The sequence below is a fragment of the uncultured Dokdonia sp. genome (assembly GCF_937910895.1).
Lineage (GTDB): Bacteria > Bacteroidota > Bacteroidia > Flavobacteriales > Flavobacteriaceae > Dokdonia.
In genome coordinates this window covers 1-57,671 of the sequence record NZ_CALEMI010000076.1, presented here as the reverse complement: position 1 = coordinate 57,671, position 57,671 = coordinate 1, and the positions used below count along the sequence as shown (strand labels likewise).

The window sequence follows — 57,671 nt, the reverse complement described above, 5'->3', positions numbered from 1 at the left end:
CTTAGGTGATTATGCCTCAGCTAACATTTTTTCTCCAGCTTCGATAGCTTCTTCGATCGTTCCTTTAAGGTTAAAAGCGGCTTCTGGAAGGTGATCTAACTCTCCATCCATAATCATATTAAACCCTTTGATTGTTTCTTTAATATCTACTAATACACCAGGGATTCCTGTAAACTGCTCTGCCACGTGGAATGGCTGAGAAAGGAAACGTTGTACACGACGTGCACGGTATACAGATAACTTATCTTCTTCAGAAAGTTCTTCCATACCAAGGATGGCAATAATATCTTGAAGTTCTTTATAATGCTGTAATAACTCTTTTACTTTTTGTGCACAGTCATAGTGCTCTGCACCAAGAATATCTGCTGTCAGGATACGAGATGTAGAATCTAGTGGATCTACCGCTGGGTAGATACCAAGTTCTGCAATCTTACGTGAAAGTACTGTGGTTGCATCAAGGTGAGCAAACGTTGTTGCTGGTGCTGGATCGGTAAGGTCATCTGCAGGTACGTATACCGCTTGTACAGATGTAATAGATCCTCTTTTTGTTGACGTAATACGCTCTTGCATCGCTCCCATCTCTGTAGCAAGTGTAGGTTGGTAACCTACTGCCGATGGCATACGTCCAAGAAGTGCAGATACTTCAGAACCTGCTTGTGTAAAACGGAAAATATTATCTACGAAGAAAAGTACATCTTTTCCTTGTCCTTCTCCTGCTCCATCACGGAAATACTCAGCAATGGTAAGTCCTGAAAGTGCTACACGAGCACGAGCTCCTGGAGGCTCATTCATTTGTCCGAATACGAAAGTTGCTTTAGACCCTTTCATCGCTTCTTTATCTACTTTAGACAAATCCCATCCTCCTTCTTCCATAGAGTGCATAAAGTCATCTCCGTATTTGATAATACCAGACTCAAGCATCTCTCTCAAAAGGTCATTTCCTTCACGTGTACGTTCTCCTACTCCTGCAAATACAGAAAGTCCACCGTGTCCTTTTGCAATATTGTTAATCAACTCTTGGATAAGTACTGTCTTTCCTACTCCTGCTCCTCCAAATAATCCAATCTTACCTCCTTTTGCATAAGGCTCAATAAGGTCGATTACTTTAATTCCTGTAAAAAGTACTTCTGTAGAAGTTGATAAATCTTCAAATTTTGGTGCGCTACGGTGAATAGGAAGTCCTGCATCACCTGCTTTTGGTAAGTTACCGATACCATCAATGGCATCTCCAATTACGTTAAAAAGACGTCCATAAATATCATCTCCTATAGGCATCTGGATAGGTGCTCCAGTGGCTACTGCATCTACACCACGGCTTAATCCGTCTGTAGAGTCCATTGATATGGTACGTACTGTGTTCTCACCAATGTGTGATTGTACCTCAAGAACTAATAGGGTTCCGTTTGAGTTTGTCACCTCTAGTGAATCGTAAATTTTCGGTAATTCAGCTCCGCTTGCAAACGCTACGTCTACAACAGGGCCAATGATTTGTGCAACTTTACCTGTAACTTTTGACATTATTAACTATTTAATGTTTAGCAAAATATATGATGAAAAATACTTCGTTTTTCACGGCGCAAAGATACTGTTTTCTTCTTTATATAAAAGCCTATTGTATTTAATTTTCATAAGGCTTTTTTTGCTTTCGCGAAAGCGTACTCAAACTCAACACTCAGACGTTTATTTATTTATCCAAAAAAAGTGCGTGTATGTTTGCCCTCTAAGGAAATTTAGCACACTACCTCGGGGCTAGTCCACAAGATATTTTAAGAAACAAACCCTTTGATTTTGAGACAAGCCTCGAAACATTTAAATCTCGATTATCGAGTAAATCTTTAGTTCCTTTAGGTAAATAAATTTACATTCGCTTTACCACAACTTTATACAGATCCTATGGATAAATTTCTAGATCAGTTTTCTTTAAACTTTGAAGATTCTTTTTCTCCTATAAATTATGTAGTCTATATACTATTGTGTGCTACATTGCTATATATACTCGCTGTTGTCTATAAGAAATATGGGCAATCAATATCAAATAGGGGACAACTTTCTAAGGTTTTAATGATTGTAGGACTTACCACTTTTATTATTATATCTATTGTAAAGTCATCACTAGCCTTATCTCTAGGTCTTGTCGGAGCACTATCTATTGTACGTTTTAGAACCGCTATTAAAGAACCCGAAGAATTAGGCTACTTTTTTATGGCAATTGCCCTAGGTTTAGGAATGGGAGCAAACCAATTGCTTCCTACGCTTATTGGGTTTATGGTATTAATGAGTATCGTGATATTACAACACAAAAGCGGGAGTGGTTCTATCACACAAAATCTACTGATCAACCTTGAATGTGATACTGATAAGAAAACAGCACTTATCCAAAAAATAAGTGATGCCGTAAGTGCAAATACAAAACAATTGGAAATAAAAAGAATAAAGCACGAAGAGCGAACTGTTGCTATTAACTTTCTAGTAAAAGTAAAATCTCTAAAAGATTTAAATACTATCAATTCAAAATTGATTGCTATAGATCCTAAAGTGCAAGTGACTTTTATAGATAATGCGCTTTAAATTTAGCTACATTCAATTTCAGGTCAAACTTAAAACAACTAGACTGACCAAATGTATGGAAAGGACTATGGGAAAAACAGCCGCTAAAAGCAATCACAGATATGAGCGCAAGTTCATTTATGAACATGGCACTCCTGAAGATCTTATAGAGACAGAGGTTCTTTCAAATTCTTTTTGCTTTCGCGAAATTTTCCAACGACGTACCGTCAACAACATCTATTATGATGATCACTCAATGAATTTTTATCATCAAAATGTCTCTGGAGACGAACACCGAGATAAATACCGACTACGATGGTATGGAGAGGTTTTTGAAAACATACACAACCCCGTTTTTGAAATTAAAAAAAAATACGGTGCTGTGGGGGATAAGCTGTCTTTCGCTTTAAGCGGATATAGATACAACCTACAAGAAAAATCTCTCACAGAAACTCAAGAGAAACTTCATCAAGACATCCTTGAAAATCATACTCCAGAACTTGCCTTAAAATTAAGTAATCTTACACCTTCTTTATACAATTCTTACGAGCGTAGGTATTTTCTGTCTGATTGTGAAAAATATAGAATCACCATAGATTACAATATGGTTTTTTACAATCCTCACTTTAGTAATTATCATACTACCAAAACACAATTATCTGATGTGGTGTTAGAATTAAAGTACAAGGTGTCTGATGATAAAGAAAGTCGCAAACTCACGCAAACACTTTCTTCCCGTTTATCTAAAAATTCAAAATATGTAAGAGGGATTGACCTCATACATCATCAACAGAGTAGTTAACTATCTTTCATCCTAATTTATGTGCGTTTTTTGTTTGCTACTTGTGTCTCTATCTCTTAAACATTGTATTTCTATGAAAGATATTTATAACACCACTGCTTTTTTAGAAAATGGTGCTTTGCATTGTATCATTGAAATCCCTTGGGCAACAATAAAAAACCCGCTTTTGTAGCGGGTTTTTCTAAAATATAGTATTCAGTACACTTATTATTCTACAGTTACCGACTTTGCTAAATTCCTAGGTTGATCTACGTCCTTTCCTAACATTACAGCAATATGATATGATAATAATTGTAATGGGATCGTTGCGAGCAGTGGTGTAAAAGGTTCTAAAGTCTCAGGTATTTCAATCACGTGATCTGCTAATTCTCTGACTTCTTCATCTCCTTCAGTTACAATACCAATGATCTTTCCGCTTCGTGCTTTAATTTCTGCTACATTACTAACAACTTTCTCATAGTGTCCTTTTTTTGTAGCAATAACAACTACTGGCATTTGCTCATCAATCAATGCAATAGGACCATGTTTCATCTCTGCTGCAGGATATCCTTCGGCATGAATATAAGATATTTCTTTAAGCTTCAGTGCGCCTTCTAAAGCCACTGGGAAGTTATAACCACGCCCTAGATATAACGCATTAGAAGCGTCCTTATACTGGGATGCTACATACTCTGCTTGATCATTACACTTTAATGCTTTTGCCACTTTTGCAGGGATACGCTCTAACTCTTGTAAATAGGCTCTAAACTGAGAATTTGAAAGCTTTCCTTTATGCTTTGCTAGTTTTAAAGCGATTAATGTAAGAATAGTAATCTGAGTTGTAAATGCCTTTGTGGATGCCACACCTATTTCTGGACCTGCATGGGTATATGCTCCTGCATGGGTTTCTCTAGAAATAGAAGATCCTACAACATTACAGACTCCAAACACAAAGGCACCTTGTTCTTTGGCAAGTTTAATTGCAGCCATCGTATCTGCGGTTTCTCCACTTTGAGAAATCGCAATTACAACATCATCTTTATAAACAATAGGATTTCTGTATCTAAATTCAGAAGCATATTCTACTTCTACAGGAATACGAGCAAATTCTTCAAAAACATACTCCGCAACAAGACCTGCATGCCAAGAAGTACCACAAGCAACAATAATAATACGACGTGCATTTAAAAACTTGTCTAAATTGTCATCTATCCCTGCCATTTTTATGATGCCTTGATCTACGAGCATACGCCCTCTAAAGGTATCTGTTATAGCAGCAGGTTGCTCATAAATCTCCTTAAGCATAAAGTGGTCGTACCCTCCTTTTTCTATCTGTTCAAGATTTAATTGAAGCTCTTGAATATATGGATCTACTAGAGAATCGTCTTTAATCTTGCGTATTTTTAGCTTTTTATGATCACGCACAACAGCCATCTCTCCATCTTCAAGGTAGATTGCATTGTTTGTAAACTCAATAAAAGGAGTTGCATCAGAGGCAATGAAAAACTCATCGTCACCCACTCCGATTGCCAATGGACTTCCTAAACGCGCAACGACAATTTCGTTAGGCTTTGTCTTATCAAATACTGCAATCGCATAAGCACCAATTGTTTGATTAAGTGCTATTTGAACAGCTTTTCCAAGTTTTACTCCTTCTTTTATTTTTACATCTTCAATTAAGTTAACAAGTACCTCTGTATCTGTATCTGATGTAAAAGTATATCCTCTATTGATAAGCTCTTTACGTAATGGGTCATAATTTTCTATAATTCCATTATGTATAATAACAAGATTCCCAGAATTAGAAATATGTGGGTGAGAATTGACGTCATTAGGCACTCCGTGTGTTGCCCATCTAGTATGTCCTATTCCTATAGACCCCTCAGTAGACATTTCACTTTCTAAACGCTTTTTAAGATCTTCAACCTTCCCTTTCGTTTTTGATAACTTAAGATTTTTACCATCATAAAGTGCTATTCCAGCACTATCATACCCTCTATACTCAAGACGTTGTAACCCTTGTAAAATAATAGGGTATGCATCTCTATATCCTATGTAACCAACAATTCCGCACATGCTTCTATATGTTATGTTATTTAATTATCTAAACCCAATATTTGTCCACAAGGACTGTTAGGGTCTATATCTTCTGTTAATGTGTAGAATATCCTCAATTTCAATTTTTTGGACTCATCAGCACTCAGATTGCCATGAAGAATAGTTCCTTCTGGAGAAATCACACTAGAAACTGGTACTCTTTTCGCATCGTCTATACTTCCAGTGCCTCCTATAATAGCTGTATTATCCAAACTTACATTCTGTGATACTGCCAATGCCAAACGCACGTTTGTAGAATCATTTTTAATAATATTATTTATGTGCTGCGTGACTCGTATTCTATAACTCTGTCCTAAACTTGATTCATCACCTTCTACTTCTCTAACAAGTCTACCTAAGTGATTTGTTCTCGTATTGACAGGGCCATTATTTCCAGAAGTATTGTCTATAACTCCATCAATTAATAGTCTATTATTATCAAAATCAACTATAAAAACCCTTTCTGGTTCTAATACTCCTCCGCCAGCACCTAATGCATCTTGATCTACGTAAAATGTTAGATTAGCTTCATTAATGATAATATTATCACAACTGCGTAGTACTTCCAATTGATCAGCAACCTCATCTCCGTCAAAATCTGGACCGAAAAGTTCTATAATCGCAATACTCCCATCTCCTCCTTTTAAATACAAATTCTCTTCTCCTGTAACGGTGTTAGCATTTTCGATAGCATTGACAATGGTAGGATTAAACTGGTTCTGATAATCTATCACATTTACGCCACTGAATTCTAAAGAAATTTCTCCGAACCCATCATTAGTTGGTTCTCCTGGTTCTCCAGAATCATCGTCTCCCTCAAAGCTGTAATAAAGCGTTATGTTTGCTTGATCAAAATTGAACAAAAATAAATTTCCATCATTATCATTGTCTTCTGCTTTTAAGTAAATACCCCTAAAGTAATCATTAAATGTATTTATATTCAAAAAAGCATCTTCGCCTTCTCTCTGAATGATGTTTGTATTCCAATAATCTATATCAAGTTCTAATCGTAACGCGGGTGAGATACGCTCTGAGAATGCCTTAACTACTTCACCTGAAGTATCTAAAATTGGCTCTCCATCTTCATCAAAAGTTACTTCTGTCAAGATAATCTCATCATCTTGTGGTACAAAGTCGGTTACTTGAAAAAGTAAATCACCTTCTACACCTTGAAAACTTGGAACATCTGTAGAAAAATAAACTTCAGATTCTTCAAAATTTGTATCAGGATCAAGATCATTTAAGAAAAAGTTAGATCTATATGCAGACAATGTAATCCCGCCTGTGTTTCTAAATATAGAATCTAGCTCGTAGGTATTGTTACCATCCTCATCCACTTCAACTTGTCTAGCAAAATAAGGAAGGGTAAATATGACACTATCAAGTACCGTATTGTCACCAAAATTTGGATTGGTTCTTGACAACGCCATTTGTGATAGGTATGAAGCCGTTGTTTTACCATATACAGGGTCATTATAAACACCTAGCGCCCCTACTGGCACGCCATTTGTCTGAACTCCTTCTGGATAATTCATACTATAAGCAGTAACGCCTATATCGTCAACTAGATAGGTTTCAAAGTTTACTTCTCCAACAATACCTGTTCCTACTTCTCCTAAATCCTCTTCGCAAGCAACACATGCAAATACGAAGATGAAGGCTACTAAGCCTTTTCTCATATAATTGTAAATCTTCATAGTCGTTTTATTCTAGCACTTTGGTGGTGTAAAATTCTTCGTATGCTTGTGGGAATTCCTCTTTCTTTTTGTAAGACAAAACAGGAATTTTAGATGTATTAAGTATCTTTGCAAGGTTTTCGTGCAACTCTGATGAGCCTATAATAGCAGCGTCAGAGTTTCTAATAGCTACCTTCATGAGATTCTCGTAGGTAGGGTCTTTCAACTCTGTAATACTTCCTGTGTCAATTCCATCAAAAGCAATCTTATTGATCATTTCATTACTTAATGACCCTTCAAAACCTTGATTGTATACAGAGGTTACTATTTTACTTTGACTAAATAACGGTTCGCTAGCGTAATATTTCTTAAGGTATAATGGCAACAAAGAGGCTAACCACCCATGTACGTGAATGATATCTGGCGACCAATTTAACTTCTTTACTGTCTCTACAACGCCTTTTGCAAAAAAGATAGCACGTTCATCATTGTCAGGAAAAAGATTTCCATCCTCATCTGTAAATGTAGCTTTTCTCTTAAAGTACTCCTCATTATCTATAAAGTATACTTGTATGCGTTCTTTAGGTATAGAGGCAACTTTTATAATAAGCGGCATATCAAAGTCATTGATGACTAAGTTCATTCCTGAAAGCCTTATAACTTCGTGTAGTTGATGCCTGCGCTCATTGATATTGCCATAGCGAGGCATAAAAATGCGTATTTGTCCCCCCTTGGAATTCACCATTTGAGGAGCTTCAAACGACATAGAGGCAATTTCGGTCTCTGGTAGGTAAGGTATTACTTCAGACGACACGTATAATATCCTCTTATCTTTCATATATAGTATTGTTGATTACTTTTTGTGTGTAAAAACACGCAAAAATACTAAATTTTATGCAATCTGCCTTTAATATAGTAAGTTTGCAGGCGTTAATTTTTTGGTAAAGTGAACATAATAAAAACAAAAACTGAAATAGCTAAATATGTTTCAGAAAAAAGAGAACAGAAATATTCTATAGGCTTTGTACCTACTATGGGAGCTTTACACCTTGGACATGCATCACTTATTGCATTTGGATTAAAACGTCATCACTACATAGTAGTGAGTATTTTTGTAAATCCCACCCAATTTAATAATGCTATTGATTTAGAAAAATACCCCCGCACTCTTGAGCAAGATACTTCATTTTTAAGCAAATACGGAGATAAGGTAGTTATTTATGCACCTACCCCTCAAGAAGTGTATGGGAATCAAGTGATGTCAAAGCAATATAACTTTAAAGGAATTGAAACCGTCATGGAAGGCACACATCGCCCAGGTCATTTTGATGGCGTTGGGACTGTACTTAACCATCTCTTTAGACAGGTAAATCCAGACGAAGCCTTTTTTGGAGAAAAAGATTACCAGCAATTACTTATTGTCAAAAAACTTGTCGAAATAGAGAAATTGCCTCTTAAAATAACAGGGTGTCCTATCCATAGACAAGAAAACGGCCTTGCAATGAGTAGTCGTAACGCGAGGTTAACTGCGCAACAATTAGAAGAAGCAGCCTTTATTTATAAAATACTCCAGCAAGTAAAAAAAGATTTTGATTCCAAAAGTGCGCAAGCACTAAGAGAGTGGGTTGCTATCCAATTTGAAAACAACCCGCATCTTGAATTAGAATATTTTGAAATCTCAAATATTAAGAATCTGAGACCGCTTTCGCGAAAGCGTACTCATCAAAAATACCGTGCGTTTATTGCCGCTTTTGCAGGAGATATACGCCTTATAGACAATATGGCTATTAACTAAAATACGTATATTTGCCCCATGTTAGTAAATGTTGTAAAATCTAAAATTCACCGTGTTAAAGTAACAGGAGCTGAATTACATTATATAGGAAGTATTACCATAGATGAAGATCTTATGGATGCTGCAAATATTATAGAAGGAGAACGCGTTCAAATTGTAAATGTGACCAATGGAGAACGTTTAGAGACGTATGCCATTCCTGGACATAGAAACAGTGGCGAGATCACTTTAAATGGTGCTGCTGCTAGAAAAGTTGCAAAAGGAGACATCTTAATACTCATCGTATATGCGTTTATGGATTTTGACGAAGCAAAAAAGTTTAAACCTACGCTTTGTTTTCCAGACGAAAACACAAACTTATTAAAGTAAGCCTGTGGCTTATAAAAAAGCGATAAAAGCACTTAAAATTATACTCCCACTCGTATTGGGCGTTTTTTTAATGTGGCTTTGGCTAGGTAAAATGAGCCCACAAGAAAGAATTGACTTGTGGAATACCATAAAAAATGCAAATCCTTTATGGATTGTAATTTCTTTTATTTTTTCTATGTTAAGCCATCTCTCAAGAGCTTATCGCTGGAGGTTTATGCTAGAACCTATGGGCTATTCTCCCAAACTTGGAAATAGCCTTGCTGCCGTGATGACAGGCTATTTTGCAAATACCTTTGTCATTAGATCTGGCGAAGTATTACGTGCTGTTTCTATACAACGTACAGACAATATTCCTTTTGAAAAAGCATTTGGAACGATTGTATCAGAGCGTATTGCAGATCTCGTGATGCTGATCTTAATTATGATTACGACTATTATATTACAGTCTACACTACTTATTGATTATTTTAAAAGAGAAGCAAATCCTATTCCTTCTATTGTAGGGCTTGCGGTGCTTTTAGTCATAGGAATTATAGGTCTACGTATCCTTAAAAATTCATCACATTCATTTATTGTTAAAATTCGTGCATTTGGTTTAGGCATCTTAGAAGGCGTCAAAAGTATTTTGTCGATGAAGAAAAATGCAGCTTTCATCTTTCATACCTTGTTTATTTGGTCTATGTACATCGCTATGTTCTGGATTGTGACCCTCACAGTGCCAGGATTACAAGGAGTTTCTATAGGTGTCACACTTGCTGCTTTTGTCGTAGGCGCTTTTGCAATGAGCGCCACAAATGCAGGCATGGGAGCCTACCCTATCGCTATGGTCGCCATTTTTACTTTTTTTGGATATGCCGAGTCAGATGGGAACGCTTTTGGCTCTATCATCTGGGGGACCCAAACTATTTTTAATATTATTGTAGGCGGTCTCTTTGCTCTTTATGTATTTGTGATACGTCGCAGATAAAATTTTGTATTTTAGAGCACATAATAAAAAACAGCCCTAATGAAATCCATTATTTTCTCACTTTTATGTGTATACCTCTCATTTGCAAGTATTGCACAAACACAATATGAAGAAATCTCCTCTATAAAACTAGATGGAAAACGCCAACTCAAGATACAGTTACCGCGTAATTATGAATCTAATCTAGAAAAGACCTATCCGGTTATTATTGTCTTAGATGGAGACTACTTATTTGAACCCGTAGCGGGTAATGTAGATTACTACAGCTATTGGGAAGAAATGCCAGAAACTATTGTTGTAGGCATCAACCAAGTAAATACCAGAGATCAAGACACCTACTATGATGATGTAAGTTATTTGCCTGTAGATGGAGGCGCTGCCTTTTTTGAATTTATAGGTTTGGAATTAATGCCTTGGCTTGACGAAAAGTATCGTACCAATCAGTTTAGACTGGTGGTAGGTCATGATCTTACTGCCAATTTTATGAACTATTACCTTATGAAGAGCCCTGCACTTTTTCAAGGATATATATCACTAAGCCCTGATTTGGCTCCAGAAATGGAAACACGTCTTGTGGCAAGACTAGGCGCGACAGAACAAAAAATATTTTACTATCTAGCCACTGCTACAGAAGATATTAGCGTCCTACGCGAAACCATAGAGCCTCTAAATAGTCAAATAAACCTTGTTTCAAATACCAACCTAAAGTATTATTATGACAATTTTGAAGGAGCCACTCATTACTCTTTGGTAGGGAGAGCGATCCCTAAGGCTATTGAACAAATATTTTCTATATATCGCCCCATTAGCAAAAAAGAATACAAAGAAGTATTACTTAAATTAGACGGTTCTCCGTACACCTATCTTATTGATAAGTACACGACGGTAAAACAGCTTTTTGGACTAGACGACCCTATACGCGTTAATGATATTGTTGCGGTCGGCAAAGCACTAGAAAAAAAATCTAATTGGGAGGATATGGAGCAACTTGGTCAACTTGCCAGAAAGCAATATCCAGACACGATGCTAGGTAATTATTATATTGCGCTCTCTTTGGAAAAATCAGGAGAACCAAAAAAAGCGATGCGAACGTATCAAAATGCCTTTTTACTAGAAGAAATTTCTTTCTTAACCAAAGATTTAATGCTTGATAAAGCAGATCAAATTAAAGCAGATTTTGGGTATTAAATAATCAAACCCTATTTATTCCTATACCATACAACTAGAAAGAGCAGTTACTAAGTAACTGCTCTTTATGTAATATTCAATCCCCCAATCAAATATTCTGTCAAAACACATATTGTTTCTGACAGTGCAAATATAGAGTGTTCGTACTATTAAAAAACCCGTATTTTTACCTATTTTTTAGTAATGAAGCACTGTTTTTATAAGGGTTTGAAGCTTGTTTCTATTTAAGATTGGGATTTGATACCTTGAAGCTAACTCCAAAAATTTAAAAAACATTCTGTTGAATACTTCTTAAGCTTGCTCCGAGGATTATTTACGAGTATTTTAGCAAAGCAAAACTCATCAATGGCAAAAACAAAAACCACCTTCTTCTGTCAAAATTGCGGTACCCAGCATGCCAAATGGCAAGGACAATGTCATGCCTGTAAACAGTGGAATACCATTGTTGAAGAAGTGATTCAAAAAGCAGAGACAAAGGACTGGAAACAGGATACCGCTTTCGCGAAAGCGAATACTCGCACCAACAAACCTTTAAAAATAAACGAGATCACCACGTCTGCTGAAATCAGACTTGATACCAAAAATGGCGAACTCAACCGAGTGCTTGGTGGAGGTCTTGTGCCTGGATCATTAACCTTATTAGGAGGAGAACCTGGAATCGGAAAAAGTACACTCTGCCTACAAATATCCTTAAATCTCCCTTACAAAACCCTTTATGTCTCAGGAGAGGAAAGTCAGCAGCAAATCAAAATGCGAGCAGATCGGATTCATCCAGATAGTGGTCAATGCTATATCCTTGCGGAGACAAAAACCCAACATATCTTTAGACATATTGCAGAAATACAACCTGATATTGTCATCATAGATTCTATACAAACACTACACACCAATCATATAGAAAGTAGCCCTGGAAGTATCTCACAGATACGCGAGACCACATCAGAACTTATTAAATATGCCAAAGAGACCGCTACTCCTGTTATCCTGATTGGACATATCACCAAAGACGGAAATATTGCAGGTCCCAAGATTTTAGAACACATGGTAGATACGGTACTACAGTTTGAAGGAGATCGTAACCATGTATACCGTATTTTAAGAGCGCATAAAAACCGTTTTGGAAGCACTAATGAGTTAGGAATTTACGAAATGCAAGGCAGTGGTTTACGTGAAGTATCCAATCCTAGCGAAGTCTTAATATCAAAAAATGACGAAGAGTTAAGTGGTACGGCTATTGCTGCGACTCTTGAAGGCTTACGCCCTCTTATGATTGAAATACAAGCCCTCGTAAGTTCCGCAGTATATGGAACACCTCAACGGAGTGCTACGGGATATAATGCAAAACGCCTCAATATGCTACTCGCTGTTTTAGAAAAGCGTGCAGGTTTTAAACTAGGCGCCAAAGATGTATTCCTCAATGTAACAGGAGGTATTTCTGTAGATGATCCCGCGATTGATCTTGCCGTTATCGCTGCAGTGCTTTCTAGTAATGTAGATATTGCCATAGATAAATCCTTATGCCTTGCTGCAGAAATTGGTCTTGCAGGAGAAGTACGTCCTGTGACGCGTGTAGAGCAACGCATTCACGAAGCAGAAAAATTAGGATTTAAAGGAATTATTATTTCCAAATATTGTAAAATCCCAGATCACAACTACACCATCAACATCATTAAAGTTGCCAAAGTACACGATGTTGTTCGGCATTTGTTTGGGTAAGATTTACTTTTTTTAGAAAATTAAAAACCCACAACATGAATAATATATCCTGTTGTGGGTTTTGTTTTTCATACGCTTTCGCGAAAGCGTGTATATGATATCAAGGCGCAGGATTTGGAATTTCTGCATGTACCTCATTAATTGCTTTTAAGACTTCATCAGACAGTTGAACGTTGATACTGTCTATATTTTCAGTAAGCTGTTCTATAGAAGTAGCGCCAATGATATTTGCCGTTACAAAAGGCCTCGTATTTACAAAAGCAAGTGCCATTTGTGTAAGGCTTAATCCGTGGGCGTCTGCAATTTCTTTATAGCGTCTAGTAGCAGCAAAACCGTTCTCGCTATGGTATCTACTGTAATTTGGAAATAAGGTAACTCTCGCATTGGGTGGATATCCGTCAAGATACTTCCCTGTTAATTGTCCAAAACCAAGGGGAGAGTATGGCAAAAGCCCTACCTCTTCCCTATGCATGATTTCTGTAAGTCCAACCTCATCTTTTCTATTTAATAAACTATATGGGTTTTGCACCGTAATCATCTTAGGAGCTCCTTTACGAGCCTCTTCCAAATATCTTGACAATCCGTAAGGAGATTCGTTAGAAAGTCCTATGTGTCTAATTTTTCCTGCTTTTATCAAGCTGTCCAAATCTTCTAAGATTTGAGCAAAGTTATCTTTCCAAGCTTCATCAGGATCATGGGTATATCCTAGTTGTCCAAAAAAGTTGGTGTTGCGCTCTGGCCAGTGTAATTGGTATAAATCAATATAGTCTGTACCAAGACGCCCTAAGCTTTTATGAACAGCATCTTCGAGTTCGTGTTTTGCAAATCCTCCCGTACGAATATGTTTTGTAAAATCGGCAGGTCCGGCAATTTTTGAAGCGATGACGACTTGATCACGTTTTCCAGTTTTTTGTAACCAGCTTCCTATGATGCGTTCTGTACTTCCATAGGTTTCTGCCCTTGCATTAGGAACGCTATACAACTCGGCAGTGTCAATAAAATTGACACCTTGTGCTGTGGCATAGTCTAATTGTGCATGACCTTCGGCTTCGGTGTTTTGTTCTCCCCAAGTCATAGAGCCTAGGCAGATTTTTGAGACTTTAATATCTGTATTGGGTAAATGGGTATATTTCATTTTTAATGCCCGTGTAGACGGGTATTTTTTTAATTATAGAGGATGCCTAAAATGTATTTTAACTTGTTCAACTGAGCTTGTCGAAGTTTTTAACCTTCTGATTATCAAAACCCTTCGACAGGCTCAGGGTGACACTTGATTTGTTTTTAGATATCCTCCTCTTTTTACTTTTACTTAATCTATATCCTGTAATAAAGCGGTTACTTCATCTAGTTTTGGTGTAAGAATCACTTCAATACGTCTGTTTTTTGCTTTGTTTTCGGCCGTATCATTTGGAGCGACAGGCGCATATTCTCCACGTCCTGCAGCGGTCAGATTTTTTGGATCTATTGTTGTATTTTCTCTTAGAATATTGACAATCGCTGTGGCTCTTTTTGCTGATAAGTCCCAGTTTCCTTTTAGGTTTCCACTACCAGAATAAGGCACATCATCCGTATGTCCTTCTATGAGAACGGCAATGTCTGGATTGTCTCCCAAAACATTTCCTAGCTGTTGTACCGCTGTTCTTCCGTTGGCACCCACTGTCCAGCTACCACTATCAAACAGTAATTTATTTTCTAAGGACACATACACTTTACCATCTCTTTGCTCTACGGTAAGTCCTTTGCCTTCAAAATCTGTAAGCGCTTTGGAAATGGCTTCTTTTAGATTGCGTAAGTTGGCGTCCTTGGCTGCGATTACCGCTTCTAATTCATCAATACGTTTTGACCTATCGGCTAGGTCTTTTTGTAATTTTTCTAATCGTTTACGTTCTACCTCTAGTGCTTCTTTATTAGCTGCAAGTGCGGCTTGTTTTACTTCTAACTCTGCGAGTAATTCTCTGTTCTTTTTTGAATTTGCTGCAATACTAGCACTACTATTTGCTTCGAGTGCATCGTAAGAGGCTTGCAAAGCGGCTAACTGCGCTTCGGCACTTTCGTATTTACCTTTATAATTCGCCAGCGCAGATTTTGTTGCATTCAATTCTTCAGAGGTAATCTCGTAATCGCTCGTCATTTTGGCTAGGTCTTTTTTCGCGGAAGCGAGATCACTAGAAAGCGTTCGGTTTTCTTTTCTAAGTCTTGCATATTTTGACTCAAGGTCTTCAAATACTTTTTTTGAAACGCAAGAACTTAACATTATTCCTGCAAGGCATAGGAGTAGGACTTTCTTCATCATGGGGTATTCTTAATTTTAGGTTATTCTTGTTAGTTATTTTAGATTAAGGGAGTGATAATTCAACCATGTGCGGACAATGGTCACTATGCATGGCATCTTTTAAAATAATGGCTCTTGAAATGTTCTCTTTTAAAGGAGCGCTCACCATATTGTAGTCAATACGCCATCCTTTATTGTTTGCTCTCGCATTTGCTCTATAACTCCACCACGTATAATTGTCGGGTTCTTTATTCAAATGACGAAAGGAATCTATAAAACCGCTTTCTATAAAGTTACCAATCCATTCTCTTTCTACGGGAAGAAAGCCACTCGTATTTTTATTACGTATGGGATCATGAATGTCTATGGCTTCATGACAGATATTGTAATCCCCACCTATGACAAGGTTGGGATACTCTTTTTTGAGATCGTTGATGTAGGATTGAAACAAATCCATAAATTCCAGCTTGTGTTCTAACCGAGCTATGTTGGTACCCGAAGGCAAATACAAACTCATGACGGATACGTCGTCAAAGTCTACTCGAATATTACGACCTTCAAAATCCATAGATTCGATGCCTGTACCATATTCAATATGATTCGGTTTTTGTTTGGTCAAAATAGCAACCCCACTGTATCCTTTTTTCTGGGCACTAAACCAATAATGGTGATATCCTAAGGCTTCAAAAGCTGCCACATCCACTTGATCTTGAGTCGCTTTGGTTTCTTGAAGTAATACTACATCTGGATTTGTAGCTTGCAACCACGTATCAAATCCTTTTTTTAGGGCAGCTCGAATGCCATTTACATTGTAAGAAATAATTTTCATGTCTCGTAAAAACTGTTAAGCCAAAAGTATGCATTAGAAAATCTATTACATAATTTGGATAAAATGCTAAATTATAAAAGTAGCCAGCATAAGAAGTTAAAAAGGCTATAAAGTTTACCTTTGATTTACAATGCTTATAAAATATTTCTAGCCCAAGCGAGTTCTAATAATCATGCGTAATCTTTACTTTTTGTTATTCCTCTTCTGCTCAGCCACACTCGTAGCGCAAGAGGTACGCACCAAAAGAATCGCTTTACGGGATACTATGCAACTAGATTCTGTACCTATCAATCCTTCTTTATTTAAAATCACTACCAGAGAAGGCGTTCCTCTTGATAGTACAAAGTATACAATTGATTATGCCAATAGTTTGCTTTCGCTTAAAGCGAAAGAAGCCATCCCCACAGACACCTTAGTAATTACATACCGAGTTTATCCCGACTTCTTGACACGTAAATATTATCAGTTTGATCCAAAACGAATTGTAACAAATTCAGGAAATCTAGATCGATTGACGAGTCTAAGAAATCAGAAAAGAAAGCGTGTGTTTACTCCGTTTAGTGGGCTTAACACTAGCGGAAGCATTGTACGTGGGGTCACTGTAGGTAGCAATCAAAATAGTACGGTAAATTCTGAATTAGATTTGCAATTAAGCGGGAAGTTAAGTGACAAGGTGACCTTACGGGCTTCGATACAAGATGCTAATATACCTAGTCAGGAAGGAGGGTTTTCTCAAAATCTAGATGAGTTTGATCAAATTTTTATAGAGCTTTTTAGTGATTCTTGGAACATTCGTGCGGGCGATATTAACCTCCAAGATACCGAGTCCTATTACGGCAGGTTTACCAAAAAAATACAAGGGTTGTCTTTACAGGCAGATCTCAATCATGACGAAGATTCTAAAACCAATCTTTTTGCGACAGGCGCGTTAGTACGAGGTGTTTTTAACACCAGTGTGTTTACAGGACAAGAAGGAAATCAAGGTCCGTATAAACTTACAGGACCTAATGGGGAACTCTTTGTTTTGATTGTCTCAGGAAGTGAATCTGTATATGTAAATGGGATTCTCTTAGAACGTGGCGAAGCAAAAGATTATATCATTGATTATAATGCGGGAGAGATTCGGTTTAATCCGACTTTTCCTATTACTAGCGAGATGCGTATCACGGTAGATTATCAGTTTAGCGAACGTAATTTTACGCGTTTTATAGCGTATGGCGGAGGGAGCTTTCGCGAAAGCGATACGTTTAAAATTTATGCACAGGTATATTCAGAATCTGATGCTAAAAATCAGCCGCTACAGCAGACGTTAAGTGAAGATCAAGTGGCAGTTCTTGCAAATGCTGGCGATGATCCTAGCCAAATGATAGCGCCTAGTGCTGTGCCAGATACCTTTAGTGAAAACAAAGTATTGTATCGGCAAATCACCGTGGGTGGCGTGGAGGTTTTTGAGTTTAGCAATGACCCAGAAGAGACCTTGTTTAATGTGCGTTTTAGTAATGTAGGTCCCAATCAGGGAGATTATATCCTTAGTACCACCAATACCTTACGGCGTACCTTTGAATATGTCCCACCTATAGATGGTGTCAAGCAAGGATCGTTTGAACCTCAAATCAGACTTTTTGCGCCTACCTTATTACAGCTGGCGATTGTGAACGGTACATACGCACCTTCTGAAAAAACAACTATTGCTTTTGAAGCTGCAGGAAGTCGAAATGATCTCAACCTATTTTCTCCAGTAGATGATGACGATAATAATGCGTTTGCTACCCATCTAGATGCAAAACAGCAAGTATTTAAAAAAGATAGTATAGCTACTCTTGAAGTCTTTGGGAAATGGGATTATGTACAGGAAAATTTTACGAATGTAGAAGGGTTATACAATGTAGAGTTTAATCGTGACTGGAATCTAGATACGGGGCTTCAAAACACCAATGGCAACGGACTTATCTTGGTGGGAAATCAGAGTTTTTTAACAACCGGGTTACAATACCAAAATCGAAAGTTTGGATCTGTACTTTATAGTTTTGAAAACTTAGATTTTAATACGTCTTATTCAGGTACTAGACATTCTTTAATAAGTACGATTCAATCAAAAAAAATAAAAGGTGCTATCAATGCAAGTGTCTTAAATACAAATGACCTGAATGTAACGTCTGACTTTTCTAAATTGTACAGTAGCGCTGTATATGATCTTAAGAAGTCATGGATCGGTGGTAAATTTTATACAGAAGACAATATTCGAGTAACCAAAGCAAATGATTCTATCACACCTGATAGTCAGCGATTTCAGTTATATGAAGGGTTTGTAGGCGTAGGTGATAGCACTAATGTGTACGTAGAGGCAGGATATCGCTACCGCATTAATGATAGTTTGCGAGCAAATAGAATTCGGCGTGTAAATACTTCGAATACTTATTTTTTAAAATCGCAATTAGTAAAAAACAAAAAGACCAACCTCTCTGTTTTTGTAAACTACAGAACATTGTCTTTTGAAGATCCTACGATAGAAGCTCAAAATTCTTTAAACTCTCGATTACTATACGATCAGCGTTTTGCAAAGGACATCTTGAGACTCAACACTGTTTTTGAAACCAATAGCGGGACACAACCGCAACAAGAGTTTACGTTTGTTGCTGTAGATGAAGGTCAAGGTACACATACGTGGAATGATTATAATAATGACGGGATACAGCAATTGGAAGAGTTTGAGATATCGCAATTTCAAGATGAAGCAGATTTTATACGAGTCCTACTGCCTAATCAGATTTTCTTACAAACACATCAAAACAAATTGAGCAGCCAACTCACTATAAATCCTCAACAATGGAGTGGCTCAAAGGGTCTCTGGAAGTTATTATCACGTTTTTATAACCAAACCAACTATAGTATAGACAGAAGATCTTTACGTGAAGGAGAACGCTTTACTATCAATCCTTTTACGGCAGATGAAAATGAAATAGGCTTAAGTTTAAATTTCCGGAATGCACTTACGTTTAATCGGGGGAAGCAAGTCTATACCACCACCTATAGTTATATCTCTAATAAATCAACAAATCTCCTGTCTACAGGGCTTCAAGATAATGAGTTAGAGAGTCATCAAATCAACTTCCTGCATAAGATAAAAGAAAGTTGGCTTTTCAATTTTAAAGCAGAAGCTGGTACTACAAAAAGTATTGCAGAAAATTTTCCGTCTCGTAATTTTAGTGTTGATAATGCTGCGGCAAATCCTAAGATATCTTATTTGATAAGTAAGACCTCTAGAGTCTCTTTATTTTATACCTATCAAGATAAGAAAAACACCAATGGAGGGTTAGAAGCATTGCAGCAAAATAGTTTTGGCACTTCTTTTGCAATTGCAGATGGAGAAAAAGGATCACTTATGGGAGAGTTTAATTATATAGACAATCAATTTGATGGCAGTGCTTTTAGCCCTGTTGCGTATCAAATACTAGAAGGATTACAACCAGGTACTAATTTTACTTGGAATGTGATTGCTCAAAAAAGATTGACTAAATTTTTAGATTTAAACATCTCTTATTTTGGTAGAAAAAGTGAAAACTCTAGAACCATACATACAGGGAATATTCAGTTGAAAGCTTTATTCTAAAATTTTCACGACCTTTAATTTTTAAAACCTAACCTAATGATTATGAAAACTACACTACTAGTATTAGGAACTGCAGCATTCTTATGCGTTACTTCCTGCAAAAACACCAAAGAAGTGACAAAAGATACCATAGAAGAAAAAGTAACCGAAGATGCGTTTGACCCGACTGGATATACAAGCGGCACTATTGTCTATTCAAAGGAGAAGGATGATTGTGAATATACAATCAAACTAAAAGATGGTTTATTTTATGATCCGATCAATTTAGAAGATAGTTATAAAAAAGATGGGATGGCGGTCTACTTTAAATTCAGAGGACTGCGTATGATGAATCGTTGTAACAAAGCAACTCCTGTATCTATAGAAGAAATGATAGAAGCCAAAAAGTAACTGTGCTTTCTAAACAAAAGGTATTCATCATAAATTCTGCTGAAAAACTGGGGTGAATTTAACTCCCTATTTTGTATGTGTCTTTTAGACTTTAAAAAACGGCTTTCACTAATAAAATTTAAAAAAGGATTAGTTCTGTAAAAGAGTTAATCTTTTTTTATGCGCTTTCGCGAAAGCGTACCCCGTCAGATCAACATCTATTTAATAGGCTTAGTCTACCTCAAGAGGTTTTTTAATTAAAAAAGGGAGCAAATATGCATTTACTCCCTTTTCATATATGATTTCAAAAAATTACTTTACAATAATTCTTCTTACTTTATTTAAATCGGCAGTACCTACTTTTACAAAATAAACACCACTAGACACGTAAGACATATCTATAGTTTTTGTGTAGCCAGCGCCATTATTATCAACCGTGTAGTACGCTAATGTTTGACCCAACGTATTATAAATAGTGATAGGAAGTTTTTGAGAGAAACTTGACGTATCGTTAAAAATAACTTCAAATTGATCATTTCCTAAAGAGTGTACTTGCAAATCTGTTGCAGCAAATAACTCATCTGCTGTTCCTAATGTACCACTCATATTAGCTGTATAATCGTTGGTTCTACCAAATGCTAAATCACCGCAAGGATCTAATACATCTCCTGCCGTACTTTCGTCTTCTCCTCTTAGTCTCATTCTGTGCATCCCAGGAGTAACCTCTGCAACAACCGTAGAAAAGTCTACTGTAAATCCGAAGTCAGTATTTGCCTGTGCTACAAATTCATTAGCTATTAATTCGTCTGCTTCAAAAGTATTATTATCATTAAAGTCAATCCAAATGGCAAATACAGAAGCAGCAAATCCCATCTGTAAAACCCCTTCAAATGGATTTTCGTCAAGTACAAAATTGAATATAATATCAGTATCATCACTATAGCCTGCTGGAGAACTACCACAATTTACAGTAATATCTTGATCTGCTAAGGCAATTTGAGTGACACCATCATCAAATCCTGAACAATTTGACGTTGGTTCACAAATACTATTTGTAATTGTCGCTGTTGTATCATCGTTTGTATTATCAGAATCTCCAGTAAGTTCTGTTCCCGCTACAAATACATAATCTCCTAAAGCTGAAAGATCTTCAGTTGCTGTAAATGTATAGGTATCTGTTGCTCCAAATGCGATAGATCCTGTATACGTTTCTTGTACAGGTGCTCCTCCATTTAATGAATAGAATACAGGAATAGAGGTTTGCGTTGAAGTACCAAAGTTTTGGATCTCAATCGTCACTTGTGATACATCAGAAATAGGTGCTGTGACACTTGTTGCGCCTACATCATTAGGATTAAGATGGGTTACATCTCTTATTGTTGTATTGTTATCTGCAAATTCGTCTGCACCAAAAACGGTAGAAGCTGATACACTATAGGTTTGACCTACCACAGAAAAATCTCCTTGTGTTGCAAATGTAAATTGCTCACTTGTTGCACTTGCTATAGTTCCTGGGAATGGTTCTGTTACTGGAGTACCTCCATCTATATCATACGTTATATCAAATCCAGACGCATCATTCAATCCAAAGTTAAAAATCGTAACCGTTACATCTTGTGGAGCAGATAAATCCCCGTCTACTGGAGTATCAATACTTACAACGCCTATATCGTTATTAAAGTCTGATTGTATTTGGAATTTTGCAACGTGATTTGTGTTTGCATATTCAGTAATAAACCAAAACTCCTTATCGTTATTTGGATCAACATCTAACTTTGCATAATCTCCAAAACGCAGTCCTCCGATATTTTGAGTTCCGATAGCAATTTCAACTTCAGCAATACTCATGGTTCCTGAATCGTCACTTGCAAAGCGTCCTGTATAGAAAGCCCCTACTCTATTGGCTGTAGGGTTTGGTGTTGTAGGTCCAGCCATAGAAGAATATCCCATACCTATGTTTCCTTGGTTATCCATTGCCATACTACCCATCCAAGCATGTTTCCCGTCAGGAGCATTATATGTACCTTCTTGAAAAAGCGTCCAAGGCATTCCATCTCCAGACTGACGAAGTTCAACCCAACGAATTCCTGCAAGCTCTCCAGCTGTTGCGTCTGTATCTACTACAAAATTAAATATAATGGAGTTGTGGGCAGCAAATTTTCTGAACTGCATTTGGTTCATAATAGTAGATTGAAGGGCATCAATAGCAATCCCTCCACCTGGTTGTGTAAGATTACTAAAGCCTCCTCCATCAAAAACATTAATAAACGGTTCTGCTGAAAATTCTTCTGGTACAGATACTCCAGAATTTGCTGGGTTATCAAAATCAACGTCAATTGTCCATAACCAGTACTCATCTTCTGTAACTCCTTGGAAACCGTCATCTCTCATATATACAAGAGGAGCTCCCCCAGTGGCAGGTAAGTTATCATCTGTTACATTTGCTACTTGAGCACTTGTAAACCCTCCCGCTGGAGATGAAATTCCATTAACCACAAAACCTTGAATACTTGCGGCTGGATCACCAGCAAGTGCTGCATCTCTATCTATAGCCCAAACATCATTAGGACCGTTATCTGTAATATAATATCCATCACGCCATACTGATAATTTGTTATAATCAGATACCTGCGGAAATGAGTATAACATCCAGTTTGCAGTTGTTGGATCTGGACCATCAGAAACAGCAAGTTCCATACCAGCGCCTACAAATAGATAAGTAAGTATCCATCTGTCTGCAGCATTATCATACGAAGCTGTTAAATCACAACATCCTCCATTTGAGAAGATATTGTTAACGTTTAAAGGTCCTGTAAGATCATTTCCGTCCTTATCATAGATGATAAATCCTGTATTAAAAACAATTACTACGTGATTTGGCCCTACAGCCAGTGCAGGGTCTGAGGGAGATCCTACATTATTGTTTACAACGAAATCATTTTCTAGAGATCTATTTAAATTGATTTTCTTATCTAGTTTTCCTGGGTGAAGTGAGAAATAATCATTTTCAGTTTGAGGATCTTTTCCAGGAACTACGTCAGCTTTTACGCCTCTTACATATCTGCCGTCTTGAGGTTCTTGACCATTCCAGTCAGGTGCTGGGATTAATGATGACCTAGAGGATATTGATGGGACTATCCGCATAGATGCAGTTTGTCCAACATAGTTCAAGCTACCTCCTTGGGCATCTTGTTGAGCCGTGGCTTGAAAGCCTATAGCCAGCAGCGCAATGGCTGCTACTTTTAGTTTTTTAATCATAATATATTGTTTTAATAGGATTTATATATGTTAAAAGTATCAAAAAAAAATCATATATATTAAGATTTCATTAATACTTTAAGAAAGTATCTATGGGATACACAAACGTATAGATTATTAAAAACAAAAATCCCCGTCTTTTATGAAGACGAGGATTTTCATATTAGTTTTATGAAAGTTATCCTTACTTAACTAAGATTTTTGCGGTTACTGGACTTCCACCATCAATAGCATCAAACTGTACAATATATACTCCTGCTGCTGCATAAGACATATCAAGATTATAATTGAACTGATTTCCTTCTCTGGTAAGATTATTGTAAGCCAATCTTTGTCCAGCTAAGTTAAATACGCTAATAGCAGTTCTACCATCGAAAGCAGTAGTTAAGCTAATATCAAAAAGATTATTATCTGTTGTAGAAATCACTAAATCCGATCCTTCAAATACTTCTTCTGCAGCGCTTAATGATTCATCGAAGAACGCAGTATAATCATTTGTTCTACCAAAAGCTAAATCACCACATGGATCTAATACATCTCCAGCAGTACTTTCATCTTCACCACGTACACGCATTGTGTGCTCTCCTGCTAATTCTGCTACCGTAAACGCTGATAAGTCTAAACTAAAAGCAAAATCAGAGTTTGCAGTAGCTACTTGTTCTGTTGCTACAACCTCACCTGCCTCAAAAATACCATTATCATTTACATCAATCCAAATCGCAAAAATAGAATCTGCAAACCCCATCTGTAAGACACCGTCTAAAGTATCAGGTCCATCAGGATCAAAAGTAAATACGATATCACGATCGTCACTGTATCCAGTAGGACCACAGTTTACAGCAATATCTTGATCTGCTAATTGTAATAATGTAACACCATCGTCAAATCCAGCACAGTTAGAAACTGGCTCACATAATTCAACAGAATTTGTTACCATTACTGTAGAAGAATCATTGTCTGTATTAGAATCTCCTGAAAGAAGTGTTGTTGCCACAATCTCGTAGGTTTGACCATCTGTTCCAAGATCTGCAAGCGTAGCAAATGTGAATGACTCTGTAGTACCTGCTGTAATTGTACCTGAGTACATTTCTGCTGGAGCATCTGTACCATCTATAGAGTACTGAACCATAGGATCAGTAATATCATTGTTTCCAAAGTTTCTAATAGAAATGGTAATAGGCTCAGCATTTGAAAGAACACCGCCTGTTGGGCTATCAATACTTGAAACTCCAATATCATCTGCCATTGGCTCTAATAACTCGAAGTTTGCTACTACATCACGACGTGTAGGTTCAAAATATTCTGCAATATGCCAAAAAGAATCATCTACTGGATCCACAGTAAGTTGTACATAATCTGCAAATCTATTAGAGGGATTTGCTGCTGTACTTTGAGCGATAAGCTCTTCTGCAGATGTCATAATATTGATAGCGTCAGTACTTTGACGTCCTGTATAACGTATAGAAATCTGATCTGTTGAAGATGATGAAGAATATGCCAATGCAATATCTCCCTCTGAATTCATAACCATACTTCCAGAATACGCATCTCTTCCGTCAGGAGCAGTATAGGTTCCTTCTTGAAAGATTACCCAATCCTCTGTATCGTCACCAGTTGGTTGTCTTAATTCATACCATCTTATCCCTGCTAATTCTCCTGTTGTACCTAATGCATTAATTACGAAATTAAGTACTACAGAATTATGAGTTCCAAATCTTCTATATTGAACTTGATTCATTACCGTTGCTTGCAATACATCAAGATCTGGCCCTCCTGGTTGTGGTCTGTTAGAAAAACTTCCTCCATCAAAAACAGAAACAAATGCTGTTGTTGGAATTTCTTGAGCTGATACTATAGAGTGATTTGCTGGGTTTGCCCAATCAATAGTCGCTTCCCAAATCTGTAAATGATCAAATCCTGCTGGAACTCCTCCCCATGCATCGTCTTGCATATAGATGATAGGTGCTGGTGTACCTGCTGGTGGATGCTGGTCATCTGTAATATGAAATCCTTGTGGGCTATAAAAACCATTTGTAGCGATCCCTGGTAAAGGGAATCCTACAAATTGTGCTGGATTTCCTTGTAACATTTCGTTACGCTCAACAGCAAACACTCTTTCTGTAGCACCTATGTTTGCAGTTACTATATAAGAATCTCCCCATACAGAAAATTTTGTATAGTCAGGAAAAGCACCTGTTCCGAATCCTGTTGTATATACATTCCAAGCCGAAGTCATTGCATCTGGACCTGTAGATACTGCTACATTAAATCCATTAGGGTTGTTATCAAATTCTGTGATTACAAAACGTCCTTTAGGGTTTCCTGCTCCGTTGTCTGCCTCTGCATCAAAAAAGATAATTGGATCTCCAATATTGTTTCCTGGAAAAATAGTTCCCAAAGCAAGTTCTGCTGATTCTGGGTTACCATTTTTATCAAAAATTCTAAAAGCACTATTCCAAGCTCCCATAAATTGATTGACTCCCACCGCTCCTGTTGGATCAGAAGGTGTTGCTTGTGAAATATCTGCTGTGAATACAAGATTAGGCGCTCTCATGCGTCTTTGTACAGCATTACGTTGTAAATCTAATAAAGGATCAACTCCTTTTGGAAAACCTTTTCCTGGTATAACCGTACTACTTGTTTTTCCTTTTGCATGCCCTAACTGAGGTGTGTTGTCTGCATACTTTACAGTACCATTTTTAATCTGGTCTGCAATACTAGGAACTAGTATCGGCGCAGCCATCGTACCTTGCCTTGTAGCTTGGTGCTTTTCTTGAGCAGTAACACTAAAGCCAAAGGCTAATAATGCAACTACAAGTAATTTCATGAACTTACTCATTGTGTGTAGTTTTTTAAGTCTAATTAGTATAAAGTTTTTGTTAAAAAGTTCATAAATTTACTTAAATTCTTTTTAAAAACAACTAAAAAAGACTTACAAATACCCACTTTAACTATGTATGCATAGTATTTTAACTAAGATATCCAACTCTTAAAACTTACCTGTTGCTCAATAATTGCGTTAATGTCCTGAATAGCAATTCGCTCTTGTTTCATAGAGTCACGGTGACGGATCGTTACCGTTTGATCCTTTATTGTGTCATGATCTACTGTAATGCAAAATGGAGTTCCTGCAGCATCCTGACGTCTATAACGCTTTCCTACGGCATCTTTTTCGTCGTAGATCACGTTAAAATCAAACTTCAAATCATCAACAATCTTCTTTGCTATTTCTGGTAATCCATCTTTTTTTACTAATGGAAATACCGCCACTTTCACTGGAGCCAAAATAGCTGGTAACTTAAGCACTACACGTGAGCTCCCATCTTCTAATTCCTCCTCTTGCAATGAATTTGAAAAAACAGCCAAAAACATACGATCAAGACCTATAGAAGTCTCCACCACATAAGGCACATAGCTTTCGTTTAATTCTGGATCAAAAAATTGCAATTTCTTTCCCGAAAATTCTTCATGAGCTTTCAGGTCAAAATCAGTACGGGAATGAATCCCTTCCAATTCTTTAAATCCAAATGGAAAATTAAACTCAATATCTGTCGCTGCGTTTGCGTAGTGTGCTAATTTTTCGTGATCATGAAAACGATAGTTCTCTTCTCCAAGCCCTAAGGATGTATGCCAGTTTAATCTTGTTTCTTTCCAGTACTCATACCATTTCATTTCTTCTCCTGGGCGCACAAAAAATTGCATTTCCATTTGTTCAAATTCTCGCATACGAAAGATAAATTGTCTTGCAACAATCTCATTTCTAAAAGCCTTTCCCGTTTGCGCAATTCCAAAAGGAATTTTCATGCGCCCCGTTTTTTGCACATTCAAAAAATTCACAAAAATTCCTTGAGCTGTTTCTGGGCGTAAATACAAATCGGTTGCTGTTTCTGCCGAAGCCCCTAACTTGGTTCCAAACATCAAATTGAACTGACGTACATCTGTCCAATTTTTTGAACCAGAAACCGGACATACAATTTCTAACTCTTCAATAAGTGCTTTTACATCGGCTAGATCGTCTGCATCCAAAGATTTTGCTAACCGACCCGTAGCTGCTTTCATTTTTTCTCTATATCCCAATACACGCGGATTGGTCGCTTCAAATTGAGCACGATCAAAGGAATCTCCAAAACATTTGGCTGCTTTGGCAATTTCCTTTTCTGCCTTTTGGTTTAGTTTTTCTGCATAATCCTCTACCAGAACATCAGCTCTATATCGCTTTTTTGAATCTTTATTATCAATCAAAGGATCACTGAAAGCATCTACGTGACCAGAGGCTTTCCAAGTGGTAGGATGCATAAATATTGCGGCATCAAGACCTACGATATTTTGGTGCATATTGACCATACTTTTCCACCAGTACTCCCGGATATTTTTTTTGAGCTCCACGCCATTCTGTCCATAATCATATACGGCACTTAATCCGTCATAAATCTCACTACTCCCAAAAATATACCCGTATTCTTTTGCGTGAGAGATTACTTTCTTGAATTGATCTTCTTGCTTAGCCATAATGTATTTTGTATTTCTTTGTGCTGTTGCTCTATTGTTTTGTTGCTTTACACGCTTTCGCGAAAGCGTATATGCCTTTACAAGTCGTTACCTGAGTATCTTCTTATTTTCTTATCATCAAGGATATATCCTTAACATCCATCTAAAAAACTAGGTTTATGAAACTAATAAGATCGCAAAAATAGGGATACCACTTAATTTGAAGAAATTGAAGTGCTGTTATTTTAAGACAAGTGGCGAAGTTAGCAAAAGTCTGTCTTCATGAAACACATTAACGGTATAGGTTCCTTCTTCAAAAGTTTGCACTGGCAGCACAAGTTCGCATACATTAAAAGGCTTATTACTGTAGGGAATAGATGTACGTGAGTTAAAGCGAATACTTTCGCCATTAGAAAGTTTTTCTTCTCTGGGGACACCTATCATTTTTCCTTGACCGTTAAGTACTTGTACAAAGAAATTCAGGGTACCTGCTTTTGCTAGTTTGTTCTCATTTACTTCATAACAAATCCGTACCATTTTAGCTCGATTTGCTCTTGAGGTATTTAAAAACTTACCGCTGTTGCGTTGTATGACGCCTCGTACAATGAGATTACTCGCTGTAATTTGAGCTCCTATATTTATTTTTTCAATAAGGGCTTTGTTATCGTTTTCTAGGGTGCTTTGTGCTTTTGTCGCCTTTTCCAGAGCATCTTGTGTTTCTGCTTGGAGCTTTGCCAGTCGTTCTGTTTCATTAAGAAGACTATCATTTTGTTTAAATAATAGTTCTCTCTCACGACGTACCTTCGTAAGTTCTATTCGATACGCTCTTACAATAGATTGTGTGATCTTATTGCTATCTAAGCGTTTTTGTAAATCTTCTAAGTGTTCTTTTGCATCAGAGAGCTCATTTTCTAGGATGTTTTTTTCAGATAATACTTCGTTATATCTTTTTATTTCTTCCTTGAGTTCTTGTTCAATAAATGCTTTTTCTTCTTTAAGTTGAGATTCGTTTTCTTGCACCTCACCATAAAACTTTACGGTGTATGCGCCTAAGCCTAGAACAACTACACAAAGCAGTATGGTCAGTAAAAGAAGTGTGTTTTTAGTACTTTTAGTACTCATAGAAATTTTATATTCTTTGAAAAGGGGTTAAATTAGAAAAAAAATAACAAATGCATGTTGCAATCACTCCGCTATTTTTTATTTCCAAAAGCTTGCCACGGATGTTCTGAAAGCTTACAGGCATCAGAATATATGATTTGTACACGTTGCAGGCATCACTTACCACTTACTCAATCTCATGTGTATAACGATGCGCTTATTCAAAAAGTATTTTATGGTCGTATTTTACTAGAGCAGGCTACGGCATTGTTTTATTTTGAAAAGAAAGGTCCTGTCCAAGCGCTGTTACATAATCTCAAATACAGAGGTCAAGAAGAAATTAGTGCTTTTTTGGGTGATTGGCTAGGGCAAGAACTAGCTCAATTACCTGCCTATCAGAATATAGATGTGGTAATCCCTGTGCCTATACATCCAAAAAAAAGAAAAAAACGCGGATATAATCAAGTCACTGGATTTGCGATTGCATTGTCAAAACATTTGGAAGCCAGTCATGTCGGTCATGTTTTAATCAAATCAAAAAACACAAAAACACAAGTTTTCAAAGGTCGTTTTTCTCGAAGTGATGAAATATTGGATGCGTTTTCAATTACCGAAAACCAAACGCTTGCAGGAAAACATATTCTACTCGTAGATGATATTCTTACGACAGGCGCTACACTAGAAGCATGTGCCTTACAATTGCTTAAAATCCCTAAAATAAAGTTAAGTATCGCAACGATGGCAATAGCGCAATAAATGATTAAATACAGAGTTAAAATACGATTAAGAAAACCCGCTGAAAAGCGGGATTAGTTCAACTCACAATGTTGAGTGCGTCTTACAGACTTCTCAACATTAGGTTTCACTAATAAGTATTTCGTTTGGCTAAAAATTAGTTGTTTCTTTGCTACATTCATGAATACGACATCTATATACATTTTGAAAATAAAAAAGTGCCTTTATTATCTTGGAGTAATCGCGTTTATGTCGCTTACTTTGGTGAATTGTGCAAAGAGAGGTTCTCCTACTGGAGGTCTAAAAGACAGTATCCCTCCTGTATTTATTAAATCTGAGCCACCTAACTATACTACCAATTTTGAAGGGAATCGAATTCGTATTTATTTTGATGAATATATCAAGCTTAAAGACTATCAAAAACAACTGATTATCTCTCCACCTCTTGAAAATAGTGTTATTTCTCCTCAAGGGTCTGCGTCTAAATATGTGAATATTGAAATTAAAGACACTCTAGAACCTAATACGACTTATGTATTTAATTTTGGACAAAGTATTGTAGATAACAATGAAAGCAATCCATTTTCTTATTTCAAATATGTGTTTTCCACAGGAGATTATATAGATAGTCTCACGGTCAAAGGAGTCATTATAGACGAGCTAAAAAGTAAGCCCGATAATTTTGTGTCGGTCATGCTATATACAGTAGATAGTACGTTTACAGATTCTATCATTTACAATGAGCGTCCAAGATATGTAACAAACACATTAGATAGTCTTACTTCCTTTGAAATAGGAAATATAAAAGAAGGCGAGTATATGCTTATAGCGATGAAGGACGAAGATGCAAATTTCACCTTTCAACCTAATAAAGACAAAATTGCTTTTTTAAAGCAATTTATAACTGTCCCAAGTGATAGTAGTTATACGCTAAAACTATTTAAAGAAGTTCTAGAAACTAAATCATCTCGTCCTAGACACTCAGGATCTAATAGAATAACGTTTGGCATTTCAGGCCCTGTAGACAGTATTTCTATTGACTTACTTACAGAGACCATTCCAGATTTTAGATCTACGATTTCTCGAAAAACCAATACGGATACCTTATACTATTGGTTTGATCCTAAGCCAGAAATAGACTCTCTTGTTTTTAAAGTAAAAGGTCCTAGATATATAGATACCCTAGTGGCAAAACTACGGACACCTAAAGCAGATTCTTTACGTTTTACTTCAAAAACTGGAAGAACGATGGTGCTTAATACACCTTTTGAAATAAAAAGTAATATTCCTTTAGAGACTATAAAAGATAGCCTTATTCGTGTGGTTAAAGATTCTATTCCTATCGACTACACACTCCTTTTATCTGAAAGAAATACAAATATCTCTTTAACCTTTAAAACCGAAGAAAAATCCAAATATACTATTACAGCATTACCTGGTGCGATGACAGATTTTTTTGGAGCTATAAATGATTCACTATCATTTACAACAAATACAAAAGAGCTATCTGATTATGGCAATATCAGATTCACTTTAACGAATGCAAAAAACTTTCCTTATATTATTCAACTTACTGATTTGAAAGGAGAAGTAATACAAGAACGATATACAACAAGTGAGACAGTATTTGACTTTAACACCTTAAAACCTGCTACCTATCTTATCCAAATCATAGAAGATAAAAATGGCAATAAGGTATATGATACAGGAAACTATCTCGAAAAAAGACAGCCAGAAAAAGTCATTCATTTTGGAGAAGACATTGAAGTAAATGCGAGTTGGTCTCTTATAAAGGCGCTTGAACTTAAAGATTAAATAAGTGTCAATTATCTCAATCTTTAAAAAGAGAGTTGATTACTTCATTATCAACAACAGGGACTCCCTATACCTCTAATTCTTATATTGGTCCCAGCTCCTGGAGCTCCTGAGCGTGTACTCCTATTCTCTATGTCAAAATTTTCATTACGCAGAGAATCACCTCCATTTATTAATTTCTTTTCTTTGTTTGTTAGGTATCTACCTAAAGAGATTAAATTTTTCATAGCCTTTATAGTATATAATAATTGATTTTTAATGAGATGAATATAGTAAGATTCATTGAAAATAAAAATACCAATAGTACCTCCATCAAGTATTTAACAAAAAAATTAATCTACCCAAGCGTAAATAAATCTCTGTCGTCAAGAAAAGGCAACTTCTGTCTTGTTGTTGTGATGTGTTCTTTTGATAAGGTAGCTGTGATTATTTTTTCTTCCGCTTTCGCGAAAGCGATCTCATCCCCAAGCACATTGTATATCCCAGAATGACCTACATATTCTAGCCCATTACCATCTAATCCTATACGATTGACACCTATGGCATAACTCATATTTTCTATTGCTCTTGCTTTGAGTAAAGCATCCCAAGCAGCTACACGAGGTTTTGGCCAATTGGCTACGTATATGACTACATCATAATCTACCGTATTCCTAGCAAAAACTGGAAAACGTAAATCATAACATATTTGTGGGAACAACTTCCATCCTTTATATTCTATGAGTACTGGATGTTCTCCAGCTGTATATAATTCTCCTTCTCCAGCCATCATAAAGCGATGACGCTTATCATAACAATCTATCTCTCCATTAGGTTTCACAAACAAAAATCGATTGTAATACTTTTGATTTTCGGTAATGATGATACTTCCACAAATGGCTGTGTTTTTTTGTTGCGCCCATTTTTTTAACCACACTACTGTGTGCCCATTCATAGACTCAGCAAGTGGCTCAGGATTCATACTAAATCCCGTCGTAAACATTTCTGGTAAAATAACAATGTGAACCTCATCCGATACTTGCTCTAATAAGATATCTAAGTTGGCGCGATTTGCTGTCGCATTTTCCCAGACAAGATGGGTCTGAATAATAGCAATGTGAAGATTTTCTTTCATACGATCAAAGATACAAGAAGTTTAAAATTAATTTTATATAAATTATATTAACGTGATATTGCAATATTAAGATGATTATTCATCAGTTAGAGATTTAGATACTATATAATATTCGTGCTCATTTTACACATTACCAAAGTGCTATATTTAGTATTTTTGAAGAGTGGTACCCTAAAACTCAAAAAGATAATTTACATGAATAAAACTGATACCTTATATGTTTTTGATATAGATGGTACTCTTACCGATAGTATTCCTACCTATCTAAAGGTAATCACTAAAGTACTGGAGGATATTGGCTTGAAAGACATCGATACAGATTATGATAATTACCTACACCACACAGATCGATATGCTTTGGAGTATAATTATGAGCGTAATTTTGGAAAGAAAGCACCAGATTCGCTTCGATTTGAACTTGACACATTATTAGAAACGGAACTTCAAAAGCACGATCCTGTTATCGAAATTCCTGGTGCTAGAGACCTTTTGTTACATTTTCAAAAATCTGAAATCCCATTTGCCTATGGCACAGGTGCTTTTCCTAAAGCAACCGCAATCAAAATGAAAGATGCTAATATCCCTTTAGTTTCAGAAGTGTTGGCAACTTCCATAACGAGCATTTCTAGAGTAGGTTTTGTACAAGAAGCTATTGAAAAATCTAAGAATTTTTACAATCAAGATTTCAAAAAAATAGTTGCTGTCGGAGATGGGTTGTGGGACTTAAAAGCCGCACAAGAACTAAACATTGACTTTTTGGGTGTTGGACTAAAGAACAAAGAAGCGATGTATCGTCATGGCTGTACCCAATGGGTAGAAAACTTTAGAGATTATAAAATTTAAGTATCTTTAGTTCGCAGCTAACTGTTAGACCAATGAAAAGAAAATTAATACTTACTTTAAGTTTTCTTATTCTTAGTATTCCTTTTATATATGCCCAACAAACGGAATCTTTATCTAGGATTGCAGACTCTTTGCAGTTTAAAGAATTTAAAAACGAGGAAGCCTTAAAAATTAGAAAAGATGTTCTACAACAATCTTCCGAGAAAGATTCTTTATATGCGTTTAACAGACTAAGATATTGGTCAACGCAAGGGTCACTCGCTATACAAAATAATGAAGTCGAAAAAGGGCTGACGTATTTAGATTCCGTATGGAAAAACAAAGAAGTTACTCCAGCTAATGACTATTCCTTGAACTACTTAAGTTCCTCTGTGGGTAATTATTATGTGACGGCTTTTCCAAGTAAAGGTGTTGATTTTTGCCTAGTTATTTGTAAAGAATATGTCACCTTTTTAAAATTAAAAAACGCATCTGCTAGCACCACCCAATCGATTTATTCTGATCTAGGATTCCTTTATAATTATTCAAGAAATTACAAAGCATCCTCTTATTACAATGCATTAGGCATAGAGCTTATGCAACAGGGAACAGCAGTAGACTCTTCATTAATCTCTGAACATTACAACTGGATAGGCTCTAATTATAGCGATCAAGATATTTTAAACAAATCTTTAAAGTACTATAAAAAAGGGATTGTTTTTGGATTGAATAGTGATGTCAAAGATCCCTATCCTATTATCCACAAATTAGGAAACTATGTAAATGAACTCTTACTCTATGGCGATTACGATGCTGCACTTAAAACATTAAAAACGCTAGAGAGCAAAAAAGAGGACTGGTTAGGCTCTACGTTGTTAGGACACACTTTTGATCCACATGAAAGGGAGCTTGCAAAAAGCTCAACACGACTTTATTTTTACCTTCCTTTTTTAAGGTATTATGCCCATACGGGTGATATTGATAATGCATTGACCATTTTTCAAAAAATGCAAAGCATTAAAGAAACAATGATTAATCCTAGATGTGATTTTTTAGAACCTTATTCCTTGGCTGTTTTAAAAATGGAGATTGTCTGGACATCAGAAGAAAATAAGAAATATCTCAAGGAATTTACCGAAGAAATGAAACGCTATGATTGTATCCATAATTATAGTGTGGCTAAGTTTATGCTGGGTAGAGTGTATTTTAACGCTGAGCAATATGATCTAATGAATACCGAATTTGAAGACATAGCCATTGAAGGCGCTTCTTATTTTAAAACATTTCAGGCAAGAGTTAAAAACCTAAGAGCACAGGCTGCATTTAAAGCAGGTGACAAAACATCCTTTATAACACATCTACAAGAAGCTGTTGTAAAGTTGATGAAAGATAGTAGCAACATAGATAAGAAACGACTTTCTATCGCTTCCTTTGAAAAAGAAAATTCAGCAATGACGATCAATGCTATGCTAACCATTGCAGACGGTTATGACCAACTCTATTTATCTACTAAAGATTCTCTTTACCTATACAGAAAAGCAGATCTTTCATACATCGCAGCTCAAAAATTTAATCAGTTGTATAAAGATGGATTATTTAATGCAAACCTAGAGCAATACATCTTTCAAATCAATCAAAACGTATTAGACCATCAAGCCTTATTTGAAGATACCTCTCAGTTGGTCAACCTTATAGAAAACAACGTATCACAACATCTTACAGCAACTTTTAATAGAAAGCGAAATATATATGTAGAAATACCCGAAAATCTTGATATCCTAAAAGACATTGTCGATATAAAAATAGATGCGATTACATCAAAAGCGATTACAGATGCCTCTGAAAATCTGACTGCACTTCAAGCAACCTCAGATAGTATTAAAACAGTGATCCAACGGTTACAAGATAAGAAAGCAACTATTGCTTCAGAGCAATGGTCACTAACTGCATTTCAAAATACGCTCTCAGAAGATCAATGTATTATACGATATGTCATAGGAGAAAAAAGCATTTTTGGAATTCGTATTCAAAAAGACAATCTTAAAATCGTACCTCTTGGAGATCGAGAGCAACTCAATACGCTTATTGATGCACAACGAGCTATCATATTTGATAGAACAGCTCCTTATGAACAAACGTTTGCCGATTTATACACACGACTCGTAGCCCCTTTCTTAGAGGGTCTAGAAAATGTCTCAAAAAAAGAACTCACCTTTATCACTCAAAACGAACTGAGCTATGTCCCTTTTGCGGCACTCATTAACCCAGAAGGTAATTTCTTAATTGAATCGAATGCTGTCTCCACGGCTTTTTCACTACCGCTTTTAGGAGTACAAAAAGAGTTGAAAAGTAACGGAAAACGTTTAGGTGTTTTTGCACCTATTTATGCTCAAAATGAAAATATGCCTAGTGACTTGATGGCGCTGCAACGAAGTGGGTTTTACGAACTTCCTTTTGCACAGGAAGAAAGTAAGGAGATCAACGCTATTTTTAATGGTGATTTATACACGGGTACAGAAGCTTCGAAAGAAAATTTCATACAGCAAAAAGAAAAATATGATATTCTGCATCTAGCTATGCACGCCCTTTCTGCATCTAAAGACTCCGAGCAATCAAGTCTTATTTTTTCTAAAAACCAACGGCTCTTATTTGATGAGCTTTACACCTATAATATCCCAGCGCAACTCGCGGTGTTGAGCGCTTGTAATACGGGAACTGGTATATTAAAAGAAGGTGAAGACCTTCAAAGTCTCTCCAGAGCATTTACCTATGCTGGCACCAATAGTACGCTGACGAGTTTATGGAATGTAAACGATCAATCGACAAAGGAGATCATGAAATCATTTTATACCCATTTAAAAGAAGGTGATAAAAAGCAGATTGCGCTTAGAAAATCAAATTTAGCATACCTCAACAATACATCTGATAAGGCGTTAAGACATCCCTATTATTGGGCAGGATTTGTATTGAGTGGCAACACCTCCCCTATTGTACAAAAATCGTATTTCTGGTGGTATATACTAGGTGGAGTCTTGCTTTTAGGGGTGTTGTATACGCTTTCGCGAAAGCGAACAAAACTTAACGAATAGCTTTTAAAAGTACTTTAGCTTCCTTATGATGATATCCCTCACTCGCACTGATCTCTTCTAAGAGTGGAATGCTTTTCTTATTCTTGTCCTTTAGGTATGCCAACGCGAGATACCATCGTGATTTTTCATAAAAATCATCTTTAAAAGTCTGATGCTTTTCAAGCAATGGAATCGCTTTTTTTGTATCTCTCAACGCCAAATATGCATTTGCTGTATAAAATAAATAATAGGGTTTTTCTGTTTTTGAAAACTCAGCTTGAAATCCTTCTATCGCCGATTGATATTCTTTTGTTTCATATTTGAAAAAGGCTTCTTCTTCAGGAGTTTCTAGTCCTGTACCTCTCTCTATAGGTTGTACAATATTACGATAGACTTCAAAATTTTGTGCAAAAAGATCATCAGCACTTGTGGTGTTTATAAAGAATTTAGACCCATACAGACTGAGCCCTATAATGATGCATGCAGCAATCGCATATCGTAAAAAGGAAGGAGAAGATGTTTCCTGTGGTTGACTTTCTTGATTTTCAAAATCAACAAACTGTTGTTTTAAGTCCTCTTTCCCAGTGGCTACAAGTACAGCATGAAGATCTTTCTCAAGTTCAAAAGTCGCTTTAAACTCAGTATCGTTTTCCAATAGGTGGTTCAACTCGACACGCTCTTGGTCACTTAGTGCCTGATGGAAATATTTATGTATAAGTGTATCCTTATCCATTCTTTTGGGGGTTCATCATTGTTTTAAGTTGTTTAAGGCAACGTGACTTTTGTGCTTTGACTGTATTTTCATTTTCGTAATTGGCAACAGTCATGATTTCTTTAATTTTAAATCCTTGTAAATAAAATAGTTCTAATATATTACGACAACGCTCGCCTAATTTTTGAAAATGTTTTCTTAATGCTTTTTGTTGCTCTGTGAGCTTAGTCGTTTCTACATCTATAAGTACTTCCTGATCCTGAAAATCATCGACAAGTACTAGCTTTTTCTGAGCTCTTAACTGTTCATAGAGTTTAAATTTACCTATCCCAAAGAGATAGGTTTTTATACTACTACTAAATTCTTTTACATTGCCTTTCATAATATTTTCATACAATGCGATCATGCTTTCTTGATAGACATCCAAAATAGCGTCTTGATCCAGATCATATTTACTCGCAAAAGCAATAAAAGCATCTCTATTTCCTTCATAAATCACTTGATAAGCTACTGAATCTCCAGTTCTAAGTGTTGTGATAGAAGGTTCGTTTTTCATTTATGTAAATAGATGCTATAAAGTTAACAGGAAGTCTAAAATAATTTTTTTTTTTGACACTGTGTTAACCTTTTTAAATTCCTTGCATAAAGATGTGAAATCAACAACAACACATTATGAAACGTACATCTTTATTAATCGTGATACTCGCTCTATTTTGTAGTACACACGCAGAGGCACAGCTTTTAAAAAAAATAAAAAGAAAACTAGAGAAAAAAGTCGAACAAAAAGTAGATGAACAAGTAGATAAGGAACTGGACGACGTTTTTGATGGAGAAAAAGAAGAAAAGAAAAAAAAGAAGAGAAAGAAAAAAAACAAACAATCTTCAGATACAGAGACAACCACTCAAGATGAAGATGCTACCCTAGACGTTGCAGAAGAAAGTTTTGAAGCCTATTCCAAATATGACTTTATCCCAGGAGAAAAATTAATTGCTTATGAAGATTTTTCTACCGATCAAATAGGAGATTTACCTCAAAAATGGAATACCAACCTAAGCGCAGAAGTGGTATCTCTTACTACTATTCCTGGCAACTGGATGCGTATCGGTCAAGGATATGGTATATACGTGTTTTCTGAAATTCCCACAGATATCCCAGAAGATTTCACATTAGAATTTGATGTCATCTATGATTTTAATCCTGACGCTTGGGGTTTTAAAAGATATCTAAACGTTGTACTCTCTGATCTGGAAGATCCTAATCAATATTTAGGAAAGCAAAATGTAGGAAAGCATGTGACCAAAGTCACAGTATCTGTCGCTGACGGGTCTGGGCGTGGCGTTTATTTAGATAAGAAGACACCTAACAAAGCATTAAATCTTCAAGGGAAAAGCGCGCCAAAAGAATTCTCAAAACAAGGAACTGCTAAAGTAATAAATCATATCTCCATCTTAAAAAAAGGAACACGGATGAAAGTCTATGTGAATGAAGATAAAGTGCTTGATATTCCAAGAGCTAAAGAAGACGAAGTTGTATTTAAAACGCTACGTTTTGAAACAGGCATTACCCCAGAAGATCAACATTACTATATGAGTAACATCAAATTTGCTACAGGAGTTCATACCGCGGATAGGCTTTTTGAAAACGGAAGCTATCAAGCCCACGGAATTACCTTTGATAGCGGGTCTGAAAGTATCAAAGCATCTTCGTATGCTACTTTAAAGCAGATTGCCGAAGTCATGAAAGCAAATCCAAGCAAATCCTACAAAATTGTAGGACACACAGATAATGATGGAAGTGATGATGTCAATGTCCCTTTGTCAGAAAATAGAGCTATTGCTGTACAAAAAATATTAAAAAAGGAGTTTGGCGTTGATACGTCAAAACTTCAAACCATCGGTAAAGGAGCATCCGAACCTCTTTCTAACGAAAATACACCCACGGCTAAAGCTCAAAACAGACGTGTAGAAATCATTCAATTATAAAAATAAATTAGCCATACATCCAAATGGGGATCTCTCACTATACTATTTGATTCTTTGAGTATATTATTCTTTACAAGAAATAATGCTTATAACAGATAGTATACTTCTCTCACTAAAACTCCCCATTTTTGTTTTGTTTGCGCCTTGTATTAGGCGCAAACATTAAACAAAACAAATATGTATCCATTTTAAAAGAATTAAATTATGAAAATTATAAAGTTTTCCGGCATCCTCTTTTTATTCATACTCCCTATACTTATGATGAGTAGTTGTGGTCAACAAGAAACAAAACAAAAATCCTCACAGACCCTAACAAATACTTTAAAAGCTAAAATCAACGGAAAGCCTTATGATGCCGTTCACGTTTCTGGATTTATTCCTCCTAATTTAAATACACTACTACTCACGGGAGCTATGGGTACAGGAGAAGACATACAATTATTTCTTCCCAAAGACATTGCATCAGGAACATACGATTTTCTAAAGGTTCAAGGGAAGTATCAAGAAAACGATGAGCAGTCTGGGTTTGCAAAAAGCGGTGCCCTAACGATAACGTCTCACAATACGACAAGAAAAAATATTAAAGGTACTTTTTATTTTACAACAAAGCCGCTCATAGAAGGAGACCCTTCTTTTAATGTTACAGAAGGGATTTTTGATATCACGTATTAAACGTGCTTCTACAAACAGAAATATCTTATGACAAAATCTTCATAAGAGAAGTTACACCTTGCATTTTAGCATGGTCATAAGCAGTGTGCCCGCGCTCGTCTTTATGATTTTTGTCTGCGCCTTTTTCGATTAAGAGTTTTGCTATTTCTGACTGCGCAAAGGTTGCCGCATAAATAAGTGCTGTCGCTTTATTAAAGTTGACAGCATTTACATCTGCACCTGCATCTATCAAAAGTTTTGCAATCTCGGGATATCCTTTAAAACAAACACCCATCAAAGGAGTATTACCAGATCCATCCTGTGCATTTACGTTAGGATGATGTTCTAAAATAGCATTAGAAATATCTTTATGTCCGTAATAAGTTGCCAGTAACAAAGGTGTTGATCCTCTGGGATCTTTTATGTCAACAAGTTCTGGATGCGCATTCAATATTTTTGAGACCGTTTCTAAGTCTGCAGAACGTATTGCATCAAATAATGAATTATTCATAGGATGAAGATATAAAAAAACAAGATACATACTATCTCTTTTTGTTGAACAAGGTCATTTTTTTAAAAATTTATAAAGTAAGAGTATCAGACCTATACATTTCACATATTTCTACCTAAAAATATATCAAAGTCTACTTTTGACATATAATAATTTAGTTATTTAAGGTGACTGCTTTTTCTATTATAAAAAGGAATATAGTACATTTAATGTCTATGAAAACACTTAGTATACTTTTTATAATAGGTCTTACGAGCTTTCAAGCAACGGCACAAGCGTATTATTTTCCAGAGCGTAATGCAGCATGGACGGAGATCACAGCCAAAGAAGCAGAAATTGATACAAATGGGCTTGCTGATGTGATCGCTTTCGCGAAAGCGAACGAATACTCAGGCTCTAGAGATTTGCGAATTGCTATTTTGGAAGGGTTTAAGCGCGAACCCTTTCACGAAATTTTAGGGCCTACAAAAAAACGGGGTGGTCTCGCGGGTATGATTTTAAAAAACGGAAAAGTCGTGGCGCAATGGGGCGATACAAAGCGTGTAGATATGACGTTTTCTGTTACCAAAAGTTTTTTATCCACCATGGCTGGACTTGCTATAGACAAAAACCTTATTGCCAATGTCGATGATCCTGTAAAAAATTATCTTTGGGATGGGACGTTTGATGGACAGCATAATTCTCAAATTACTTGGCGACATTTATTACAACAAAATAGTGCCTGGCAGGGGATTCTGTGGGGTGGTAAAGATTGGGCAGATCGCCCACCTAGAGAAGGAGATCTAGATGATTGGCAATACGCAACCCCCAAAACACCTGGCACCGTTATGGAATATAATGATGTTCGCGTCAACGTATTGTCTTATAGTCTTTTGCATGTTTGGCGTAAGCCACTTCCTCAAGTTCTAAAAGAGGAAGTGATGGATAAAATAGGAGCCTCTACCACTTGGAGATGGCATGGATACAAAGAGGCGTGGGTAGAGATAGATGGTATCCAAATGAAGTCTGTCACGGGAGGCGGACATAGTGGTGCTGGTCTCTTTATCAGTGCCGAAGATATGGCACGTTTTGGACTACTCTTTCTACACGACGGCGTTTGGAACAACGAGCGTCTGATCTCTTCAGAATGGATTCAAAACGCCATTGAGCCTTCTGTTGCTAACGTGAATTATGGGTTTATGTGGTGGCTCAATAAGAAAGGGGCTAGACATTGGGAAGGTGTAGGTGAAGAGGTGTACTATGCTGCTGGGTTTGGCGGAAACTTCATTATTATAGATCGCAAACATGACCTTGTTGTCGTGACACGTTGGCTAGAACCTAATAAAGTAGGTGAGTTTATGGCAAAACTTACCAAAGCGTTATAAAGCATGAGAACATACGGAAAACGATTTCTAAAAATTATAGGATATATCTTATTAATCCCTGTGATGTATATCGTCATTTCTTTGATTCTAACCTATATTCCTGTTGCTGAACAAACGGATAATGCTCAAAAAAAGCATATTATATATCTCACCACTAATGGGGTGCATAGCGATATTATACTTCCTAAAAATCTGATGATTCCTGCCTTACTAGAAGATCAAACGTATCATCCTAGAGAACAGTTTTTTGCTTTTGGTTGGGGAGAAGAAAATTTTTACATAAACACGCCCACTTGGGGTGATCTTACCTTTTCTACTGCTTTTAGAGCTGCTTTTTTGAAAAGCAAAACACTCGTTCACGTCACACGGTATCGCTCCAAACGAGACCGATGGATTGCCGTTCCTGTTACAGACACACAACTTCAAAAACTCAACGCGTACATCCTCGCTGCTTTTGACCACAATGGGAACCAAAAACAGCGTATAGAAGGAGCTACGTACACTCCAGATCGGGATACTTTTTATAGAGCCAAAGGAAATTATATGTTTTATAACACCTGCAATACGTGGGCGAATTCAGCACTTAAAGAGAGCGATATGAAAGCGAGTTTATGGACGCCTTTTGATTTTGGAGTTTTGCGGTGGTATGAGGAGTGATTTCTTATTCTTGTTTAGAATATTACTAAAATATCATAACCTGTAAACCTAATACTATTTTATATCCCATTCAAAATCTCAGCTGCTTTCTCCAAAGTTTCATCTGTTTTTGCAAAGCAGAAACGTAGCATCTTAAAATCTTCTTGATCCAGATTAAAAACAGAGGTTGGGATCGAAGCAATGCCTTTTTCTTTGATAAGCCTTTCGGCGAAAAGAACATCATTTTCTTCTGTAATATCGCTATAATCTAATAATTGAAAATAGGTACCTAAAGACGGCGTCATTTTAAATCGAGAGTCCTTAATAAGGTCTAAAAACAAATCTCTTTTACGTTGATAAAAAGTGCCTAGTTCTAAATAATGACTAGGTGTTTTTAAATACTGAGCAAATGCTTTTTGCATAGGGTGATCGACAGAAAAAACCGTAAACTGATGTACTTTCTGAAATTCTTCCATGAGATGTTTGGGTGCTACTGTATATCCCATTTTCCATCCTGTATTGTGAAATGTTTTTCCGAAAGAAGCTGTAATAAAAGCGCTGTCTGCTAGTTTAGGATACTTGGCGACACTCTCATGCGTCACACCATCAAAAACAATATGCTCATACACCTCATCACTAAGTAAGATGATGTTTGTGCCTTCCAGAATACGTTCTAGCGCAAGCATATCTGCTTTTGTTAAGACCGTCCCTGTAGGATTATGAGGGGTATTGATAATCAGCATCTTCGTAGCTGGAGTGATCGCTTCTTGAACAGTATTCCAATCTACTGTATAATCAGGGGCTTTGAGTTGTATAGATACTATTTTTCCGCCGTTGATTAAAATGGCAGGCTCATACGAATCATACGCGGGTTTTAAAACAATAACCTCATCATTTACGTGTACAAAAGCAGAAATGGCTGTATAAATAGCCTGAGTGGCACCTACGGTTACGGTTACTTCGGTTTCTGGATGATAGTCACTCCCATAAAGCGTATTTAATTTTAATGCAATTTGTTCTCTAAGACTATAAACGCCTTGCATGGGAGCATATTGATTATACCCTGAAGCCATAGCTTCTGTGACCAGTGCATGTAGTGCAGGATCTGTATCAAATCCTGGAAATCCTTGAGAAAGATTGATCGCATCGTATTTTTGTGCCATCTGCCCCATCACACTAAAAATAGAGGTGGTTACTTCTGGCAATTTGGACATGTTCTTCATAGTATATTTCTTTCTATTTGAGAACGTAGACAGCCTATACCGAGACTTAGCTTTAAGATCTAATTCCCTTTGCAGCTTCCTCCAATTCTTGGTACCACGCTTCTCCAAATTTTCGCGTAAGCGCTTCCTTTACAAATTTATAAACGGGCACTTGCAATTCTTTTCCTAACGTACACGCATCATCACAAATAGGCCATTTATGGTAATTTACTGCAGAAAACGAACTGTATTTTTGTACGCGAACAGGATATAAATGACAAGAGATTGGTTTTTTAAAGTCTACTTTTCCTGCATTATACGCATCTTCTATCCCACAGCTAGCAATGCCTTTATCAGTAAATGTGACGTAGGCACATTCTGCGCCATTGACCAAGGTAGTTTCCAACTCTCCTATAGCTGTTGTGATAGATGTTCCCTGTGCTTCTATAGCTGCAATCCCTTCTGACCGTAAAAAAGGCTTTACGTCTTCATAGATTTCTTTAAGGATTTGGACTTCGTCTTCTTCAAGTGGTGCACCAGCTTCTCCAGCGATACAGCACTCGCCTTTACACGCATTGAGATTACACACAAAATCTTTTTCTATGATATCCTCAGAAACGATGGTATTTTTAAGCTGAAACATTACGCAAAGATACCTCGAAAGTATGAGCTATAAAATAGCTATCTACAAATTTAAAGAGTTTGCAATTTCTGGGTGTTAAAACCTTTTTATGCTGAATATGTGATGTCAAAATATTCCTGTATACGCTTTCGCGAAAGCGTATAAATTCACCTATACTTTGCATTAATTTCACACGTATTATACAGTTATAATCCTTTAAATTATGGTAATTTTGCCACTCATCTTGTGAAAGATTTTATTATGAATTTTGACATAAAAGAAATAACAGCCGCTACCATGATTTTATTTGCGGTTATTGATATTTTAGGTAATATTCCTATTGTGATCAAACTGCGAAAAAAAGCAGGACATATTCAAAGCGAAAAGGCATCTATAGTGGCACTCGTTATTATGATTGCTTTTGTGTTTATAGGAGAACGTATTCTTAGTATTATAGGGGTTAATGTTAATGAATTTGCTGTAGCAGGATCTTTTATTCTATTTTTCCTAGCATTAGAAATGATTTTAGGTGTGAGTATCTTTAAAGATGATGGAAATTTGAGTGCAAAAACAGTCTCTGTTTTTCCATTGGCATTTCCATTGCTAGCAGGACCTGGTAGTTTAACATCACTTCTAGCATTACGTGCAGAATACCAAATAGAAAATATCCTTATTGCTATTACCATCAATATTATACTTATATATATTGTCTTAAAAACATCTAGACATATAGAAAAATTTATGGGTAAAAACGGAATCGCTATTATTCAAAAAGTTTTTGGTGTAATTTTGCTAGCCATTGCGGTAAAGTTATTTACTGCAAATATTCAAGAATTATTTAAATAGAACTTATGCGTATTGCTATTCCAGTATTTATCATCCTTGCCGCACTATTACTTATTTATAATATTACTCAGATCAATTTTGAAGCTCCTTTTCAAGGTGATAGTACGGTCGCATTTATTGGTATTGTAGGGAGTACTTGTGCTATTATCCTCCTTCTTATCTTACTCGTATCTAGAAAAATTGCTAAGAAGGAAAAAGAGCGTAAACGCTCACTTTAAAATAGGTATATAAGTTCTGGCTTGTAGATCTCTAAACCAATTCCTACAATCAGAGTAATAATGGCTAGGATTGTAAATAACTTATGTAATTTTTGGTAGAGTAAGTTTCGTCTTAATTTTTGTTTCAACTTGTCGTCATCTAGCTTATTCATCTCTTCTATAACGGTTGCTGCCGGAAGATAAAACGGACTTACTGATATTCCGTTAGAAATAAATAGCTTAGCACTGTTATCTAGTAATCTAAAAATAACAGCAATAATAAATACAAATACAGATGCAACTATAACCATAATAATATATCCCCCTAATTGGCACTTAGGCTTATGACTTTTTGGATAATCGCATCATCTTGATTTACCATTTGTTCAAAAGCGTTGTCGCCAAAGAGCTGTTTTGCCATAGTGGCTTTTAGGTAGCTTTTATAAACGTTCCTATATTTTTTTGCTCTTAAATTAATTCCCCTTAATTGTGCGTAAGATATAAAATCTTCGACAATTGTGTCGGATATCATAATGTCATTTTGAAATTCTTCTAAAGAAAGTGTATTATAATACGAACGATCTTTCTCTAATTCTTCAAAAATAAACATACGCATGTATCCAGATCGCAGTAAATAATTGAGGTGCTCTATCTCATAATCTATATTTTTAGGAACAAATACATCTGGTATAATGCCTCCTCCTCCATAGACGATCTTCCCCAAAGGGGTTTTAAATTTAAGAGAGTCTGCGACTTTAATACTATCTGCGCTTCGAAGCTCTCCATTTTCATAACGTTCTAAGTAGTCTTCAAAATAATCTTTATTCCCTAGTTCATAAGGTTTCTGTATAGATCTTCCTGTAGGTGTATAATATCTGGCAATAGTAAGTCTTACAGCGCTCCCATCTCCTAATGACATCTCCCTTTGAACAAGCCCTTTACCAAAAGAGCGTCTTCCTATAATCAATCCTTTGTCATTATCCTGTAGTGCTCCTGCTACAATCTCACTAGCAGATGCAGAGTTTTCATTAATAAGAATAAAAACCGCTCCCTCTTCAAAAATACCACCGCGATTTGAGTAGGTTTTATTGACCTTTCCTGATTTATTTTTAGTAAATAAAATGAGTTTATTTTTCTCTAGAAACTCATCGGCTATCGCCTCTGCACTTGATACATAACCTCCAGGATTATCTCTTAAGTCAAGGGCTAATTGTATCGCACCCTTAGACTTAAGTTCTTTAAGCGCTTTTATAAATTCGTCATACGTAGACTCGGCAAACCTATTAATCTTGATATATCCTAATTGGTCTGTGAGCATATAGCTTGCCGTAACACTAGAAATGGGAACAATATCTCTTTTTACAGTATAGGAGAGAAGTTCAGGTTCTCCTTGTCTTTTTATTTTAAGATTTACAGAGGTATTGACACGCCCTTTTAAAATTTTAGATAAAGAATCATCACTCATGGCTTGTCCAGAAAGAGGGATATCATTTGCAGATATAATACGATCACCACCGCGTATCCCTACTTGATCACTAGGACCACCAACAATAGCGTGTATGACAGCAACAGAGTCTTGATAAGGATAGAAACGAATCCCGATTCCTACAAAATCACCTTTCATGTTTTCTTCAATTTCTTGTAACTCTTCTGGTGGAATATAGGTAGAATGTGGATCGAGATTATCCAAAATTCCATTGACGGTTACATCTACAATACTGTCTGTATTTACAGTATCTACATACTCATAATCTATATAATCTATAAGTTTACTAAGTTTTTCTTTTTTACTATTGGAATTAAAAAATGCGGTGTCTGTAGAGGAGCCAAAATTCAGAAAACTTCCTAAGATAATTCCTAGGACAATTCCTAAACTAAACAGGATGGGTATGTATTTCTTTTTTAATCTCATGAATCCTCTAAATTTGAAAGATGTACTATCTCAACGCCTGCTTTTTCTAAAAATTTCATACCGCTCTGATCTTTATATCCCTCTTTAAAAACAACCCGTTTTATTCCCGCTTGATGAATGAGTTTACTGCACTCTTTACAAGGACTTAAGGTAATATATAATGTAGCTCCATTGCAGGATTGTGTAGAAGAAGCTACTTTTAAAATAGCGTTTGCTTCGGCGTGTAATACATACCATTTTGTATATCCTTCATCATCTTCACAAAAGTTTTCAAAGCCTGTAGGGGTTCCATTATAGCCGTCTGAGATAATCATTTTATCTTTCACTATAATAGCGCCTACTTGTTTACGCTCACAATAGGAAAGTTTTCCCCATTCTTGCGCCATTCTTAAGTAAGCGATATCGTATTTATGTTGCTTTGAAGCCATGTATTATAGGATGCGGAGTTCGCTTTCGCGAAAGCGTATATACGCCTATACTCATTTATAACCACTAATTTAAGTGCCTCTTATGGGATACGCAACAGATTCTTAAATATTTAACGCAATTAATGCATTTCTAAAAATAGGAATAGCAACGCCAATCACAACTGCAGAAATAACCATCACCCAATCTCTTATGGAAAAACGGAATATAAACTGTCCTATAAAGCTCACTATTAATACTAAAAGTACAATGATAATTTGAGAGGCTTCTATTCCTAAAGTATATTCTAAAAGTGGAAGGAATTTAGCTTCTGTACTAGCCGTCATCATCTTGAAATAGGTAGAAAATCCAAACCCATGAATAAGTCCAAAAAATAAGGCAACGATTAGATACACTCCTACTTTTTCTTTGCGTCCTTTTTTACCTGCTGTAAAAATATTATAGAGTGCTGTTATCAGAATAGTTACAGGAATAAGCAACTCAATAAGGGTGGTGTTAATTTTTACAACTCCATAAGCAGCAAGACTCAATGATATGGTATGACCTACTGTAAAGACAGTTACCAATGTTAATAGTCTTTTCCAACTAGCAAAGGTGTAAGGAATTGTCAAAACAATAATAAATAAAATATGATCGTAGGCGTTCCAATCGAGTACGTGGAAGAGTCCTTCTTTAAAATAAAACCAAAAAGTATCCATTAAAAATATATTAGGGGTTTTCCAAATGTACAAATTAAAAATGATGCAATAATAGCTATATTTGTGTCTTAATTTTAAAGATAAAAATATGTCTATTTCAGATTTATATGATAGCGGTTTCCGCAAGCGTAATGAAGATCATTTTGCAGCGATGGTTCGTATTGCAATGAGCGATGCGATCATTACTGAAGATGAAAAAAAATTCCTAGATAGAACAGCTCGAAATCTTGATATTTCAGAAGAAGATTACAAAGCGATATTAAAAGATTACATGTCTCATAGTGTCAATCCTCCTATCTCCTATGAAAACCGTTTAGAGCGTCTTTTTGATCTTGGAAGAATGGTATATTCAGATCATGAACTTGGAGAAAAACAAACTGTTATGTTAGAAAGACTTGCTGTAGGACTAGGGTTTACAGCAACTAATGTAAAATATATTGTAGACAAGGCGTTATCTCTTGTGAATGAAGGTGTAGATCTAGATACTTTTAAAGAGGAAATCAAATTAATGAACCGTTAAGAACGCTCTCATAATATTATATATAAAAAAAGCGACAAAATTGTCGCTTTTTTATGGTTTTAATTCTTCTCTTTTTTTGGCTTATATCGATGCAATAGTCGATCTATTGTTTTAAACAATAGATCAGAATTAATTGGTTTTGTTAAGTAGGCATTCATGCCGCATTCCTTTGCTTCGTCTCTTTCTTCTTCTGTTGTTCTTGCTGTCAAAGCAACAATAGGAATTTTCTTTATTTTTTTATCGGTATGATTTCGTATTCGCATAGCTGCATCATAACCGTCCATAACAGGCATAGAGAGATCCATCAACACAAGATCATATTGGTATTTTTCAAGAAAGAGTACGACTTGTTCTCCGTTTTTGGCAATATCTAAACTATAGGTTCCTTCGTCTGCAAATAGTCGCATCATAAGAAGCTGATTCACTTCTATATCTTCTCCAAGAAGGATGCGGTACTTTTTCTTTTTACTCCCTCCGCTTCTTTTCTCTGAGTTTCTTATAACAGGTGTCTCTTTCTCTTCTTTTTGATCATGAGAAACGCCCAGAGAAATTGTGAATTTAAACGTAGAACCCTCATTTTCTTTGCTACTCACTTCAAGATTACTATCCATGAGTTGAGTGAGTTGCTTTACGATACTAAGACCTAATCCAGAACCACCAAATAAACCACGTTTTTCTAATTGTGTGAAACTTTCAAAAATGGTTGTGAGATACTCTTTGGGGATTCCTATTCCTGTATCTATAATTTCAAAAGTTACTGGAATACGACGCATATTACGAGAGGTAGTAGATATACGTAATGTTACAGTGCCTTGATGAGTATATTTTAGGGCATTTTCAAGCAAATTAATCAAAATCTGATTAAGCCGAAGTTGATCTCCAATAAGAAATTTTGGAATGTTAGTTCCGATATCTGTAACAAATTGTAATCTTTTCTCGTTGGCTTGTAAATCGTACGTTTTTACAAGTGACTTTGTAAATTTTTTAAAATCAAACCGCTTATTTTTAATTTCTAAATGTCCTGCTTCAATTTTTGAGATATCTAACAGATCATCTACGATGGCGACAAGATTTTTTGAAGAATCTTTAATGATTCCTATGATATCTAACTGCTCTCTGTCTAAACTTGTATTTTCAAGTACACTTAGAAAACCCAAGATACTATTGAGGGGTGTTCTAATCTCATGGCTTACATTTGCTAAAAATTTATTTTTAAAACCTCTTTCTACGTTTAATTGGTGGTTTAATTCCTGTGTAATATTAAAGTTGATGATAGACTCGTTACGTACTTGTTTTATTTGATGTAGCGTTTTATAATGATCTGTAAGATCTTCTATAAACAACACCACTTGTTTTTTTTCAAAATCAACCTGTGATCGAATATCAAAAAAACATGTCTTCCCTTTTATCTCCATTTGGACACAATAGAATTTTTGTTGTTTCCTATCGTCCTCAAAAAGGGAGGAAATGACATGAAAGAAGGGGTGAAAGTCGGTAATATCAGATCCTTTTTTTATAGAAAACAAGGAGTCATCTGTGTCTAAAACCTGATTTGTATTATTTACGATAAGTAATTGAGTCGTATTCTCTAAAAATTCTTGTCTAAGCTTATTAAGCATTCTCAAGTAATTGTGCTGCTACGTTTTTAAACAGCAATTCAACATTTTCTCCAGTCTTGGCACTGGAAAGATAAGAATGCTGAATGTCTTGTGCTTTTAAATCGTTCAAAAGAACGTCAGGATCGACCAAATCCACTTTATTGCCGATAATGTGCGCAGAAACGTGTGGATATTTTTCTTTTAGGTGTTCTAAGTTATATTTTATATCTCCGTAGGTAATAGGTCTAGAAGCATCAAAAACATATATAAAACTCGAAGCACCCATAAGATAAGAGGACCTGTATTTTGTAAAATCATCTGTTCCCTCTACATCCCATATCACTAACGTAATATTGTCTTTTTCTAAATGCACTTCTTTTTTCATGATATGAACACCTATCGTAACGGTATAGTTTTCTGAAAAGGTATTTTCAACAAAACGTCTAAGAAGTGAAGACTTTCCTACCCCAAAATGCCCTAATAACACAATTTTTTTAGATACGCTCATCTGTAAAATATGATTTTAATTTTTTGGTAAAAGTTTCTGAATTTTCTAAATCGCTCCTATTAACAACAAATTGTGCAAAATCCAAAAGCACATCTTCTAGTCTGTCTTTATAGTCATCATCATAAATACCTGTGATAACAACTGCAATATAATAATTTGAAAAGTTTTGAAGATGAATTGTAAACAATTCATAATCTATCCTCTCTAATTCCATTTCTCCATTATTGTATGCATCTTCTACAAAACTTTTGATGGCTGTTAACATTCCTGCTACCATATCTTCATCCAAAGTTGGCCTCTTTGCATAATTTGCCTTAAGCAATCCTGATCCTTTTTCAATGACCATAATTTGCTCAATTCTTGCTTTATATTGCTCATACATTAATGCTGCTGCATCAATATTTTGATCCTTTCCTGAAAACCAGTTCTTAAACGAAAATGTTTTATTAAGTCTTTTATTAATATCTTCATTGAGTTTTTTAATCTCCGCTTGAACATACTTTTTTATCATTTTACCCATTACAGGATATAATGCCTCAGCTACGGCATCTTGTGATTTTTTAATCTCTGCTTTTAACGTTTCTGTAATTACAGGTCCTAATGTTTTAGGCATTTTCTGGACAAAGTCGTCCATACGTTCATCAAGAATTGGAGTCACTCTATCAGAAAGGTGTTCTTGTTGTGATTCTAATTTCTGGATTTTAATCACAAGATTTTTATCAAACTCACGCTCTTCTGTAAGTAAGATTTCTTTTAAAATCTCAAGTCTTTCCTTTGAGTCCATGACAGGGATTATAATAGGACTATTAAGATTTTATACTCTCACCTAACTTTATAAGTAAATTGCCTAATTGTGATCTGTCTACTTTTTTCTCATCTAGAGATGTTGCCTTATCATTTAATGACTCTTCTAAGTCTGATATACGAATATTAACATCTGTACTTAGATTATCAATAGCGGTCATGAGTTCCTTTCGGGTATCATCAATATAATCTGATAATTCCTGACGCCTGTTTGCAAGATCTTTTTTAAGGGTTTCAAACTCAAGGCTGTATTCAGCCATATTTTCTCCAAAAATAAGTTGCTTAATCGCATCTATCTTTGAATTTGATTCTAATTGACTTTGATTACTCTGTTCTTTACTTCCTTTAGACATACAAGAGGGATTCATTACGTTACAGCAAATCAAATATATAAAAAATGAAGATACTACTTACATATATCCCTATTATAATGACTTAGCCATAAAGTCTTCTGCTTTTTCTACCATTTTTTTGCTTCCGCAAAAGAAAGGAGCTCTTTGATGTAATTCTGTAGGTTGGAGGTCTAATATAGGAGTGTAGCCATCACTTGCTTTTCCACCTGCTTGCTCTGTGATAAATGCCATAGGATTGCATTCATAAAGTAATCTAAGTTTTCCATTTGAATTTACAGAGCTTTTAGGATACATATAAATACCCCCTTTAATCATATTACGATGTATATCTGAAACCAAAGAGCCAATATATCTAGATGTATAAGGACGATTTTCTGATTCTTCCTGACAATATTTAATATAATTTTTCACCCCTTGTGGAAAATGGGTATAATTTCCTTCATTCACAGAATAAATAGTTCCTTCTTCAGGAAACATCATATTAGGATGTGATAGATAAAAGGTACCTATAGCTGGATTTAATGTAAATCCATTAACCCCATGACCTGTGGTATAGACTAACATGGTACTCGTACCATATATGATATATCCGGCAGCCACCTGATTACGCCCTGGTTGTAAAAAATCTTCTATGGTCACGGGAGTCCCCGAAGGTGTGATTCTTCTATAAATAGAAAAAATAGTTCCTACAGAAACATTTACATCAATATTTGAAGAACCATCTAGTGGATCCATAAGAATTACATACTTATTTTGATGATCGTCATTATGACCTTCTACGGTTATAAAATCATCATTTTCTTCACTACCAATCCCGCAAACTATTTCTCTATTTATAAGTGTTTTAATAAAGGCATCATTTGCGATAACATCAAGCTTTTGCTGATCTTCTCCTTGTATATTTGTATCTCCTGCTCCTCCTAAAATATCAACAAGCCCTGCTTTATTGACTTGATGATTTACCACTTTTGCAGCCAATCGAATTGCATTAATCAATCGAGATAATTCACCTGAAGAGTATTTAAATTCCGATTGATTTTCAATAATAAACTCTCCTAGGGTTTGATTTTTACGAGCCATTTGGTATGTGTAGGTTATTTTTTGCAAAAATATTCAAAAAAAACACCATAACTACAACGATTTCGTATTCTTTTATCTAAGAAGTCATCTAGACTTTTTTTATTCAAGCGAAAAAAGAGGCTTTTTTTCTCAGATGAAAGCTTTTTTGAACTATGTAGCATCGCTACATAGTGATAAAAAAGACAAAATATGAACGCAAAATGGTCATTTTGTAGGGAATCATAAAAAGTCCAGATGACTTCTATATATATTTTTTACTTTCGCTTACTTAAACCAGATTTCTTATGAATCACCCTATTCGCAAGGCAAAAGCCGAAGATATGCCAGCTGTACTTGCTCTTATCACTGAGCTTGCAGTTTTTGAAAACGAACCTGATGCTGTTCATATCTCAGTCGAAACATTGATCACCTATGGAACAGGAGCAAACCCTTTGTTTACTTGTTTTGTGGCAGAAGATGAGGAGGAGATTGTGGGAATGGCATTGGTCTACTATAGATTCTCTACTTGGGAAGGCAAATCACTACATCTCGAAGACCTTATTGTTTCAAAAAAATATAGAGGAAAAGGATATGGTAAGGCATTATACAATCAAGTAATGCGTTATGCAGTATCACAGGATGTGAATAGAGTGGAATGGGTTGTTTTAGATTGGAATACAGATGCTATCACTTTTTATGAGAATAGTGGCGCCCTTTTCTTAAAAGATTGGCATCTTGTTCAAATGAATAAAGAGAGATTACAAAAATATATTCATTCCATATCGTAAAGGATACCCATTTCCTTGACAAAAAATATAATTTGCGTGTATGTGTTTTTACGCTTTCGCGAAAGCGAATAAAAAATCTGGGAATGAGTACATTTAACCTTTTGAATTATTTTTGCCACATAGTATAAAGACAATCTAAAAAATGCAAGTATTCAAATTTGGAGGAGCTTCCGTAAAAGATGCAGAAAGTGTAAAAAACATACTCACTGTCTTACAAAAAACAGGTGTTAAAAATACGCTTATTGTTATATCTGCGATGGGTAAAACAACCAATGCACTAGAAAAAGTAATACACGCATACTTTACAAATAAAGATCAAGTTTCAGAAGCTATAGAAGCATCTTATACATATCATTTTGATATCATCTCTATACTCTTTCCTGAAGGGCATCCTATTTTTGAAACCGTACATACGCTATTTAAAAACTTAAAAAGTTTTCTTGAGCGTAATAAATCACCTAATTATGATTTTGTATACGACCAAGTCATCTGCTATGGTGAACTCACCTCTACAAAAATTGTAAGTGCCTTTCTTTCTGAAAATAAGATCAAAAATCAATGGCTTGATGCACGCGAACTTATAAAAACAGACACAAGCTATAGAGACGCTCACGTAGATTGGGAAACGACACAAAAGAAGATTCAAAATGCCGTTCAAAAAGACGGTCTTTTTATTACACAAGGCTTTATTGCTTCTGACGAAAACAACTTTACAACAACCCTTGGTAGAGAAGGAAGTGACTATACAGGCGCTATTTTTGCGTATTGTTTAAATGCACATAATTTGACTATTTGGAAAGATGTTCCGGGAGTTTTAAATGCTGATCCTAGCGTCTTCAAAAACACCAAATTATTAAAACGTATTTCATACAATGAAGCCATTGAAATGGCATTTTACGGAGCTTCTGTTATACATCCAAAGACACTACAACCATTACAGAGAAAAGAAATACCTCTTTACGTAAAATCTTTTATAACGCCTGATGATCTTGGAACATTTATAGGAAAAGGAATACAACTTGATCCTATGGTTGCTTGTTATATCGTAAAGAAAAATCAAATCCTTCTTTCATTATCTTCTATTGATTTTAGTTTTATTATGGAAGAAAACATAAGTGATATTTTCAAATTATTACACACCTATAAAATGAAAGTAACCATGATGCAAAACTCTGCTATTAGCTTCTCTGTTTGTATCGAAAATAAGTTTAATACGCTAGAATCCTTAGTAAAAAAACTTAAAGCAACGTATAAAGTGCGATGGAATGAAGGTGTTACTTTACTTACTGTAAGACACGCTTCTTCAAATGAGAGGAATACACTTCTACACGGTCGGAAAGTGCTTTTAAAACAAGAAAACAGAACAGTTACTCAGTATGTATTAAAAGAAGAGTAAGTATTGTATATTTGACTCCTTAGTTTAAAGACGTAATTGATGAGTTTAGTGACCGCAAAAGAAGTTGCACAAGCTATAAAAGCTGATAAATTTGGCTTTTTCGGTACTTTCTTGGGTTGGTCACTTATGAAGACTCTTAAAATTTCCAGCTTAAACAAAATCTACGATCGCAATAAACACTTAAACGATCTTGATTTTTTAAATGCGCTTTTGGATGAATTTAAAATCAAATTTGAGATCCCAGAAGAAGACCTAAAACGACTCCCCAAAACTGGTGCTTATATTACGATTTCAAACCACCCGTTAGGAGGTATTGATGGTATCCTATTGCTTAAACTCATGCTTGAACAGCGTGAAGATTTTAAAATTATAGCCAACTTCCTTTTACACCGCATAGATCCTTTAAAACCTTATGTGATGCCCGTAAATCCTTTTGAGGATCGAAAAGACGTAAAATCAAGTATTACGGGTTTTAAAAATGCGCTTTTACATCTTCAAGAAGGATCTCCGCTAGGTATTTTCCCAGCAGGAGAAGTCTCTACCTATAAGGATGACAAACTCATTATTGACAAACCTTGGGAAGAAGCCGCTATAAAACTGATTAAAAAGGCAGAAGTTCCTATTGTACCTATCTATTTTCACGCAAAAAATAGTCGGCTGTTTTATCAATTATCACGTATAAGTAGTACATTACGTACTGCCAAACTTCCAAGTGAATTACTCACTCAAAGAAACCGTACTATTAAAGTACGTATAGGAAATCCTATAAAAGTAACTGCACAAAAAGAATATACAGATCTTCCTAGTTTTACTGAATTTCTTCGTAAGAAAACTTATATGCTTGCTAAATCTTTTGAAACAAAAAGTCGTTTAAGCAACATTCCACAAACCCTTAAAGTTCCCAAAGAACCTAAAGAAATTGCCGTCTCTATAAATAGTGATTTAATCTTTAAAGAGATTGATCAATTGCGTAAAAATGACCGTCGTTTATTACAATCTAAAAATTACGAAGTTTTTCTTGCCCCTGCAGATGAGATGCCTAATACACTCCAAGAAATAGGCCGCTTACGCGAAATCACATTTAGAGCCATAGGAGAAGGCACCAATGAAGCTATAGATCTTGATAAATTTGACCGCTACTACCACCACATGTTTTTATGGGATAGTGATACCCAAAAAATTGCAGGTGCCTATCGTATGGGACTCGGCTCAGAAATTTTCAAAAAATACGGAATCGATGGCTTTTATTTGCAAGACCTCTTTCGTTTTGAGCCAGAACTACATACGATGATGAGTCAGAGTATAGAAATGGGGCGTGCATTCATCATAAAAGAATACCAACAAAAACCAATGCCACTATTCTTATTATGGAAAGGTATCGTACACACCACATTACGTTTTCCAGAACATAAGTATCTTATAGGGGGTGTGAGTATTTCAAATCAATTTTCAAATTTCTCAAAATCATTGATGATTGAATTTATGAAATCTCATTATTATGATCCTTATATAGCACAATATATTTTTCCTAAAAAAGAGTTCAAAGTAAAACTAAAAGACGTTGATAAAGACTTTGTTTTTGATGCCACCAAAGCAGACATGCAAAAGTTTGATAAAATTATCGATGAAATTGAGCCAGGTGCATTAAGAATTCCGGTTTTGATAAAAAAATACGTAAAACAAAACGCGCGATTGGTTGCTTTTAACGTAGACCCTAAATTTAACAATGCTGTAGACGGGTTGATGTATATTAGAGTTGCAGATATACCAGACAGTACCGTAAAACCTGTTATGGAAGAATTCCAGGCAGAATTGGAGCGCAAAGCTACAGAGCTTCAAGAGCAACATAAGCCTGCAAACGAATAAGATTTTTTAGATAGAAGCTGTCTTTTTAGTTTTTGTGTAATTAACTGATTGTTAAAGAATATAATGTTTACCGGTCTTAAGGGAGTTTACTTTTCTTCAAATTCAGGAGGTACATGGTCGGTTGCTATTGCGCCTAATACTGATAATAGACGTGCTGTTACTGTAGGTTCTGATGGAAGTTTTTACATTCAAAATCAAACAGGTGACATTAAAAAATACAACATAGGAGCTAATACTTTTTCTACAATTGGTGTTAAACCAGGAGGTTATGATTCTCAAGGAGGCTATAATCAAACGTTATTGTTTAAAGACGGAATGTTTCTATCAGGAGAAGTAAATGGTCATACGTCTATAGATAATGGAGCAAGCTGGAATAATTCTTTGAACGGATATTGGGGTAGT

At 35.9% G+C, this 57,671-nt stretch carries 51 protein-coding genes; 24 read left to right on the top strand and 27 right to left on the bottom strand.

Annotation, left to right across the window (positions count from 1 at the left end):
* Positions 1-9: 9 nt before the first annotated feature.
* Positions 10-1,518: a F0F1 ATP synthase subunit beta gene (gene atpD, locus Q0505_RS09620; protein ID WP_299212071.1), complete on the bottom strand. Its 1,509-nt coding sequence runs from the start codon at positions 1,516-1,518 to the stop codon at positions 10-12.
* A 375-nt stretch (positions 1,519-1,893) separates the two neighbouring features.
* Here atpD and Q0505_RS09615 point away from each other — a divergent pair, with 375 nt between their 5' ends.
* Entirely contained in the window at positions 1,894-2,568 is a 675-nt protein-coding gene (locus Q0505_RS09615) for a DUF4956 domain-containing protein (RefSeq protein ID WP_299212068.1), read from the top strand.
* A gap of 67 nt (positions 2,569-2,635) precedes the next feature.
* On the top strand, positions 2,636-3,349 hold the full coding sequence (locus Q0505_RS09610; protein WP_299212065.1) for a VTC domain-containing protein: 714 nt from the start codon (positions 2,636-2,638) through the stop codon (positions 3,347-3,349).
* 207 nt (positions 3,350-3,556) lie between these two features.
* On the opposite strand, the gene glmS is transcribed toward Q0505_RS09610, so the two are convergent.
* From glmS to Q0505_RS09595, 3 genes are read right to left on the bottom strand one after another with little or no spacing between them, the layout of a single operon-like run.
* The gene (glmS, locus tag Q0505_RS09605; RefSeq protein WP_299212062.1) at positions 3,557-5,404 is read right to left on the bottom strand and encodes a glutamine--fructose-6-phosphate transaminase (isomerizing); all 1,848 of its coding nucleotides are present in this window, start codon (positions 5,402-5,404) and stop codon (positions 3,557-3,559) included.
* A gap of 20 nt (positions 5,405-5,424) precedes the next feature.
* Complete coding sequence (locus Q0505_RS09600) at positions 5,425-7,122, bottom strand: DUF4270 domain-containing protein (protein ID WP_299212059.1); 1,698 nt, start codon at positions 7,120-7,122, stop codon at positions 5,425-5,427.
* Positions 7,123-7,129: 7 nt separating this feature from the next.
* Positions 7,130-7,939, bottom strand: coding sequence for a glycogen/starch synthase (locus Q0505_RS09595; protein ID WP_299212056.1), 810 nt, complete (start codon positions 7,937-7,939; stop codon positions 7,130-7,132).
* Between the two features lie 108 nt (positions 7,940-8,047).
* On the opposite strand from Q0505_RS09595, the gene panC reads away from it, so the two are divergent.
* The 5 genes from panC to radA all read left to right on the top strand — a co-directional run bounded on the left by panC (position 8,048) and on the right by radA (position 13,136).
* Positions 8,048-8,896, top strand: coding sequence for a pantoate--beta-alanine ligase (panC, locus tag Q0505_RS09590; protein ID WP_299212053.1), 849 nt, complete (start codon positions 8,048-8,050; stop codon positions 8,894-8,896).
* An 18-nt stretch (positions 8,897-8,914) separates the two neighbouring features.
* Positions 8,915-9,265, top strand: coding sequence for an aspartate 1-decarboxylase (gene panD, locus Q0505_RS09585; RefSeq protein WP_299212050.1), 351 nt, complete (start codon positions 8,915-8,917; stop codon positions 9,263-9,265).
* Positions 9,266-9,269: 4 nt separating this feature from the next.
* A complete protein-coding gene (locus Q0505_RS09580) occupies positions 9,270-10,232 on the top strand; it encodes a lysylphosphatidylglycerol synthase transmembrane domain-containing protein (protein WP_299212047.1) in 963 nt (320 codons plus the stop codon).
* A gap of 39 nt (positions 10,233-10,271) precedes the next feature.
* Complete coding sequence (locus Q0505_RS09575; protein ID WP_299212044.1) at positions 10,272-11,420, top strand: alpha/beta hydrolase-fold protein; 1,149 nt, start codon at positions 10,272-10,274, stop codon at positions 11,418-11,420.
* 345 nt (positions 11,421-11,765) lie between these two features.
* Positions 11,766-13,136, top strand: a complete 1,371-nt coding sequence (gene radA / locus Q0505_RS09570) for a DNA repair protein RadA (protein ID WP_299212041.1) — start codon at positions 11,766-11,768, stop codon at positions 13,134-13,136.
* Between the two features lie 100 nt (positions 13,137-13,236).
* Here the strand turns inward: radA and Q0505_RS09565 are convergent, their stop codons facing one another.
* The 3 genes from Q0505_RS09565 to Q0505_RS09555 all read right to left on the bottom strand — a co-directional run bounded on the left by Q0505_RS09565 (position 13,237) and on the right by Q0505_RS09555 (position 16,237).
* A complete protein-coding gene (locus Q0505_RS09565) occupies positions 13,237-14,271 on the bottom strand; it encodes an aldo/keto reductase (protein WP_299212038.1) in 1,035 nt (344 codons plus the stop codon).
* Between the two features lie 174 nt (positions 14,272-14,445).
* Positions 14,446-15,429: an OmpA family protein gene (locus Q0505_RS09560; protein ID WP_299212035.1), complete on the bottom strand. Its 984-nt coding sequence runs from the start codon at positions 15,427-15,429 to the stop codon at positions 14,446-14,448.
* A gap of 43 nt (positions 15,430-15,472) precedes the next feature.
* Positions 15,473-16,237: an exodeoxyribonuclease III gene (locus tag Q0505_RS09555; RefSeq protein WP_299212032.1), complete on the bottom strand. Its 765-nt coding sequence runs from the start codon at positions 16,235-16,237 to the stop codon at positions 15,473-15,475.
* Between the two features lie 172 nt (positions 16,238-16,409).
* Here Q0505_RS09555 and Q0505_RS09550 point away from each other — a divergent pair, with 172 nt between their 5' ends.
* Together Q0505_RS09550 and Q0505_RS09545 are read left to right on the top strand one after the other, a co-directional pair.
* Entirely contained in the window at positions 16,410-19,847 is a 3,438-nt protein-coding gene (locus Q0505_RS09550; protein ID WP_299212028.1) for a hypothetical protein, read from the top strand.
* 42 nt (positions 19,848-19,889) lie between these two features.
* Complete coding sequence (locus Q0505_RS09545) at positions 19,890-20,237, top strand: hypothetical protein (RefSeq protein WP_299212025.1); 348 nt, start codon at positions 19,890-19,892, stop codon at positions 20,235-20,237.
* 291 nt (positions 20,238-20,528) lie between these two features.
* Here Q0505_RS09545 and Q0505_RS09540 read toward each other — a convergent pair whose 3' ends face one another.
* The 4 genes from Q0505_RS09540 to Q0505_RS09525 all read right to left on the bottom strand — a co-directional run bounded on the left by Q0505_RS09540 (position 20,529) and on the right by Q0505_RS09525 (position 29,084).
* Complete coding sequence (locus Q0505_RS09540) at positions 20,529-23,474, bottom strand: T9SS type A sorting domain-containing protein (protein ID WP_299212022.1); 2,946 nt, start codon at positions 23,472-23,474, stop codon at positions 20,529-20,531.
* A 184-nt stretch (positions 23,475-23,658) separates the two neighbouring features.
* The gene (locus Q0505_RS09535) at positions 23,659-26,313 is read right to left on the bottom strand and encodes a T9SS type A sorting domain-containing protein (RefSeq protein WP_299212019.1); all 2,655 of its coding nucleotides are present in this window, start codon (positions 26,311-26,313) and stop codon (positions 23,659-23,661) included.
* Between the two features lie 134 nt (positions 26,314-26,447).
* Complete coding sequence (locus Q0505_RS09530; protein ID WP_299212016.1) at positions 26,448-27,983, bottom strand: glycine--tRNA ligase; 1,536 nt, start codon at positions 27,981-27,983, stop codon at positions 26,448-26,450.
* A gap of 219 nt (positions 27,984-28,202) precedes the next feature.
* Positions 28,203-29,084: a hypothetical protein gene (locus Q0505_RS09525; protein WP_299212013.1), complete on the bottom strand. Its 882-nt coding sequence runs from the start codon at positions 29,082-29,084 to the stop codon at positions 28,203-28,205.
* Positions 29,085-29,138: 54 nt separating this feature from the next.
* On the opposite strand from Q0505_RS09525, the gene Q0505_RS09520 reads away from it, so the two are divergent.
* Positions 29,139-29,819: a phosphoribosyltransferase family protein gene (locus Q0505_RS09520; RefSeq protein ID WP_299212010.1), complete on the top strand. Its 681-nt coding sequence runs from the start codon at positions 29,139-29,141 to the stop codon at positions 29,817-29,819.
* Positions 29,820-30,047: 228 nt separating this feature from the next.
* On the top strand, positions 30,048-31,613 hold the full coding sequence (locus tag Q0505_RS09515; RefSeq protein ID WP_299212007.1) for an Ig-like domain-containing protein: 1,566 nt from the start codon (positions 30,048-30,050) through the stop codon (positions 31,611-31,613).
* A 50-nt stretch (positions 31,614-31,663) separates the two neighbouring features.
* Here the strand turns inward: Q0505_RS09515 and Q0505_RS09510 are convergent, their stop codons facing one another.
* Positions 31,664-31,840 carry a hypothetical protein gene (locus Q0505_RS09510; protein WP_299212004.1) on the bottom strand — a complete coding sequence of 59 codons (177 nt, stop codon included), beginning with the start codon at positions 31,838-31,840 and terminating at the stop codon, positions 31,664-31,666.
* A gap of 110 nt (positions 31,841-31,950) precedes the next feature.
* The gene (locus Q0505_RS09505; RefSeq protein WP_299212001.1) at positions 31,951-32,727 is read right to left on the bottom strand and encodes an amidohydrolase; all 777 of its coding nucleotides are present in this window, start codon (positions 32,725-32,727) and stop codon (positions 31,951-31,953) included.
* A gap of 195 nt (positions 32,728-32,922) precedes the next feature.
* On the opposite strand from Q0505_RS09505, the gene Q0505_RS09500 reads away from it, so the two are divergent.
* Together Q0505_RS09500 and Q0505_RS09495 are read left to right on the top strand one after the other, a co-directional pair.
* A complete protein-coding gene (locus Q0505_RS09500) occupies positions 32,923-33,570 on the top strand; it encodes an HAD family hydrolase (RefSeq protein ID WP_299211998.1) in 648 nt (215 codons plus the stop codon).
* A 32-nt stretch (positions 33,571-33,602) separates the two neighbouring features.
* The gene (locus Q0505_RS09495; RefSeq protein ID WP_299211995.1) at positions 33,603-36,638 is read left to right on the top strand and encodes a CHAT domain-containing protein; all 3,036 of its coding nucleotides are present in this window, start codon (positions 33,603-33,605) and stop codon (positions 36,636-36,638) included.
* Here Q0505_RS09495 and Q0505_RS09490 read toward each other — a convergent pair.
* Entirely contained in the window at positions 36,628-37,350 is a 723-nt protein-coding gene (locus tag Q0505_RS09490) for a hypothetical protein (protein WP_299211992.1), read from the bottom strand. The genes Q0505_RS09495 and Q0505_RS09490 overlap by 11 nt on opposite strands.
* Positions 37,343-37,885: a sigma-70 family RNA polymerase sigma factor gene (locus Q0505_RS09485; RefSeq protein WP_299211989.1), complete on the bottom strand. Its 543-nt coding sequence runs from the start codon at positions 37,883-37,885 to the stop codon at positions 37,343-37,345. The genes Q0505_RS09490 and Q0505_RS09485 overlap by 8 nt, the downstream gene beginning before the upstream one ends.
* Before the next feature lie 116 nt (positions 37,886-38,001).
* Here Q0505_RS09485 and Q0505_RS09480 point away from each other — a divergent pair, with 116 nt between their 5' ends.
* Both Q0505_RS09480 and Q0505_RS09475 read left to right on the top strand, forming a co-directional pair.
* Positions 38,002-39,312, top strand: coding sequence for an OmpA family protein (locus Q0505_RS09480; RefSeq protein WP_299211986.1), 1,311 nt, complete (start codon positions 38,002-38,004; stop codon positions 39,310-39,312).
* A gap of 204 nt (positions 39,313-39,516) precedes the next feature.
* Positions 39,517-39,984, top strand: a complete 468-nt coding sequence (locus Q0505_RS09475) for a DUF6252 family protein (protein WP_299211983.1) — start codon at positions 39,517-39,519, stop codon at positions 39,982-39,984.
* Between the two features lie 25 nt (positions 39,985-40,009).
* Here Q0505_RS09475 and Q0505_RS09470 read toward each other — a convergent pair whose 3' ends face one another.
* Positions 40,010-40,474: an ankyrin repeat domain-containing protein gene (locus Q0505_RS09470; RefSeq protein ID WP_299211980.1), complete on the bottom strand. Its 465-nt coding sequence runs from the start codon at positions 40,472-40,474 to the stop codon at positions 40,010-40,012.
* Between the two features lie 215 nt (positions 40,475-40,689).
* On the opposite strand from Q0505_RS09470, the gene Q0505_RS09465 reads away from it, so the two are divergent.
* Complete coding sequence (locus tag Q0505_RS09465; protein ID WP_299211977.1) at positions 40,690-41,838, top strand: serine hydrolase; 1,149 nt, start codon at positions 40,690-40,692, stop codon at positions 41,836-41,838.
* Between the two features lie 3 nt (positions 41,839-41,841).
* Positions 41,842-42,495, top strand: a complete 654-nt coding sequence (locus Q0505_RS09460) for a DUF2459 domain-containing protein (protein WP_299211974.1) — start codon at positions 41,842-41,844, stop codon at positions 42,493-42,495.
* 59 nt (positions 42,496-42,554) lie between these two features.
* Here Q0505_RS09460 and Q0505_RS09455 read toward each other — a convergent pair whose 3' ends face one another.
* On the bottom strand, positions 42,555-43,697 hold the full coding sequence (locus Q0505_RS09455; protein ID WP_299211971.1) for a methionine aminotransferase: 1,143 nt from the start codon (positions 43,695-43,697) through the stop codon (positions 42,555-42,557).
* A 52-nt stretch (positions 43,698-43,749) separates the two neighbouring features.
* Positions 43,750-44,319, bottom strand: a complete 570-nt coding sequence (locus Q0505_RS09450) for a DUF3109 family protein (RefSeq protein WP_299211969.1) — start codon at positions 44,317-44,319, stop codon at positions 43,750-43,752.
* Positions 44,320-44,559: 240 nt separating this feature from the next.
* Between Q0505_RS09450 and Q0505_RS09445 the strand changes: the two genes are divergently transcribed.
* Entirely contained in the window at positions 44,560-45,144 is a 585-nt protein-coding gene (locus tag Q0505_RS09445) for a MarC family protein (RefSeq protein ID WP_299211967.1), read from the top strand.
* 5 nt (positions 45,145-45,149) lie between these two features.
* On the top strand, positions 45,150-45,362 hold the full coding sequence (locus Q0505_RS09440) for a hypothetical protein (RefSeq protein ID WP_299211964.1): 213 nt from the start codon (positions 45,150-45,152) through the stop codon (positions 45,360-45,362).
* Here Q0505_RS09440 and Q0505_RS09435 read toward each other — a convergent pair.
* From Q0505_RS09435 to Q0505_RS09420, 4 genes are all read right to left on the bottom strand, one after another.
* Positions 45,359-45,652: a hypothetical protein gene (locus Q0505_RS09435; RefSeq protein ID WP_299211961.1), complete on the bottom strand. Its 294-nt coding sequence runs from the start codon at positions 45,650-45,652 to the stop codon at positions 45,359-45,361. The two genes, Q0505_RS09440 and Q0505_RS09435, sit on opposite strands and share 4 nt — an antisense overlap.
* A 14-nt stretch (positions 45,653-45,666) precedes the next feature.
* The gene (locus Q0505_RS09430; protein ID WP_299211958.1) at positions 45,667-47,253 is read right to left on the bottom strand and encodes a S41 family peptidase; all 1,587 of its coding nucleotides are present in this window, start codon (positions 47,251-47,253) and stop codon (positions 45,667-45,669) included.
* Positions 47,250-47,681 (bottom strand): dCMP deaminase family protein, encoded by a 432-nt coding sequence (locus Q0505_RS09425; protein ID WP_299211955.1) that lies wholly within the window; start codon positions 47,679-47,681, stop codon positions 47,250-47,252. The genes Q0505_RS09430 and Q0505_RS09425 overlap by 4 nt, the downstream gene beginning before the upstream one ends.
* Positions 47,682-47,783: 102 nt before the next feature.
* A complete protein-coding gene (locus tag Q0505_RS09420; RefSeq protein ID WP_299211952.1) occupies positions 47,784-48,377 on the bottom strand; it encodes a HupE/UreJ family protein in 594 nt (197 codons plus the stop codon).
* 88 nt (positions 48,378-48,465) lie between these two features.
* On the opposite strand from Q0505_RS09420, the gene Q0505_RS09415 reads away from it, so the two are divergent.
* Complete coding sequence (locus Q0505_RS09415; protein ID WP_299211949.1) at positions 48,466-48,897, top strand: TerB family tellurite resistance protein; 432 nt, start codon at positions 48,466-48,468, stop codon at positions 48,895-48,897.
* Between the two features lie 59 nt (positions 48,898-48,956).
* On the opposite strand, the gene Q0505_RS09410 is transcribed toward Q0505_RS09415, so the two are convergent.
* The 5 genes from Q0505_RS09410 to fbp form a co-directional block, all read right to left on the bottom strand.
* The gene (locus Q0505_RS09410) at positions 48,957-50,516 is read right to left on the bottom strand and encodes an ATP-binding protein (RefSeq protein WP_299211946.1); all 1,560 of its coding nucleotides are present in this window, start codon (positions 50,514-50,516) and stop codon (positions 48,957-48,959) included.
* Positions 50,509-51,003, bottom strand: a complete 495-nt coding sequence (locus tag Q0505_RS09405) for a Rab family GTPase (RefSeq protein WP_299211943.1) — start codon at positions 51,001-51,003, stop codon at positions 50,509-50,511. The genes Q0505_RS09410 and Q0505_RS09405 overlap by 8 nt, the downstream gene beginning before the upstream one ends.
* Positions 50,990-51,787, bottom strand: a complete 798-nt coding sequence (locus Q0505_RS09400) for a cell envelope biogenesis protein OmpA (RefSeq protein WP_299211940.1) — start codon at positions 51,785-51,787, stop codon at positions 50,990-50,992. The genes Q0505_RS09405 and Q0505_RS09400 overlap by 14 nt, the downstream gene beginning before the upstream one ends.
* A 22-nt stretch (positions 51,788-51,809) precedes the next feature.
* Complete coding sequence (locus Q0505_RS09395; RefSeq protein WP_299211937.1) at positions 51,810-52,160, bottom strand: fructose 1,6-bisphosphatase; 351 nt, start codon at positions 52,158-52,160, stop codon at positions 51,810-51,812.
* 72 nt (positions 52,161-52,232) lie between these two features.
* Positions 52,233-53,240, bottom strand: coding sequence for a class 1 fructose-bisphosphatase (gene fbp / locus Q0505_RS09390; RefSeq protein WP_299211934.1), 1,008 nt, complete (start codon positions 53,238-53,240; stop codon positions 52,233-52,235).
* Positions 53,241-53,524: 284 nt separating this feature from the next.
* On the opposite strand from fbp, the gene Q0505_RS09385 reads away from it, so the two are divergent.
* The 4 genes from Q0505_RS09385 to Q0505_RS09370 form a co-directional block, all read left to right on the top strand.
* The gene (locus tag Q0505_RS09385) at positions 53,525-54,007 is read left to right on the top strand and encodes a GNAT family N-acetyltransferase (RefSeq protein WP_299211932.1); all 483 of its coding nucleotides are present in this window, start codon (positions 53,525-53,527) and stop codon (positions 54,005-54,007) included.
* A gap of 142 nt (positions 54,008-54,149) precedes the next feature.
* Positions 54,150-55,403 carry an aspartate kinase gene (locus Q0505_RS09380; protein WP_299211928.1) on the top strand — a complete coding sequence of 418 codons (1,254 nt, stop codon included), beginning with the start codon at positions 54,150-54,152 and terminating at the stop codon, positions 55,401-55,403.
* A 39-nt stretch (positions 55,404-55,442) separates the two neighbouring features.
* Positions 55,443-57,269, top strand: a complete 1,827-nt coding sequence (locus Q0505_RS09375; protein ID WP_299211924.1) for a lysophospholipid acyltransferase family protein — start codon at positions 55,443-55,445, stop codon at positions 57,267-57,269.
* A 63-nt stretch (positions 57,270-57,332) separates the two neighbouring features.
* Positions 57,333-57,671, top strand: a 339-nt coding sequence (locus Q0505_RS09370) for a hypothetical protein (protein ID WP_299211921.1), incomplete at its 3' end; no start/stop codon positions are given.

What these genes read in the sequence shown, in the direction of transcription:
- Q0505_RS09515 (WP_299212007.1), top strand. Translation starts at nt 30,048, where the DNA reads ATGTCGCTTACTTTGGTGAATTGTGCAAAGAGAGGTTCTCCTACTGGA.
- Q0505_RS09610 (WP_299212065.1), top strand. Translation starts at nt 2,636, where the DNA reads ATGGGAAAAACAGCCGCTAAAAGCAATCACAGATATGAGCGCAAGTTC.
- Q0505_RS09475 (WP_299211983.1), top strand. Translation starts at nt 39,517, where the DNA reads ATGAAAATTATAAAGTTTTCCGGCATCCTCTTTTTATTCATACTCCCT.
- Q0505_RS09425 (WP_299211955.1), bottom strand. Translation starts at nt 47,681, where the DNA reads ATGGCTTCAAAGCAACATAAATACGATATCGCTTACTTAAGAATGGCG.
- Q0505_RS09540 (WP_299212022.1), bottom strand. Translation starts at nt 23,474, where the DNA reads ATGATTAAAAAACTAAAAGTAGCAGCCATTGCGCTGCTGGCTATAGGC.
- Q0505_RS09445 (WP_299211967.1), top strand. Translation starts at nt 44,560, where the DNA reads ATGAATTTTGACATAAAAGAAATAACAGCCGCTACCATGATTTTATTT.
- Q0505_RS09430 (WP_299211958.1), bottom strand. Translation starts at nt 47,253, where the DNA reads ATGAGATTAAAAAAGAAATACATACCCATCCTGTTTAGTTTAGGAATT.
- Q0505_RS09615 (WP_299212068.1), top strand. Translation starts at nt 1,894, where the DNA reads ATGGATAAATTTCTAGATCAGTTTTCTTTAAACTTTGAAGATTCTTTT.
- Q0505_RS09485 (WP_299211989.1), bottom strand. Translation starts at nt 37,885, where the DNA reads ATGAAAAACGAACCTTCTATCACAACACTTAGAACTGGAGATTCAGTA.
- Q0505_RS09395 (WP_299211937.1), bottom strand. Translation starts at nt 52,160, where the DNA reads ATGTCTAAAGGAAGTAAAGAACAGAGTAATCAAAGTCAATTAGAATCA.
- radA (WP_299212041.1), top strand. Translation starts at nt 11,766, where the DNA reads ATGGCAAAAACAAAAACCACCTTCTTCTGTCAAAATTGCGGTACCCAG.
- Q0505_RS09525 (WP_299212013.1), bottom strand. Translation starts at nt 29,084, where the DNA reads ATGAGTACTAAAAGTACTAAAAACACACTTCTTTTACTGACCATACTG.
- Q0505_RS09535 (WP_299212019.1), bottom strand. Translation starts at nt 26,313, where the DNA reads ATGAGTAAGTTCATGAAATTACTTGTAGTTGCATTATTAGCCTTTGGC.
- Q0505_RS09595 (WP_299212056.1), bottom strand. Translation starts at nt 7,939, where the DNA reads ATGAAAGATAAGAGGATATTATACGTGTCGTCTGAAGTAATACCTTAC.
- Q0505_RS09600 (WP_299212059.1), bottom strand. Translation starts at nt 7,122, where the DNA reads ATGAAGATTTACAATTATATGAGAAAAGGCTTAGTAGCCTTCATCTTC.
- Q0505_RS09505 (WP_299212001.1), bottom strand. Translation starts at nt 32,727, where the DNA reads ATGAAAGAAAATCTTCACATTGCTATTATTCAGACCCATCTTGTCTGG.
- Q0505_RS09440 (WP_299211964.1), top strand. Translation starts at nt 45,150, where the DNA reads ATGCGTATTGCTATTCCAGTATTTATCATCCTTGCCGCACTATTACTT.
- Q0505_RS09545 (WP_299212025.1), top strand. Translation starts at nt 19,890, where the DNA reads ATGAAAACTACACTACTAGTATTAGGAACTGCAGCATTCTTATGCGTT.
- Q0505_RS09405 (WP_299211943.1), bottom strand. Translation starts at nt 51,003, where the DNA reads ATGAGCGTATCTAAAAAAATTGTGTTATTAGGGCATTTTGGGGTAGGA.
- Q0505_RS09465 (WP_299211977.1), top strand. Translation starts at nt 40,690, where the DNA reads ATGAAAACACTTAGTATACTTTTTATAATAGGTCTTACGAGCTTTCAA.
- Q0505_RS09510 (WP_299212004.1), bottom strand. Translation starts at nt 31,840, where the DNA reads ATGAAAAATTTAATCTCTTTAGGTAGATACCTAACAAACAAAGAAAAG.
- Q0505_RS09380 (WP_299211928.1), top strand. Translation starts at nt 54,150, where the DNA reads ATGCAAGTATTCAAATTTGGAGGAGCTTCCGTAAAAGATGCAGAAAGT.
- Q0505_RS09550 (WP_299212028.1), top strand. Translation starts at nt 16,410, where the DNA reads ATGCGTAATCTTTACTTTTTGTTATTCCTCTTCTGCTCAGCCACACTC.
- Q0505_RS09490 (WP_299211992.1), bottom strand. Translation starts at nt 37,350, where the DNA reads ATGGATAAGGATACACTTATACATAAATATTTCCATCAGGCACTAAGT.
- glmS (WP_299212062.1), bottom strand. Translation starts at nt 5,404, where the DNA reads ATGTGCGGAATTGTTGGTTACATAGGATATAGAGATGCATACCCTATT.
- Q0505_RS09470 (WP_299211980.1), bottom strand. Translation starts at nt 40,474, where the DNA reads ATGAATAATTCATTATTTGATGCAATACGTTCTGCAGACTTAGAAACG.
- Q0505_RS09555 (WP_299212032.1), bottom strand. Translation starts at nt 16,237, where the DNA reads ATGAAAATTATTTCTTACAATGTAAATGGCATTCGAGCTGCCCTAAAA.
- panD (WP_299212050.1), top strand. Translation starts at nt 8,915, where the DNA reads ATGTTAGTAAATGTTGTAAAATCTAAAATTCACCGTGTTAAAGTAACA.
- Q0505_RS09455 (WP_299211971.1), bottom strand. Translation starts at nt 43,697, where the DNA reads ATGAAGAACATGTCCAAATTGCCAGAAGTAACCACCTCTATTTTTAGT.
- Q0505_RS09530 (WP_299212016.1), bottom strand. Translation starts at nt 27,983, where the DNA reads ATGGCTAAGCAAGAAGATCAATTCAAGAAAGTAATCTCTCACGCAAAA.
- Q0505_RS09575 (WP_299212044.1), top strand. Translation starts at nt 10,272, where the DNA reads ATGAAATCCATTATTTTCTCACTTTTATGTGTATACCTCTCATTTGCA.
- Q0505_RS09385 (WP_299211932.1), top strand. Translation starts at nt 53,525, where the DNA reads ATGAATCACCCTATTCGCAAGGCAAAAGCCGAAGATATGCCAGCTGTA.
- Q0505_RS09460 (WP_299211974.1), top strand. Translation starts at nt 41,842, where the DNA reads ATGAGAACATACGGAAAACGATTTCTAAAAATTATAGGATATATCTTA.
- Q0505_RS09480 (WP_299211986.1), top strand. Translation starts at nt 38,002, where the DNA reads ATGAAACGTACATCTTTATTAATCGTGATACTCGCTCTATTTTGTAGT.
- Q0505_RS09520 (WP_299212010.1), top strand. Translation starts at nt 29,139, where the DNA reads ATGTTGCAATCACTCCGCTATTTTTTATTTCCAAAAGCTTGCCACGGA.
- Q0505_RS09450 (WP_299211969.1), bottom strand. Translation starts at nt 44,319, where the DNA reads ATGTTTCAGCTTAAAAATACCATCGTTTCTGAGGATATCATAGAAAAA.
- Q0505_RS09560 (WP_299212035.1), bottom strand. Translation starts at nt 15,429, where the DNA reads ATGATGAAGAAAGTCCTACTCCTATGCCTTGCAGGAATAATGTTAAGT.
- Q0505_RS09495 (WP_299211995.1), top strand. Translation starts at nt 33,603, where the DNA reads ATGAAAAGAAAATTAATACTTACTTTAAGTTTTCTTATTCTTAGTATT.
- Q0505_RS09415 (WP_299211949.1), top strand. Translation starts at nt 48,466, where the DNA reads ATGTCTATTTCAGATTTATATGATAGCGGTTTCCGCAAGCGTAATGAA.
- Q0505_RS09420 (WP_299211952.1), bottom strand. Translation starts at nt 48,377, where the DNA reads ATGGATACTTTTTGGTTTTATTTTAAAGAAGGACTCTTCCACGTACTC.
- Q0505_RS09435 (WP_299211961.1), bottom strand. Translation starts at nt 45,652, where the DNA reads ATGGTTATAGTTGCATCTGTATTTGTATTTATTATTGCTGTTATTTTT.
- Q0505_RS09400 (WP_299211940.1), bottom strand. Translation starts at nt 51,787, where the DNA reads ATGGACTCAAAGGAAAGACTTGAGATTTTAAAAGAAATCTTACTTACA.
- Q0505_RS09410 (WP_299211946.1), bottom strand. Translation starts at nt 50,516, where the DNA reads ATGCTTAATAAGCTTAGACAAGAATTTTTAGAGAATACGACTCAATTA.
- atpD (WP_299212071.1), bottom strand. Translation starts at nt 1,518, where the DNA reads ATGTCAAAAGTTACAGGTAAAGTTGCACAAATCATTGGCCCTGTTGTA.
- Q0505_RS09500 (WP_299211998.1), top strand. Translation starts at nt 32,923, where the DNA reads ATGAATAAAACTGATACCTTATATGTTTTTGATATAGATGGTACTCTT.
- Q0505_RS09375 (WP_299211924.1), top strand. Translation starts at nt 55,443, where the DNA reads ATGAGTTTAGTGACCGCAAAAGAAGTTGCACAAGCTATAAAAGCTGAT.
- fbp (WP_299211934.1), bottom strand. Translation starts at nt 53,240, where the DNA reads ATGGCTCGTAAAAATCAAACCCTAGGAGAGTTTATTATTGAAAATCAA.
- Q0505_RS09565 (WP_299212038.1), bottom strand. Translation starts at nt 14,271, where the DNA reads ATGAAATATACCCATTTACCCAATACAGATATTAAAGTCTCAAAAATC.